The 56967-nt window shown below is 70.7% G+C and carries 49 protein-coding genes and 2 pseudogenes (1 of these 51 only partly in view); 24 read left to right on the forward strand and 27 right to left on the reverse strand.

The annotated features are described in order from the left end of the window. Positions 1–12: 12 nt before the first annotated feature. Entirely contained in the window at positions 13–153 is a 141-nt protein-coding gene (locus tag ACIBW9_RS25520; RefSeq protein ID WP_398959655.1) for a LuxR C-terminal-related transcriptional regulator, read from the forward strand. A 163-nt stretch (positions 154–316) separates the two neighbouring features. On the opposite strand, the gene ACIBW9_RS25525 is transcribed toward ACIBW9_RS25520, so the two are convergent. The 4 genes from ACIBW9_RS25525 to ACIBW9_RS25540 all read right to left on the reverse strand — a co-directional run bounded on the left by ACIBW9_RS25525 (position 317) and on the right by ACIBW9_RS25540 (position 5573). Further along, positions 317–2602, reverse strand: coding sequence for an ATP-binding protein (locus tag ACIBW9_RS25525; RefSeq protein ID WP_398958737.1), 2286 nt, complete (start codon positions 2600–2602; stop codon positions 317–319). Positions 2603–2899: 297 nt separating this feature from the next. Further along, positions 2900–3709, reverse strand: a complete 810-nt coding sequence (locus tag ACIBW9_RS25530) for an intradiol ring-cleavage dioxygenase (RefSeq protein ID WP_398958739.1) — start codon at positions 3707–3709, stop codon at positions 2900–2902. Positions 3710–3871: 162 nt separating this feature from the next. After that, positions 3872–4546 carry a pyridoxamine 5'-phosphate oxidase family protein gene (locus ACIBW9_RS25535; protein WP_398958741.1) on the reverse strand — a complete coding sequence of 225 codons (675 nt, stop codon included), beginning with the start codon at positions 4544–4546 and terminating at the stop codon, positions 3872–3874. A 433-nt stretch (positions 4547–4979) separates the two neighbouring features. Beyond that, positions 4980–5573: a VOC family protein gene (locus tag ACIBW9_RS25540; RefSeq protein WP_398959657.1), complete on the reverse strand. Its 594-nt coding sequence runs from the start codon at positions 5571–5573 to the stop codon at positions 4980–4982. Positions 5574–5680: 107 nt separating this feature from the next. Here ACIBW9_RS25540 and ACIBW9_RS25545 point away from each other — a divergent pair, with 107 nt between their 5' ends. Both ACIBW9_RS25545 and ACIBW9_RS25550 read left to right on the forward strand, forming a co-directional pair. Continuing rightward, the gene (locus ACIBW9_RS25545) at positions 5681–6226 is read left to right on the forward strand and encodes a TetR/AcrR family transcriptional regulator (RefSeq protein ID WP_398958743.1); all 546 of its coding nucleotides are present in this window, start codon (positions 5681–5683) and stop codon (positions 6224–6226) included. Positions 6227–6325: 99 nt separating this feature from the next. Beyond that, positions 6326–7771, forward strand: coding sequence for an MFS transporter (locus ACIBW9_RS25550; protein ID WP_398958745.1), 1446 nt, complete (start codon positions 6326–6328; stop codon positions 7769–7771). Between the two features lie 546 nt (positions 7772–8317). Here the strand turns inward: ACIBW9_RS25550 and ACIBW9_RS25555 are convergent. Continuing rightward, positions 8318–8689, reverse strand: a complete 372-nt coding sequence (locus ACIBW9_RS25555; RefSeq protein WP_398958747.1) for a VOC family protein — start codon at positions 8687–8689, stop codon at positions 8318–8320. A 59-nt stretch (positions 8690–8748) separates the two neighbouring features. On the opposite strand from ACIBW9_RS25555, the gene ACIBW9_RS25560 reads away from it, so the two are divergent. After that, positions 8749–8925, forward strand: a complete 177-nt coding sequence (locus tag ACIBW9_RS25560; protein ID WP_398958749.1) for a hypothetical protein — start codon at positions 8749–8751, stop codon at positions 8923–8925. Positions 8926–9142: 217 nt separating this feature from the next. Here ACIBW9_RS25560 and ACIBW9_RS25565 read toward each other — a convergent pair whose 3' ends face one another. From ACIBW9_RS25565 to ACIBW9_RS25575, 3 genes are read right to left on the reverse strand one after another with little or no spacing between them, the layout of a single operon-like run. Next, a complete protein-coding gene (locus ACIBW9_RS25565; RefSeq protein WP_398958751.1) occupies positions 9143–9850 on the reverse strand; it encodes a B3/4 domain-containing protein in 708 nt (235 codons plus the stop codon). Positions 9851–9885: 35 nt separating this feature from the next. Then, entirely contained in the window at positions 9886–10533 is a 648-nt protein-coding gene (locus tag ACIBW9_RS25570) for an FMN-binding negative transcriptional regulator (protein WP_398958753.1), read from the reverse strand. A gap of 28 nt (positions 10534–10561) precedes the next feature. Next, positions 10562–11398 carry an EamA family transporter gene (locus tag ACIBW9_RS25575; protein ID WP_398958755.1) on the reverse strand — a complete coding sequence of 279 codons (837 nt, stop codon included), beginning with the start codon at positions 11396–11398 and terminating at the stop codon, positions 10562–10564. A 116-nt stretch (positions 11399–11514) separates the two neighbouring features. Here ACIBW9_RS25575 and ACIBW9_RS25580 point away from each other — a divergent pair, with 116 nt between their 5' ends. Continuing rightward, the gene (locus tag ACIBW9_RS25580) at positions 11515–12099 is read left to right on the forward strand and encodes a helix-turn-helix domain-containing protein (protein WP_398958756.1); all 585 of its coding nucleotides are present in this window, start codon (positions 11515–11517) and stop codon (positions 12097–12099) included. A 104-nt stretch (positions 12100–12203) separates the two neighbouring features. Next, positions 12204–13121 (forward strand): DUF6891 domain-containing protein, encoded by a 918-nt coding sequence (locus ACIBW9_RS25585; protein ID WP_398958758.1) that lies wholly within the window; start codon positions 12204–12206, stop codon positions 13119–13121. Between the two features lie 98 nt (positions 13122–13219). Here ACIBW9_RS25585 and ACIBW9_RS25590 read toward each other — a convergent pair whose 3' ends face one another. After that, positions 13220–14464, reverse strand: coding sequence for a cytochrome P450 (locus tag ACIBW9_RS25590; protein WP_398958760.1), 1245 nt, complete (start codon positions 14462–14464; stop codon positions 13220–13222). Positions 14465–14643: 179 nt separating this feature from the next. Here ACIBW9_RS25590 and ACIBW9_RS25595 point away from each other — a divergent pair, with 179 nt between their 5' ends. Next, positions 14644–15186, forward strand: a complete 543-nt coding sequence (locus ACIBW9_RS25595) for an MOSC domain-containing protein (RefSeq protein ID WP_398958762.1) — start codon at positions 14644–14646, stop codon at positions 15184–15186. Positions 15187–15318: 132 nt separating this feature from the next. On the opposite strand, the gene ACIBW9_RS25600 is transcribed toward ACIBW9_RS25595, so the two are convergent. Then, complete coding sequence (locus ACIBW9_RS25600) at positions 15319–15603, reverse strand: fibronectin type III-like domain-contianing protein (RefSeq protein WP_398959659.1); 285 nt, start codon at positions 15601–15603, stop codon at positions 15319–15321. A gap of 66 nt (positions 15604–15669) precedes the next feature. On the opposite strand from ACIBW9_RS25600, the gene ACIBW9_RS25605 reads away from it, so the two are divergent. Further along, positions 15670–16602 carry an NADP-dependent oxidoreductase gene (locus ACIBW9_RS25605; RefSeq protein WP_398959661.1) on the forward strand — a complete coding sequence of 311 codons (933 nt, stop codon included), beginning with the start codon at positions 15670–15672 and terminating at the stop codon, positions 16600–16602. Positions 16603–16701: 99 nt separating this feature from the next. Here ACIBW9_RS25605 and ACIBW9_RS25610 read toward each other — a convergent pair whose 3' ends face one another. Together ACIBW9_RS25610 and ACIBW9_RS25615 are read right to left on the reverse strand one after the other, a co-directional pair. After that, positions 16702–17553: a MarR family transcriptional regulator gene (locus ACIBW9_RS25610; protein ID WP_398958764.1), complete on the reverse strand. Its 852-nt coding sequence runs from the start codon at positions 17551–17553 to the stop codon at positions 16702–16704. Positions 17554–17798: 245 nt separating this feature from the next. Further along, complete coding sequence (locus tag ACIBW9_RS25615) at positions 17799–20132, reverse strand: alpha-L-fucosidase (protein ID WP_398958766.1); 2334 nt, start codon at positions 20130–20132, stop codon at positions 17799–17801. A 441-nt stretch (positions 20133–20573) separates the two neighbouring features. On the opposite strand from ACIBW9_RS25615, the gene ACIBW9_RS25620 reads away from it, so the two are divergent. Then, positions 20574–20846 carry an alpha/beta fold hydrolase gene (locus ACIBW9_RS25620; protein WP_398959713.1) on the forward strand — a complete coding sequence of 91 codons (273 nt, stop codon included), beginning with the start codon at positions 20574–20576 and terminating at the stop codon, positions 20844–20846. A gap of 215 nt (positions 20847–21061) precedes the next feature. Here ACIBW9_RS25620 and ACIBW9_RS25625 read toward each other — a convergent pair. Continuing rightward, a pseudogene (locus tag ACIBW9_RS25625) lies at positions 21062–21235 on the reverse strand (transcriptional regulator); the annotation flags it as partial. Positions 21236–21419: 184 nt separating this feature from the next. On the opposite strand from ACIBW9_RS25625, the gene ACIBW9_RS25630 reads away from it, so the two are divergent. After that, on the forward strand, positions 21420–23150 hold the full coding sequence (locus ACIBW9_RS25630; RefSeq protein WP_398958768.1) for a hypothetical protein: 1731 nt from the start codon (positions 21420–21422) through the stop codon (positions 23148–23150). Positions 23151–23206: 56 nt separating this feature from the next. Here the strand turns inward: ACIBW9_RS25630 and ACIBW9_RS25635 are convergent, their stop codons facing one another. The 6 genes from ACIBW9_RS25635 to ACIBW9_RS25660 form a co-directional block, all read right to left on the reverse strand. After that, the gene (locus ACIBW9_RS25635) at positions 23207–23851 is read right to left on the reverse strand and encodes a cutinase family protein (RefSeq protein ID WP_398958770.1); all 645 of its coding nucleotides are present in this window, start codon (positions 23849–23851) and stop codon (positions 23207–23209) included. Positions 23852–24002: 151 nt separating this feature from the next. Beyond that, entirely contained in the window at positions 24003–25232 is a 1230-nt protein-coding gene (locus ACIBW9_RS25640; RefSeq protein WP_398958772.1) for a PucR family transcriptional regulator, read from the reverse strand. A 122-nt stretch (positions 25233–25354) separates the two neighbouring features. Beyond that, positions 25355–26299: an alpha/beta hydrolase gene (locus ACIBW9_RS25645; RefSeq protein ID WP_398958774.1), complete on the reverse strand. Its 945-nt coding sequence runs from the start codon at positions 26297–26299 to the stop codon at positions 25355–25357. Positions 26300–26321: 22 nt separating this feature from the next. Next, entirely contained in the window at positions 26322–30296 is a 3975-nt protein-coding gene (locus tag ACIBW9_RS25650; protein ID WP_398958776.1) for a beta-ketoacyl synthase N-terminal-like domain-containing protein, read from the reverse strand. Beyond that, the gene (locus tag ACIBW9_RS25655) at positions 30293–32032 is read right to left on the reverse strand and encodes a fatty acyl-AMP ligase (protein ID WP_398958778.1); all 1740 of its coding nucleotides are present in this window, start codon (positions 32030–32032) and stop codon (positions 30293–30295) included. The genes ACIBW9_RS25650 and ACIBW9_RS25655 overlap by 4 nt, the downstream gene beginning before the upstream one ends. A 74-nt stretch (positions 32033–32106) precedes the next feature. After that, complete coding sequence (locus tag ACIBW9_RS25660; RefSeq protein ID WP_398959663.1) at positions 32107–33681, reverse strand: acyl-CoA carboxylase subunit beta; 1575 nt, start codon at positions 33679–33681, stop codon at positions 32107–32109. A 326-nt stretch (positions 33682–34007) separates the two neighbouring features. Here ACIBW9_RS25660 and ACIBW9_RS25665 point away from each other — a divergent pair, with 326 nt between their 5' ends. After that, a complete protein-coding gene (locus ACIBW9_RS25665; RefSeq protein WP_351464546.1) occupies positions 34008–34223 on the forward strand; it encodes a hypothetical protein in 216 nt (71 codons plus the stop codon). A gap of 57 nt (positions 34224–34280) precedes the next feature. Here the strand turns inward: ACIBW9_RS25665 and ACIBW9_RS25670 are convergent, their stop codons facing one another. Further along, positions 34281–34553: a hypothetical protein gene (locus tag ACIBW9_RS25670; RefSeq protein ID WP_398958780.1), complete on the reverse strand. Its 273-nt coding sequence runs from the start codon at positions 34551–34553 to the stop codon at positions 34281–34283. A 112-nt stretch (positions 34554–34665) separates the two neighbouring features. On the opposite strand from ACIBW9_RS25670, the gene ACIBW9_RS25675 reads away from it, so the two are divergent. Beyond that, a complete protein-coding gene (locus tag ACIBW9_RS25675) occupies positions 34666–34944 on the forward strand; it encodes a malic enzyme-like NAD(P)-binding protein (RefSeq protein WP_398958782.1) in 279 nt (92 codons plus the stop codon). A gap of 197 nt (positions 34945–35141) precedes the next feature. Here the strand turns inward: ACIBW9_RS25675 and ACIBW9_RS25680 are convergent, their stop codons facing one another. From ACIBW9_RS25680 to ACIBW9_RS25690, 3 genes are all read right to left on the reverse strand, one after another. After that, on the reverse strand, positions 35142–35588 hold the full coding sequence (locus ACIBW9_RS25680; protein WP_398958784.1) for a DUF2267 domain-containing protein: 447 nt from the start codon (positions 35586–35588) through the stop codon (positions 35142–35144). A gap of 69 nt (positions 35589–35657) precedes the next feature. After that, entirely contained in the window at positions 35658–36053 is a 396-nt protein-coding gene (locus ACIBW9_RS25685; RefSeq protein ID WP_398958786.1) for a DUF2267 domain-containing protein, read from the reverse strand. Between the two features lie 103 nt (positions 36054–36156). Beyond that, positions 36157–36588 (reverse strand): Hsp20/alpha crystallin family protein, encoded by a 432-nt coding sequence (locus ACIBW9_RS25690; RefSeq protein WP_398958788.1) that lies wholly within the window; start codon positions 36586–36588, stop codon positions 36157–36159. Positions 36589–36714: 126 nt separating this feature from the next. On the opposite strand from ACIBW9_RS25690, the gene ACIBW9_RS25695 reads away from it, so the two are divergent. Next, positions 36715–37368, forward strand: coding sequence for a type III effector protein (locus ACIBW9_RS25695; RefSeq protein ID WP_398958789.1), 654 nt, complete (start codon positions 36715–36717; stop codon positions 37366–37368). Positions 37369–37489: 121 nt separating this feature from the next. Here ACIBW9_RS25695 and ACIBW9_RS25700 read toward each other — a convergent pair whose 3' ends face one another. The 3 genes from ACIBW9_RS25700 to ACIBW9_RS25710 all read right to left on the reverse strand — a co-directional run bounded on the left by ACIBW9_RS25700 (position 37490) and on the right by ACIBW9_RS25710 (position 40656). After that, the gene (locus ACIBW9_RS25700) at positions 37490–37624 is read right to left on the reverse strand and encodes a hypothetical protein (RefSeq protein WP_398958791.1); all 135 of its coding nucleotides are present in this window, start codon (positions 37622–37624) and stop codon (positions 37490–37492) included. Between the two features lie 113 nt (positions 37625–37737). Next, the gene (locus ACIBW9_RS25705) at positions 37738–39111 is read right to left on the reverse strand and encodes a pentapeptide repeat-containing protein (RefSeq protein WP_398958793.1); all 1374 of its coding nucleotides are present in this window, start codon (positions 39109–39111) and stop codon (positions 37738–37740) included. A 186-nt stretch (positions 39112–39297) separates the two neighbouring features. Beyond that, positions 39298–40656 carry an RICIN domain-containing protein gene (locus ACIBW9_RS25710; RefSeq protein WP_398958795.1) on the reverse strand — a complete coding sequence of 453 codons (1359 nt, stop codon included), beginning with the start codon at positions 40654–40656 and terminating at the stop codon, positions 39298–39300. Positions 40657–40865: 209 nt separating this feature from the next. Between ACIBW9_RS25710 and htpG the strand changes: the two genes are divergently transcribed. The 6 genes from htpG to ACIBW9_RS25740 all read left to right on the forward strand — a co-directional run bounded on the left by htpG (position 40866) and on the right by ACIBW9_RS25740 (position 51113). Continuing rightward, complete coding sequence (gene htpG, locus ACIBW9_RS25715; RefSeq protein WP_398958798.1) at positions 40866–42770, forward strand: molecular chaperone HtpG; 1905 nt, start codon at positions 40866–40868, stop codon at positions 42768–42770. 247 nt (positions 42771–43017) lie between these two features. Then, positions 43018–44064: a LacI family DNA-binding transcriptional regulator gene (locus tag ACIBW9_RS25720; RefSeq protein WP_398958800.1), complete on the forward strand. Its 1047-nt coding sequence runs from the start codon at positions 43018–43020 to the stop codon at positions 44062–44064. 115 nt (positions 44065–44179) lie between these two features. Continuing rightward, positions 44180–45622, forward strand: coding sequence for a cellulose-binding protein (locus ACIBW9_RS25725; protein ID WP_398958801.1), 1443 nt, complete (start codon positions 44180–44182; stop codon positions 45620–45622). A 15-nt stretch (positions 45623–45637) separates the two neighbouring features. Beyond that, the gene (locus tag ACIBW9_RS25730) at positions 45638–47161 is read left to right on the forward strand and encodes a glycoside hydrolase family 43 protein (protein ID WP_398958803.1); all 1524 of its coding nucleotides are present in this window, start codon (positions 45638–45640) and stop codon (positions 47159–47161) included. Between the two features lie 278 nt (positions 47162–47439). After that, positions 47440–50037, forward strand: a complete 2598-nt coding sequence (gene rph, locus ACIBW9_RS25735) for a rifamycin-inactivating phosphotransferase (RefSeq protein ID WP_398959665.1) — start codon at positions 47440–47442, stop codon at positions 50035–50037. A gap of 110 nt (positions 50038–50147) precedes the next feature. Continuing rightward, positions 50148–51113 carry a threonine/serine dehydratase gene (locus ACIBW9_RS25740; RefSeq protein ID WP_398958805.1) on the forward strand — a complete coding sequence of 322 codons (966 nt, stop codon included), beginning with the start codon at positions 50148–50150 and terminating at the stop codon, positions 51111–51113. A gap of 231 nt (positions 51114–51344) precedes the next feature. Here the strand turns inward: ACIBW9_RS25740 and ACIBW9_RS25745 are convergent, their stop codons facing one another. Beyond that, positions 51345–53534: an MMPL family transporter gene (locus ACIBW9_RS25745; RefSeq protein ID WP_398958807.1), complete on the reverse strand. Its 2190-nt coding sequence runs from the start codon at positions 53532–53534 to the stop codon at positions 51345–51347. Positions 53535–53964: 430 nt separating this feature from the next. On the opposite strand from ACIBW9_RS25745, the gene ACIBW9_RS25750 reads away from it, so the two are divergent. The 5 genes and pseudogenes from ACIBW9_RS25750 to gap all read left to right on the forward strand — a co-directional run. After that, positions 53965–54960: a Gfo/Idh/MocA family protein gene (locus ACIBW9_RS25750; protein WP_398958809.1), complete on the forward strand. Its 996-nt coding sequence runs from the start codon at positions 53965–53967 to the stop codon at positions 54958–54960. Between the two features lie 103 nt (positions 54961–55063). Beyond that, positions 55064–55372, forward strand: a complete 309-nt coding sequence (locus ACIBW9_RS25755) for a hypothetical protein (RefSeq protein WP_398958811.1) — start codon at positions 55064–55066, stop codon at positions 55370–55372. 79 nt (positions 55373–55451) lie between these two features. Beyond that, positions 55452–56408 (forward strand): GlxA family transcriptional regulator, encoded by a 957-nt coding sequence (locus ACIBW9_RS25760; RefSeq protein ID WP_398958813.1) that lies wholly within the window; start codon positions 55452–55454, stop codon positions 56406–56408. A 28-nt stretch (positions 56409–56436) separates the two neighbouring features. After that, a pseudogene (locus ACIBW9_RS25765) lies at positions 56437–56619 on the forward strand (helix-turn-helix domain-containing protein); the annotation flags it as partial. A 122-nt stretch (positions 56620–56741) separates the two neighbouring features. After that, positions 56742–56967: the 5' end (the start) of a type I glyceraldehyde-3-phosphate dehydrogenase gene (gene gap / locus ACIBW9_RS25770; protein ID WP_398958815.1), read on the forward strand. It continues 773 nt past the right edge of the window; the window shows 226 of its 999 coding nt (coding positions 1–226); its start codon is at positions 56742–56744; its stop codon lies off the right edge, out of view.

Raw genomic sequence — 56967 nt, forward strand, 5'->3', positions numbered from 1 at the left:
TCGACCCGGGAGATCGTGGAGCGGCTCCACGTTTCCGCCTACACCGTCCAGGAGCACCTGACAGCCGTCTTCGCCCGGTTCGGAGTCCACAGCCGACGGGAGCTCATCGCCGCGCTCCTCTCCTCGCGCCGCCCGAGCCAGGAGGAGCGATGAGCGGGCCTTCCCGGCGGGGAACTGTTCGACGGGGTTCGCGATGGGCGAGTCTCGCAGATCAGCGCCAGGCGACGCCCCGAGCCAAGGCAGGCTCCGGACGACGCCATCTGGGACTCCTGTGGCCCTGCCAGTCGATGACCACGCACTTGTGGACGCCGACGACTCAGGCATCGTGGGCCGGCGGTCGGACCACCCGTGTGGCCACCCACAGGGCGATCCGTGTGCGTGACCGCAGGCCCAGCTTGTCGCGCACCTTGTCCAGGTGTGTGGCGACCGTATGGATCGAAAGACCGAGCCGCTCAGCGATCTGACGGTTGGTCAGCCCGTCGGCGACGAGCTCGGCCACCATGAACTCCCTTCCGGTGAGCGTCGGTCGGCCGTCGACGGCCTCTACGGCGCGTGTCGCCGTTCGATGGTCGGCGCTCCTTGTCCGCAGCGCGTACGCGACAAGGCGATCCACGGGCAGCCGACGGCCGCAGCTGACGGCCGCGTCCCGAGCGGATGTCGGCAGCCGTGTGCTGATACGGGTCACCGTTCGTTCCACCTGGCGTCGCCATGGTGCCTCGGAGACGGTGTCGAGGCGGCGGCGTGCCTGCGCGCTCGCCTCGTACAGCATGAGGGCCCGTCGCGTGTCCCCGCTCTCGGCGGCCACGAGCGCCAGGCCCTCCACCGGGTAGAGCGCATGAAAACTTCCTTCGGGGACGATCCGCAGCACCTCCCCGAACAGCGCCTCGGCGCTGTCCAGTTGCCCGAGGGCCAGCCGCACGGCGCCCGCCGTGTGCAGAGCGGCCGCGACCTGGTTCCACGGAGCGTGGCTTCTGAGCACGGGCAGGCAGCGGGACATGAGGGTGTCGGCCTCCTGCGCCCCGCCCGCTTGGAGCAGCGCCCAGGCCAGGTGATGGGTGCACCAAGCCGTGTCCCTGGGTCTTCCCAGCGTGCCGACGACTTCCAGGCACTCCCGCAGATCGTCCACGGCCGCGTCGAATTCCCCGCGGCACAGCCGCGCCGCGGCCCGCGCGTCCAGGGCGTTGGCAAGTCCGGCGGGGTGAGCGCGCATGCGCTCCACGGCCACCGCCTGCTCGCCGAGGTCCAGCGCCTGCACCGGATCGGCCCGCTGACAGGCCACGCGCGCCGCGAGCGCCGGTACCGCCCCGCCGAGCGTCCTGACGCCGTCTTCCCGCAGCAGTCCCGTCAGTAACGCGCGGGCGGCGGACGGCTGTTCCTGCTCGTAGTGCACGCGTGCCAGTTCCAGTTCCAGCCGTCGGCGCGAGACGCCGTCGTGACCGGTGGTGTCGGCCAGAGCCGCCGCGAGGTTGTCCCGTTCCACGGCCAGCGGGCTGCCGGCCTGGTCGGGGAACACCTCTCCGTCGGCCCGGTCCGTCAGTCCGTTCAGCCATACGAGGACCCGTTGCCGGGTGCTGTGCCACTCGCCGGATGCGAGCAGGCGCTCCAGGGCGTAGGCACGGATGGTGCTCAGCTGTCTGAACCGTGCGGTCTCCGCGTCTCCCGCCGTGTCTCCCGAGAGACGTGCGATCAGGGACTTGGCCTCGAGGGCGCACAGGATGCCGAGATTCCGGGACGGGGCGACTCCCTCGGCGGCGCAGACCGCCCGCGCCGCCGCCGTGTCGAACCCGCCGACGAGGACCGCGAGACGCCGGAAGACGGCCTGTTCGGCCGGATCGAGCAGGCGGTGGCTCCAGTCGATCGCGGCGGCCAGCTCGCTGTGGCGGCCGGGGCCGGTCCTGTGCCCGCCTGACAGCAGGGGCAGCTGGGACATCTGGTCGCCCAGTCCTGCCAGGATGTCGTGCGGCGGAAGCGTCCTGGCCCGGCGGGCCGCCAGCTCGACGGCGAGCGTCAGGCCGTCCAGTCTGCGGCAGATCTCGGCAACCGTCCGGCCGTTTCCGCGATGCAGCGTGAACCCTGGCGAACAGCTCGAGGCACGCTCGACGAACAGCCGGACGGCATCCGCCCGCAGAAGGACGTCCGGGTCGTCTCCGGCGTCGGCCGACGGCAGCGACAGCTCACCGACGCGCAGCACGGTCTCCCCGGGCACCCGCAGGGCCTCCCGGCTGGTGGCGAGGATCCGTAACCGAGGGCAGTGACTCAGCAGAGTCGCGACCAGCCGGGCACACGGCTCGGCCAGGTGCTCGCAGTTGTCCAGGATCAGCAGCCGACGGGAGTCGCCGATCGCGTGGATCAGGAGGTCGACACCGGATCGTCCGGCCCGTTCCCCCACGGCCAGAGCGGCGGCGACGGACTGTGCCAGCGCGGCGCCGTCACCCAGCGCGTCGAGTTCGACCAGGTCGACCTGCCCGTGGCGGTCGGGCAGGCCCCTGGCGAACTCCAGCGCCAACCGCGTCTTGCCGACGCCGCCGGCACCGGTCAGCGTCAGGAGCCGTGACGTCCTCAGCAGCGTGCGCAGCCGCGACAGCTCCGCCCGCCGGCCCACGAAGGAATCGAGGGCCGGCGGCAGACCGCTGCCCTGCGCGGTGGCCGTCAGCGAGCGGGAAGCGCCCTGTGCGGGCGGTGACAGGGCCGTCTGCGCCCGGCTTGAATCCGGGCGCGCCGAGCGTTGCCGGAACGCCCGTTGTCTGCATGCTCCGGAGCAGTAGCGAGCCGGTCGACCACTGCGGGGGCGATCGGTCAGCGGCGCACCGCAGGACTCACATGTCATGCTCCGGTCATCCCCGCATCCCGGCCGCCCATGCATGCCGTCCGCCCATGCACGCTGCCCGGGCGTCGGCTGTCAGGGCACGGAGTCGGGATCGATGCCGAGTACGACGGTGCCGGTCACTCCCTTGCCGAGGTCGCTGCCGACCTGCGTGAGCGTCAGCAGGGTCGAGGACCCGCCGTTGCGGTAGATGCCGTCCCTGGCGTTGAGCGTGCGCGTGGCGGTGTTGCTCCGGTAGGGGGCCAAGGCGGCGACCCTGCTGTTGTACGTCTCCGGGAAGTAGAGCTGACCGGTGTGGGAGACGTGGCCTCCCCGGTACTTGCCGTTGGTGACGGTGCCGCCGACATGCGTCTTGACATGGATGTGGAGGGCACGGCCGACGTACCAGCCGGGGTAGATGGTGGTGAATTCGGCGACGCCAGTGGAGTCGGTCAGCTGCACGCCGCGCAGGAAGGTCGTGTCCGGGGTGGAGCCGCCGGCCACGTAGCCGGAGTAGACGCCGAGAGCGTCGCAGTGCCAGATGTCGACCGCCGTGCCGGGCAGCGTGGCGCAGGTCGCGGTGTCGATCACCTTGACGCGGAGGGTGAGGGGAACGCCGGACTTGCCCTCGGTGATGTCCTTGCGGACCGTCTCCAGGTCCAGGTAGTAAGGCCCCTCGGTCTGCTCGGGCGTGAGGACGCAGTCGGCGGCCTGCCGGGCCGGGGCAGCTTCGTTCCGGTTTGCGGCCGAGGCCGCCTGCCCGGACGTGAGCCCCAGAGCGACCGCTCCGAGGGTCGCACCGCCCAGGGCGGCGATGACGGTTCTGCGGCTCGCATCACCCGAGCCGCCGGCCGACTCTGACGCGCGCTCGGGTTCTGTGGAATGGGGTCGGGGGGTGTCAGTCATGCTGGGAGCATGGCGCGCGCGACGGTGCGTGGGATCGATCGGATGACCGGTGAATCGGGTGCGTGACGAAACACACGGCGCCGACGTCAGCTCTCCCGACGACACCTGGGTTGCGGAGCCGCATGCTCGGGGTGTCGACGTGGCGGACTCGCAGGCTGGTCCTCAGCGGGAAGACAGCCGGCGCCCCGACTCGGCTGCGGCACCGAAGTAGTCACCGCCCTTGCGCCTGACGTCGTCCGTGCCCCACGCCTGCTCACCGATGGCGGCCGCGTCGCCGATTCCGTTCGCGTTCTGCCGCAGTGGTGCCTTGACCAGGCGCGGTATGTGCTTGGAGCAGTGGATGTAGGCCTCCTCCACTTCCACCTCCACCCACATCTGGGGCCGGCGGCCGGGCACCGGATCAACGGGCAGATGCGGATACCTCCGGCGCATCGCCTCGTCCGTGACCAACTGCGCCCGGCCGTTGACGTGCAGGCCGATACGGTCCTGAGAGAAGTCGATCATCAGGATGCCGACGTGCGGGTTCTCCCGGATGTTGCCGAGCGAGGCCATGACTCCGTTCCCGCGGTACTCCGGGTACGCCAGGGTCGCCTCGTCAAGCACCCCGAGGAAGCCGGGCGGTCCGGCCCGGAATGTGTTGTCGCACTCGCCGTGGCGGTCCGCGGTGGCGAGGAAGAACATCTCCTGGCGGGTCACGAACTCCTGCATCCGCGGGTTCAGCCGGTCCAGTACCTGCTCGTCGTAGAAGCGGTCCGCGCGGTCGAGGGTGCCCAACTCACGCTGCATCTGGTGTTCGCCGTGGCTTCCGGGGCGGTCGGCCCGCTCGTCGTGATCCAACGATCCTCCTGACAGCGATTCCTTCAGGGCACCAGCCGCGGTGCGCCACGGCCGCGTAGGAGAGCCTAGAGCAGGTCGCTCGTCCTGCCCCTTCGAGGGGCGGCCGCGGGCCTCCTGCCAGGAACAGCGCGCGGCAGGCCACCAGGTCCGTGCTCGCGTTCTCGCGGAGCCTGAGCGCTCGGCGCAGTTGCGGGGCTGTTCGACGCCACCGTCAGTTCGCTCCCGCCCTGCCGGCTGAGCGCGCGGACCAGCTCGACAGGCATCCCCGGCCACGGCGAACCCTCCGACCAGCACGGTGGTCGCCCCGTCCTCGATGCCCGGCCCGCCTTCGTCGGCGTCCTCGCAGCACGGGTGACAGCGCGTCGGAGAGCGGTAGGTGTACGGCGGACGCGACAGAACGCCCACGCAGTCGGCAGGCCCTGGAGGGGGAGGGTCACCCGGTGACGTGAAACTCGTTCCCACCGGCGTCGAGGAACTCGCCGGGTTCCCGGTCGGGTCGGGTGACCTCCAGCCGGAGCCTGTTCCGGGCCTGCTTCGGCGCCGCAGGCGGTCCCATCACCAGTGAGACCGCGCTGGTGGGCCGTCGGCGCAGCCGGACGCCCCAGTCGTGGGACTCGACCGCCTGCCAGTCGGCCTGGGACTGCCAGAAGGTCCGCTGCGCGCAGCGGGCCTCCTCCAGGACGTCGAGGCAGATCGCGACGAGCCCGGAGTCGGTGAGCACGCCGGGGTGCCCGGGGCGCAGCACGCAGAACTCGTTGCCCTCCGGATCGGCCAGCACATCCCACGGGACGTCCCCTTGGCCGATGTCGACCCGCGTTGCACCGACTGTGAGCAGGCGAGCCACCTCGGCCTCCCAGCCCGGCCCCCCGGCCAGGTCGAGGTGCAGTCGGTTCTTGCGCACCGTCTTCGGCTGCGCGGTGGGCACGAAACGCAAGCGCAGGCCGCCCGTTCGCCCCCGCGTCGCGTCCGACCAGAAGCGGTCCATGCGCGCGACGTCCAGCGCGTCGATGACGATCCCCGTCAGCATCCCCACCCCAAAACTGCTGTCGAACCGGCATCCGTCTCATTGTCGCCGCCGCTGTCGGCGGCAGCGCCAGATTGACATAGCCCGGATGCAAGTGGTTGATTACTTTCATGGAGGCAAGGACACGACAGCGTTCCACTGCCGAGGAGCGCCGGGCCACGGTCATGCAGACGGCGATCAAGACGTTCGCCGAGCGCGGGTACTACGGGACGTCGACGATGGACGTGGCCAAGGCCGCCGGCATCTCGCAGGGCTATCTGTACCGGTTGTTCAAGGACAAGGAGACGCTGTTCGCATCCCTGGTCGACCACTGTTCCGCCCGTCTGCGCGAGAGCGCCGCCGCGGCGGCCGCATCGGTGCGGACCACCGACCCGGAAGCGATCCTCAAGGCGCTGACGGCCTCCTACGACGAGGTCATCGCCGACCGGGACGTGCTCATGATCCTCATGCATGCGCAGTGCAGCGCGAGTGAGCCGGTCATCGGTGAGGCGGTGCGGACCTGCTATGCCAAGCAGGTCGAGTACGTCCGCGCCTTGTCCGGAGCCTCCGACGAGCAGATCCGCAGCTATTTCGCCCACGGCCTGCTCAGCAATGTCCTGGTCGCGATCGATGCGGCCGCCGTCGATGCACCTTGGACGCGCACCCTGCGCGCCTAGTGTGTGCAGCCCTGCCGGGCCGCTCGAAGCGGCCCCTTTTTTTGGAGCCAGATGTAAGCGGTCAACCGCTTACATAAGCGTCTCGAAAGGTTCTGGTTCATGTCACCCCACTCCAAGCCGCGCTCGACGGGGCTGCTGCTCGCCCTGCTGGCGTTCGCACAGTTCATCAGCGCTATCGACTACAACATCGTCTATGTCGCCCTGCCCGAGATCGGACGCGAGGTCGGCTTCGACGCGCAGAACCTGCAGTGGGTCGTCAGTGGCTACGCGGTCGCCTTCGGCGGCTTCCTGCTGCTCGGCGGCCGGGCCGCCGACCTCCTCGGTCACCGCCGCATGTTCACCACCGCCCTGGTCCTTTACGGCCTGTCCTCCTTGGCCGGCGGACTGGCCACCGACCCAGGGCTGCTCGTGGCCGCCCGCGCGGTCCAGGGCCTCGGCGGCGCCCTGCTGCTGCCCGCCACGCTCTCCCTGATCGCCACCACCTTCACCGAGGGTGCCGAACGCAACCGGGCCCTCGCGATCTGGGGCGGCGCCGGCGCCGTCGGTCTGGCACTCGGCTCCCTGCTGGGCGGTGTCCTGACCAGCTACCTCGGCTGGGAGTCCGTCTTCTACGTCAACGTCCCCCTCGCCCTGGGCGCCGCCGCAGCGGCTTTCTCGGTCATCGCCAAGGACGCACCACGTGAGCGGGGCCGCGGCTTCGACCTGACCGGCGCGCTGACCGCCACGGTCGGCTTCAGCGCCCTCGTCTTCGGCGTCGTCCAGGGCCCCGAGGCCGGCTGGGGCTCCGCCGAGACGCTCATCGCCCTCCTGGGCGGCGCGCTGTTCATCGGACTGTTCCTGATCGTCGAGTCCCGCACCGCGCACCCGCTGATGCCGCTGCGCCTGTTCCGCAACCGCAGCCTGGTCGCCGCGATGGGCATCACCTTCGTCTTCATGGGCACCTTCGGCGCCCAGTACTACTTCTTCACCGTCTACCTGCAGAACGTACGCGGCTACGGCGCCCTGGCCACCGGCCTGGCGTTCCTGCCCTCGGCGCTGGTGGGCATGGTCGGCACCAAGCTGAGCGAGAGGCTTCTCGGCAAGGTCGGTCCCCGCACGACGATCGTCACCGGTCTGCTCGTGGGCGCCGCCGGCATGGCCGTCCTGGCGCTGGGCATGTCCCCGAACGGCGACTATCCGGCCCTGCTGCCCGGCGTGGTCCTGCTCAGCCTCGGCCAGGGAATCGCCTGGACCGCGATGTTCGTCGCGGCCACCAGCGGAGTCGACGCCCGCCACCAGGGCATCGCCTCGGCCATGGCTTCCACCACTCAGCAGATCGGCTCTGCCGTCGGCCTGGCGATCCTGGTGGCCATCGCCAACAGCGGCGTCGAGATCAGCACCGGCCCGGGCCTCGTCCCCGGCCTGCGCACCGCGGGGTTCACCGCCAGCGCCCTCACCCTCCTCGGCGTGGCCATCGCCCTGACCCTGCGCCGACCCGGCACCACGCCTGCGGCACCCACCCCGACGCAGACCCCGGAGAAGAAGGAAACCGGGGTCCCCGCCTGAACCAAGGACGTCGCCGATCGCCCCGCCCATCGCGAGGGCGATCGGCCTCGACGTCGTGCCGCCGCGCAGGTTCCGCCGTCCAGACGACGAGTTCACCGGCGACCGGACGGTGGAACCTCGAAGTCCTGGTCCCGCACGGAAAGTTGGCCTACCAGACTGGTCGGCTGCGCGTCGTCGGGGTGCCGGTCGGTCGGCCAGTACGGGGGGATGGGACACGCCTGCACGGGCAGCAGTGCGCAGTCGGCGTAAACGAACATTCGGGCTCAAATCGGCTGTGCGGGCCTTGAGGAGGTCTCCCAGTTCGTTTGGTAGGCGTCGCTGACCATGTCGGTCGATTTCGCACCGCGACTCCCGACGAGAGGGAGGCGTCTGCGTGGCGGCGACCTGGGCCTCCCCACTGTGAACCCGGCGAGACGGGCAGGGCTGCTGCCGGCCCCCGGGGCAAGTGCTCTCGGAAGGTACGGCTGAAAGTCGGGACGCCTCAATCCCTGAACGCACGCCAAAAACTGTCCCGCAATGACCGAAGCGAGGTGTGGACGCCGGTCGTCACGCCTCCTGGTAGAGGTTGACGATGTTGCCTTCTGGATCGCGCAGCCACACTGAACGGCGCCCCCACGGCTGGGTTGTCGGCGGCTTGAGGATTTCAACGCCTCGAGCCAACAGTCGTTCGTGGCGTGCGTCCACGTCGGTGACCTGGAACTCCAGGGTGAAGCCTCCACTCGCAGCGGTGGCCATCGATCCGGGCACCATCGACTCCATGCCCTGTGTGGAGAAGAACGAGAGGACGGCGCCGGGGACCGTCACCCGGGCGAAGGGATCGCTCCCTTCGACATCTGCCTCCAGGACAGCGGCATAGAAGGCGGCGAGGGCCGCAACATCGTCAGTGATCAGCGCGGTGCCCGTGAAGTGTGGCTGCATCCGGGCATCGTAGGTCGAGGGTCGGACACCGGGCCCTGGTACCGGAAGAAGTCTGCTGGTTGTGGCCGACGATCTCGGCGTGGAAGGACGTCGCCGCGCCGGGCGGACTCACCCGGACCTGGCTGAAACAGTGGCAGTCGTCCTGCGGCACCCCGCGCTGGGAGTCCACCGCCTCGGGAAAACGGTTCGGGAAGACCTGCGCCGGCAGCGGTTCGTCCGTCATGGCGCAACGATAGGGACGCGGCGTCCGTGCGGCACTCTCCGAACATATGTGAACGCACCGGTCGGCACGGCCCGCACCTCCACGAACGGACGGCGCCAGCCGACCACGCCGGCCCACTTGATGCGGCTGCACTGGGAACCGTTGCCCCAGGCTGCGGCACGCCACCGGGCGTGGGCCCACCTGATCCCTGATCCGGAGCGCCGCACCCCGCAACGGCAAACGCACGTAGCTCAGGCAGTGGCCTCCGGCTGCGAAGGGCTGAGGTAGGACACGGTGGTTCGGTCGGCGTGCGGGGCGAGCAGGGCCTGCAGTTCGTCGGCCGCGAGCTTGAGGAGGTTGCCGTCGCGGTCGGCATGGAGGGTTTCGAGGAGGAAGGCGACGTGCGTGGAGTCCTCGGTGACGCGGGTGCGGTGGGCGTCGCGGTGGTTCCAGTGGCGGGTCAGGACGCCAGCGGTGTCGGCGTAGATGATCTCGCCGGGCTTGGGGTGCTCGACGGTGTCGGGTTCGCCGAGCGGGGTGAAGGACTCGGTGCCGTCCGCGTGGCGGATGTCGACGTCGCCGGTGACGTGGTCGAGGTCGAAGGCGCCGGCGGGCAGGCCGTGCCGTACGGAGACGGCGTTGTAGGAGTCGACCGCGGGGTTGATGCGCGGCAGGCTCCCCCTCTTCGCCAGGCGGCGGCCGAGCGCGTCGACGCTGGGGCGGATGCGGCGGGGGTTGGTGCCGAAGGAGCGGTAGGCGGCGTGCCAGGCCTCGATACGGGGGTCGGTCTCGTCGGCGGGCTGCCAGGTGCCGTCGGCGAGTTGCCGCTCCAGTTCCTCGACGGCCGCGGCGGTGTGCGGCCAGGACTCGCGCCCGCGCAGGCCGGTGGCGGTGACCAGGGCGATCAGGGTGTCGGGGAAGGCTTCGGCGACGGCGGGGGTGATGCGGAAGGTGGGCATGGGCGGTGTTTTCCGTTTCCTGCGGACGGTGGCGGTCAGGACTTCCAGGGACCGATGCGGTCCAGGCGGCGCAGCTGCTGGCGGGCGGTGGGCACGTCCAGGCCCTGGCCGCGCTCGGCGAGGCGCTCGGCGACGGTGCTGCGGTGTTCGAGGGGCTTGTGGTCGTCGTACTTGAACTTGGCCCGTACGTCGGTGACTTCGAGGCGCAGCCCACGGATGCCCGAGAGTATCCGGCCGTACGGCGGCTCGTCGACGGCTATGGGTGCATGGTCGCCGTCCGGCTGGAAGTGCGCGAGCTGGCGGCGCAGCAGCTCTGCCTTGGCCTCGGGGTCGTCGACGATCTCGGCGCGGCAGGTGAACTGGACGGCCGCGTAGTAGCTGGTGGGGACGCCGTCGGTGGGTGGGATGCCGGGCGCGGCCCGCCAGGGGCCGGGAATGAAGGCGTAGTCGCCGATGACGGTGAAGACCACGTTCGGGTCGTGCTCGATCGCCTTCCAGACCGGGTTGGGCCTGGCGAGGTGGACCAGGAGACGGGTTCCGTCGCAGGTGAAGTGGGTGGGGACGACCATGGGCGGGTGGCCCGGCAGGCCGTTGACGCTGAGCTGTCCGAAGTCGTGGCCGTCGGCGATCCAGGCTTGCCATTCTTCCTCGTCCAGGCCGGCGTCCCACGGGTGGACCAGCATGCTCATCTCCTTGGTTGTGCGGGTCTGCTCAGGTCAGAGCGAGGAGGCTGACGGCGACGGCGGCGACGCCGAGACCGGCGAGCTGGCCGCGGTGGACGCGTTCGGCGAGCACGCCGCGGGCGAGCAGGAGGGTACCGGCCGGATAGAGGGCGGTGATGACGGCGACGACGGTGAGGTCCCCGCTGCGGGCGGCGAGCAGGAACAGCAAGTTCGCCATGGAGTCCAGCACACCCGCGGTCGCCGACAGCGCGTAGGCGGGTCGCTCGGGGCCCAGCCTGCGGTGCATCAGCCCGGCCGCGACCAGGGTGACGGCCGAGGAGACGGCGCGGCCGATGATCAGCGGGGCGACTCCGCTGTCGGAGGGCGTCTGGTGCAGGAAGACCAGCTGCAGGGCGATGGCGGCACCCGCGCCGAAGGCCAGGAGCAGCGCCGTACGGGAGGGACGGGCCGAGCCCGCGCCGTCTCCGGCGCTGACCAGCACCACGGCCACCAGCGCGAGCGGCAGGCCCACCGCTCCGGCGGTGGTCAGGTGTTCACCCTGCAGCAGTCCTACGCCGACGGGCAGCGCGGCGGACACCAGCGCGGTCAGCGGCGAGAGCACGTTCATCGGGCCGATCGCCAGCGTGCGGTACAGCAGGGCGAACGCGGCAGCGGAAGCCACACCCGAGGCGGCGCCCCAGCCCACGGCCGCCGGGCTGAAGGAGGCGCCGAGCAGCGGCCACAGCAGCAGCTCGACCGCGAGACTGGCCGGGGCGGCGACCATCACCGTCCGCAGCACATGGGCTTTCCGGGCGCCGAGACCGCCGAGGAAGTCGGCGCACCCGTACGCGAGAGAGCTGCCCAGGGCCAGCAGCAGAGCGATCACAGCACAATCCCTTACCATTCAGTGGAACGACCGCACCGTACAGCAAACCGACTTAGGGTTGCAACCGATCGACCGTGCGGTGCAGTGGAATGTCCGGTGGCAGGGAAGGTGACCAGGTGACGGAGACGGCCGCAGCGCTGCGAACGGTCGCGCACAACGTCCGGGCGGCACGCATGCGCGCGGGCCTGTCCCTGGACGAGCTCAGCCGCCGGGCCCAGGTCAGCAAGGGCGCCCTGGTGGGACTGGAGAAAGCCCAGGGCAACCCCAACCTGGCCACCCTGGTCAGGCTCGCCGACACTCTGGGCATCTCGGTGTCCGCCCTGATGCAGGGATCGCCCGAAGGCCGGGTACGGGTCGTGGCCGCCGACGCCGTGACACCCCTGTGGACGGGGGAGCGGGGCGGCGAGGCCCGGCTCATGCTGACGACCTCGGGACCGGCTCCGGTCGAGGTCTGGCGCTGGCGGCTGCAACCGGGTGAGGAGTACCCCAGCCATCCCCACCAGGCCGGCGTCGTGGAGACCGTCAGCGTCACCTCCGGCCGGTTGACCCTGGTCGTCGACGGCGCTGAGCACACCGTCGAGGCCGGCCAGACCGCCACGTTCGACGGCGACACCCCGCACACCTACCGCGGGGCGGGCACCGAGACCTGCCACCTGATCATGACGGTCCACCTTCCGCCCGGCCCGGCACCGACGACCTGACCCGAGGCCGGGCACCCGTCACAGCGCCGCGGCCGCCGCCGGCATGCGCGATTCGGAGGCGTCCCGGGAGATCCGTACTGAGAGGGGTGTGTCAGAGTCTGCCCATGCTCGAGATCGTGGTGAGGACCGAGAACCGGGAACGGCACGTCCGCGTGTCCGCCGATGAGCTGGCCGGGTTGGTCCGCAGAATCGGTGCCGGCGGTGACCGGTTCCTGGTGGTCCAGCGGATACCCGACCTGCCAGACGTCTTCGTCCAGGTCTGGCACGAGACCGGCGCTGACTACACGTTGGAACACCGCGACGGTGCCGCCGACCGGCACTTCCAGGCGCTGGTCGGCGGGCCCGAAGCCGTGATCGCGGCGATCACCGGCTGGGCCCGCCGGGAGGCCGGCTGGGACGGTGGTCTCGCTTGGTCGCTGCTGGACATGGGCCCCGCCCGCGAAGTGCCGCCGCTCGACCTCGCCGAAAACGAACGCATGGAGTTGGAGAAGCGCGTCCGCGAGGTGCTGGTCGGCGGGTACGCCTCCCGCGCCGAACTGGCCGAGATCGCTGAGGAGTACCTGGTCAGCGAGGACCGTCGGCCGGTTTCGCGCGAGCAATCGGAGGCGCTGGCCGACCGGTTGTGGCTGGAGCGGGTCGCGGAGCAAGCTGCCTGGCAGGGTGAGACCGACCCCGAGCGGCTCACCCGTGCGTTCACCGCCTTGCAGGCGGCCGGGATCACAGCCCGCGAGAACTTCACCTGCTGCCGCAGCTGCGGCCAGTCCGAGATCGGCGGCGAAGCCGGGCCCGACGCCCGTGGTTTCGTCTACTTCCACACCCAGTGCACGGACTCAGCCGCAGCGGGCCACGGACTGATGCTCCTCTACGGCGGCTTCGACGGCTCGTCCGAGACCACTGCAGCCATCGGCCGCGAGGTCGTGACCGCCCTCGAAGCAACCGGCCTGCGCACCGAGTGGGACGGTGACCCCGGCCGGGCCATCACCGTCACCCCTTTGGACTGGCGCCGCCGCCTGGTCGGTTAGGGCCCCGCCCTCCCTCCCCATCACCGATGGGCGTACGGGTCCACGCCCCCTTGGCGTGGAGCGTGGGCCCGCCTACCTGTTTGTCGTGTTCGGGCGGCTCAGCGCAGGCGTACGGGGAGGGAGCGGTGACCGTTGGAGATGAAGGAATCCACCGGCTCCAACTCGTCCTGCTCCACCGCGAGTTGCAGATCCGGGAAACGCTCGAAGAGCGCCGGCAGCGCGATCCGCGCCTCCAGCCGCCCCAGCGGGGCGCCCAGGCAGAAGTGCACGCCGTGGCCGAAGGCCAGGTGCTCCTTGTCGACGCGGGTGACATCGAAGCGGTCCGCGTCGTCGCCGTACTTGCCGGGATGGCGTCCGGCCGCGGCGTACGCGGCCAGGATGGCCTCACCCTTGCCGATCACGACTCCTTCGGGGCCGCCGAACTCGCTCATCGCCAGATCCTCCACGGCGTATCGCAGCGGCAGGCTCGCGACCGGCGCCTCGACGCGCAGCGTCTCCTCGATCACGTCGTCCCAGGAGGCGTGGCCGCCGCGGACGAGCGCGAGTTGGTCGGGGTGGGTGAGCAGTGCGTGGATGGCGTTGTCGATGAGGTTGACCGTGGTTTCGTGGCCCGCGCTGACCATGAGCATCAGGGTGTCGAGGAGTTCCTGCTCACTGAGGCGGGTGCCGCCCTCGTCGTCCCGCGACGCGATGAGGGCGGACGTCAGGTCGTCGCCGGGTGACTCCCTTTTGAAGGCGACGAGTTTGGCGAGTGCCGCGTAGAACCGCGTGTAGATGTCGGTGACCTCCTCCGGAGTGGCGGAGGTGTGGAAGACGCCGTCCACCACGGCCCGTAGCTCTGCACCCTGGTCCTCGGGCAGGCCGAACAGTTCGCTGATGACCTGGATGGGCAACGGGTAGCACAACCCCTCGCGCAGATCGACGACCCGCCCGTCCTGTCCGGCCTGCTCGACCCGGTCCAGCAGGTTCTTGGTGATCTCTTCGACACGAGGCCGGAGCGCGGCGGTGCGGCGTGCGGTGAACGCCTTGGAGACCAGGGCCCGCAGGCGTTTGTGCTCGCCGCCGTACGCGGTGAACATGTTCTGCACCGCGACCCAGGTGAACAGCGGCCATTCCGGGGCGATTTCGCCGTTGATCCAGCGGGTCCAGTGGCGGCGCGCGTCCTTGGAGACGCGCGGGTCGGTCAGCAGACGCTTGAGCAGATCGGGGGAGCTGACGGCCCACGCCGCAACCCCGTCGGGGAGTTCGACCAGGGTCACCGGTCCGCGCTCGCGGATACGGGCGGCTTCGCCGTGAATGTCGCGACCGGCCGGATCGATCACTAACGGGTCGGGATTTCCCATCGCAGCCTCACAGAGTCTCGAACGTCGATACGAAGCGTTACGCTACTTTGCCGTAGCGTTGTCGGGCGAGCCCCCCAAGGCGGCCGTCTGTGCCGGCGGGCCAGGACGGTGAGCTCGGCCAGGACGTCCCCTGGCTAGGCTGGTGGCTGATCACAGTTACCGACGAGGGGGTCCGAGCCATGAGCGGGACAGTGACGGCGGTCAGCAGCAACGGGGACTACTCGTTCACCAAGCCCAACCGGGAGAGCGTCAGACTGCTCGCCGGGCTCGGGGTGGAGGGAGACGTGCACGCCGGTGTGACGGTCAAGCACCGCTCGCGCGTCGCGCAGGATCCCACCCAGCCGAATCTGCGCCAGGTCCACCTCATTCACGAAGAGCTCTTCGCCGAGGTCGGTGAAGAAGGGTTCAAGGTGGCGCCCGGCGAACTCGGCGAGAACATCACCACGCGGGGCATCGATCTGCTCGGTCTGCCGGTCGGCACCTTGCTGCGCATCGGCGCCTCCGCGGTCCTCGAAGTCACCGGCCTGCGCAATCCCTGCCTGCAGATCGACAACTTCCAGAACGGGCTGCTCAAGCAGGTCGTCGGCCGTGACGAGGCGGGGAACATCGTGCGCAAGGCCGGAATCATGAGCATCGTGAGGGAAGGCGGCGAGGTGTTTCCCGGAGACACCATCGAGATGGAACTCCCCAGCGGTCCGCACCGCCCCTTGGAACGGGTCTGACCACGAGGTGGGTTCCGCCGCCATCGGCCGGGCCGTCAGCGAGACCGGCCCGCTCGAAAAAAGGGGACCTTGACCGCCTGCGACTGGGGACGTCGACCCACGTCGCAGGCGGTTCGAGGCAGGCGCGGCAGCTCAGTCGACGTATGCCGGCGTATGCAGCACTCCGGCGTGTCCGACCCGGCGGGTCGGGCCGGTGAGGTGGATGGTGCCGGTGAGCCGGATGTCGGTGCTGGAGGCGCCGAGTCGGACGGTGATCTCGCCGGGTTCGACGATGCGGTGCAGATCGGGGGCGGTGTAGGCGAGGCGGTCGGTGTGCAGGCGGAAGGTGACTCTGCGCTCCTCGCCGGGTGCCAGACGGACCCGGGCGAATCCCGTCAACTGCGTTACGGGTCGCGGCAGTTGTGCGTTTCGGCAAATGAAGGGGACTCAGGCGGAATGTGTCCTTTCGAGCCCGTGTTGCTCTCGGACATGAGCGAAGCAGTGGTGGCAAGCGCGTACGGCGGTCCCGAGGTTCTGTCGGTCATCGACATCGCCGTCCCGGAGCCCGGGCCCGGGCAGGTGCGCATCGCGGTCCGTGCCGCGGGCGTCAATCCCTTCGACCACAAGGTCTACAGCGGTGCCTTCGGAACAGACCCGGCACGGCTGCCGATGCGGCTCGGCACCGAGGCCGCCGGAGTCGTGACCGCGGTGGGCGCGGACGCGAACGGCCCCGCGGGTCCGGTGGAGGTCGGCGACGAGGTGATCGCCTATCGCGCGGTCGGCGCCTACGCCGCCGAACTCGTCGTACCGGCTTCGTCGGTGGTGCCCAAGCCCGCCAGGCTGTCCTGGGAACAGGCCGGTGGACTGATGGCCGCCGGAGTCACCGCCGTGCACGCCCTCGAAGCGATCGGCCTGGGCAAGGGCGAGACGGTGCTGATCCACGGCGCCGCCGGGGGAGTCGGCCTGGCGGCCGTGCAACTGGCGGTGGCACGCGGCGCCACCGTCCTCGGAACCGCGAGCCAGGCCAAGCACGACCTGCTGCGCGACCTGGGCGCGGTCCCGATCACCTACGGGCCCGGACTGGCCGACCGGGTACGGGCGGCGGCGCCGGGCGGCGTCGATGCGGCGGCCGACCTGGTGGGCACCGACGAGGCGGTGGATGTCTCCGTGGAACTCGTGGCCGACCGCGCCCGCATCGCCACCATCGCCGGCTTCGAGCGCGGCGCCCGGGCCGGCATCAAGCTCCTCGGCGGCGCGCCCGGCGCGGACCCGGGCACGGAGGTCCGGGACGCGGCCCGACTGCAGCTCACCGCGGAGGCGGAGGCAGGTCGACTGCGCATCCTGATCGCCGGCACCCACCCGCTGCGCGAAGCCGCCAACGCGCATCGCCAGATCATGACCGGCCACATCACCGGGAAGATCGTACTGATCCCGTAGTGCCGCCGGGAATCTGCCATGGTCGCGGTGATCGGGCGGTGGTGGTGAGCGGGAGCTCGCGCGCCGTCTGGAGGTCTCCGTCCGGTTGGTTGCTGGGCGTCACTGCGAGCCGGTGGCCACCAGCGTCGCGGTGATGGGTTCGAGTTCGGTGATCAGTTCGTCGAGTTCGGCGGGGGACAGGGCTTCGTAGGGCGGGGCGGCGAGTTCGTCGGTGAGGGCTTCGATGCGGTGTTTGACCTCGCGGCCCGCGTCGGTGAAGTGGCCCTCTGCATCGACCAGTCCGCGTTCGCGCAGGCCGTCCATGACCGCGGCCAGCCGCTGTTTTGGCAGATGATGGATGCGTCCGAACGACTCCGGCGGGTGGATGCCCTGTTCCAGCGCGGAAAGGACATGGGCTTCCGTGCCGCCGATGCGTGCGCCGACGAGGGCGGCGATGTGTCCGTCGCCGCGGTGCTCGCGCAGCATGGTCGCGGAATGCCACAGTCGGGCGACGGGGTCGCTGGGGATCTCAAGGGTGCGCATGCCGGCGTACATCACCCGGCCTTCGGTGGGGGCGCTCGTGGCGGCCTTGGTGGTCAGGTCGGCGGCGCGCACCAGGCCGGGGGAGTGGGTCAGCTCCTCGCCGAGGATGCGCCGCAGGGAGGCCGCGCTGCCCCGCTCCCGCGCGGCGACGGAGGCCTCGGGCGGGATCGTCTCCCAGGCGCTGGGGATGTGGCGCGCGGCTTCTCCGTCGGCGAAGTTGTAGAAGGCCGCGTGCACGACGTGGGCCGCCACGCGTCCCAGCGGTGCGGCCCGGCTGGCGAAGTAGCCGTCCCAGTAGGTGCGGTGGCCGAGCGCGGCCAGCTCCTCGTTGCACTCGTCGGCGCAGTAGGTGACCAGGCAGATCGGCTCCAGAAGCTCGAACATGCGACGGGCGATGTGAGCCATCGGCTGCAAACGCGTCGTACCCATCGGGCTCTCCATTCGTTTCGATGTGCCGACTTGGACCGTCCGGCACACCGAAACTCATCGGTGACCGAAGGGAAGCAGTGCAGACGCGCCGTCGCGCGGTGAAACCGTCCCGATGATCAACGTGCCTACTGCCCACGACCTTGATGGAACCGGGGGGCAATGGCCTTCATCATCCTCGCGGACACGGACCTCGACACGTCGACGGCTACGACCCGTACGGGGCAGTCGAACCCTTGACGGGGCCGTCAGAGCGCGACGATCTGCCAGTCCTGGTTGGCGCCGCCGGTGGTCTGCCACTGGATGACGTTGGCACCGTCCGACGTGGACGCGTTGGCGACGTCGGCGCACCAGCCGGTGCGGACGTTCACGAGCCGGTGGTAGCCGCTGGTGGTGGCGGGGACCAGCTTCCACCACTGGTTGTCGCTGCCGGAGTCGGTCCCCTGGTCGAGGTTCGCGCCCTGGGCCGAGCCGCCGGTGCTGTCGAGGACCTTGCCGCTCTTGACGTTGGACAGGCGGTAGGAGCCGTCGGTGCCGGGCAGCAGTCTCCACTGCTGGTTGGTGCCGCCGGTCCAGGGCCACTGGATGACCAGGGCGCCGTCGATGGTCGAGGCGTCCTTGACGTCCATCACCTTGCCGCTGTTGCGGTTGACCAGCTTGAAGGTGCCCAGGTCCGCGGTGAACGGCCGGTCGTAGACCTCCAGGCTGCGGATGGACGCCCACACGGCGGAGGGCAGGCCGGTGACCGTGACCCGGACATAGCGCGCCTGGGCACGAAAGAGGGCGACCTGGACCTGGCTGGTACTGGCGGTGGCGGTCAGGTCGGCCAGCGTGACCCAGGTGGCGTTGTCGGTGGAACCCTCGATGCGGTAGCGGTAGTTGGTGCCGTCCTTCTCCCAGGCGATGCGGGTTCCGGTCAGGGAGCGGATGGAGCCGAGGTCGACCTTGAGCCAGTGGCCGGTGTTGCCGTCGTGGGCGCACCAGCGGGTGGAGGTGGACCCGTCGACGGCGTTCGATGCGGTGTTGCCCTTGGACGTCTCCTCGCTGTCGGCCGTGGCGGTCCTGCCGACGGCGATGTCACCCGGCTGCACGGAGCGGTCCAGAGTGACGCCGACGACGCTGTCCTCGGGGTGGGTGGTGCGGTCGATGCCGGTGATGGCGACCCGGCCGTCACTGCCGGCGGTGAAGGACACGTTGCTGCCGGAGCGTACGTCGAACACGCGGGTGACCTGGGCGTCCCCGATCGAGGGGGTGGTGAACGAGGTGCCGCCGTAGCCGGGCAGCAGGTGCACGTAGAAGGTGTTGTCCTTGTACGTGTAGCCGTACTGGCCGTCCACGGGGTCCCACGGGCCGCCGCGGGTGGAGTAGACGGACTGGCCGCAGGCGGTCATGAAGGTGCCGATCTGGCGCAGCAGGCTCGCCTGGCCGGAGGGGACGGTGCCGTGCCGGTCCGGGCCCACGTTGACCATGACCGTCATGTTGCGAACCCAGGCGTTGACCAGAAGGTTCATGGCCGTGGCGTAACTCATCACCTTGCCGTCGGAGTTGTAGCCCCAGCTGCTGCCGACGGAGAAGACCTTCTCGCTGACCTTGCCGGTGCGGATCGCCCCGGACGGCACGGAGGAGCCCTCCTCGCTGGCGTAGTCGCCCAGCCAGCCGGAGCGTGAGGTGGCGACGATGTTCGGCTGGTGCTTGCGGACCATGCCCATCAGGCCCAGCGGGTTGCCGGCCGAGTCGGTCTCGCCGTAGGCGGAGTCCACCGGCCACTGGTTGGCCGGGTCGCGGAACTGGCCGGGCTCCCAGAAGAACGCGCCGTCCGCGTCGGTCCCCTGCTCCGCGATCCAGCCGCCGTCCCACCAGAGGTCGTCGATCACGCCGTACCGGGTGACCAGTTCCTTGACCGACTCGTACACCTCGGTCTTCATGATCCGCGCGTTCTCCTTGTGCGCGGGATCGGTGGTGTAACCCCACGGGTTGGTGGCGCAGTTGGTGCCCGTGACGTCGTAGTAGCCCGGATAGCGCCAGTCGATGGGGGAGTAGTACAGGCCCACCTTCAGCCCCGCTGCCCGTACCGCCGCCACATAGTCCTTGACGAAGTCACGGCTCAGCGGCGCCTGGCCGGAGCTCCAGGCGTTGGGGTGGTTCAGCGGCCACAGCGCGAACCCGTCGTGGTGGCGGGTCGTCAGGGTCACGTACTTCGCCCCGAAGTCCTTGGCCAACTGCGCCCACGCCGTGGGGTCGTAGGCGTCCGCAGTGAACTGCTCACTCGTCGCGTCGGTGACGTACTTCTGGTAGTTCGCCGGTGTGATCGGGGCGTTGTGCATCCACCACTCGCCCTTGGCAGGGCCCGAGTAGACACCCCAGTGGATGAACATCCCCAGCTTGGCGTCCTGCAGCCACTGGACCTTGGAGTCCGGTTGCTGCTCGAGGCCCATGTCGGTCTTCGGGATCCGCAGGGGAGGCAGTGGCAGCGGGGTGGCGGTCGCGGCATACGCGGGGGGCGCGGTCGGACCCACGGCGGCGGCCACGGTCGCCGCCGCCATTCCGGCGAGTACCGAACGACGTGAGAGAGCTCTGGGCACAGTTGTTTCCTCCTGCTCGTTGGTGTTCGGATCGCTTCAGTGTCGGGGATCTGGGCGGCCAACGGTGCCTCTGGAAGACATCGGATGCATTAAGGATGAACGGCGAGGTCGTTGTCCAGAGGTGGGCAGAACTTTCCATAAAACTCAAGGAGTTGCGGAAGGTAAACCGGAAAGTGTGGAGTCAGTCATTGGATGACTAGTGGCGCGACGTCGGGCGCCGTGCTGAGGGGCGATCGCGTCCGAACCGTTGACCAGGGTCCCGGCGACCTCTCCCGTGCTCGAACGGAAACAAACTTCATTCCATATTTTCCAACACCTCGTCGGCGTGGAGGCGGATCACCGCACGGCTGCGGTGGTGGGGCCTTTCCGAGGCCGACAGGCCTGCTGCGGGGAGCGGGTCGGCAGCGTGTGGGCGGGCGGACTGGAAGAACGCGACGGCGGATGGTGGCCTCGCTTCGACCGGGAGTGATGGTCCGCTCGCTGGTGGAGAACGCCCAGCGTTCCTTCTGGCACGAGTGGAGGCAGCTCGCATGTCCCACCCTGCTCGTCCTGGCCCAATCCAGCTTCATCCCCGCAGCGGAAGTCGACGAAATGCTCCGGCAGCGACCCGCCACCACGGCCATGGGCATCCCCGGCACCGGCCACGAGCTGCACCTTGAACAGCCTGGGATCCTCCACACCGTGCTCTCGGGCTTGCTGGAGGGTCTCGTCTGAAACTCCGACGCGGTCACGGCCAAGCATGCTTCATTGGTCTCCGCCGTCACGGCGCTTGGACGTGCCGGTCGTGCTCGCGGTCGAGGACCGGTGCACTTCGTCATTGGTCGGCTGCGGCTGCTTCTGTGCAGCGGCCCAGTCGCCCGGAAGGTGAGGCCGTCCGCGCTGGGCGTACCCGGTTCTGCGATGTGGGTGGTGGAGACGTGCGGGTCGCCGGGCAGTGCGAAATCGTCGTACGTGAGCTCCATGGTGCCGGCGATCGGGTGGTTGACGACCTTGCGTCCGCGTGTGTGGTGGCGCACGTTGTGCGTGGCCCAGCGGGTGCCGGCAGGCGCAGCAGCGGCGGCCCGTCGCGGGGCACCGGCCCGCAGCCCCCTGCGCCCGACCATGAGGCCCTCCACCAGGCCATGCTCCGAGCCAGGCCGGCCGGGGTCACCACGTCGAAACCGGACACGACCAGCTGAAGCCCGGTCACCGAGAAGGCTCAGCCCCCAGTGACAAAGCCGCCTCCAGGAGCTGCGTCTTTGTGAGCACTGCCCGAGCCCGTGGCCGGCGCCGTCCTACGGTCCGGCCATGGACACGAGCCGCAGCAGGAGAAGAACCGCGAAGGCCCTGCGCAGCACCGTAATGGCGGTGCTGCTGACCAGTGGGGCGATCACCGTGACCGCCCCGGACGCCAGGGGGGACAGCGCGCGGACCGAGACGCCCGTGGCGTCGACGAGTGAGGTCGCCGGAGTGAGTGAGTCGGTGGTGCGGGTGAAGCTACCGCTGCCGGCGTCCTTCGGTGCCCGTCCCGCGGCCTGCGACTGGCTGTCGTATCTGCGTTACCGCTCCTCCGACGGGCCGCGGGCGTCGGCCGACGCCGACCGGATCCTCGTCGCCCAGCCGGGCATCCTGGAGGGAGCGGGAGCCTTCGACAGCGTCGCCCGCAACACCGTGGCGCGCGCCGCCGAACAGGGGCGGCACATCGAGTTCTGGGCCCTGGACCGGCGCTCCAACTGCCTGGAGGACCGCACCGGCATCGCCTTTGGCGACCAGCACACGGCCGTCGACTACTACTACCGCGGCAAACAGGTCGACGGCCGCACCTTCGCCGGATTCATCGGCAACGACCGGCTGGGCTGGATGGCCAAGCTCGGCATCGCGCAGAGCGTTCGGGACCAATACGACCTGCTCGCCGCCGAGTTGCCGGATCAGGGGCTGCGCAAGCGGAAGGTGCTGTGCGGGGGGCACTCGCTCGGCGGCGTGATCACCGGCTATTTCGCGGCAGCCGACTTCGACGGCGACCCCACCACCACGAGCGACGCCGGATACAACCAGTGCGCCGGCTACTTCGCCCTTGACACCACCGTCTCCACCACCCTCGGCGACCTGAGCGGCAGCATGCCGCACGACACCAACCTGCCTGACGTCGGCCTCGGTTACGGCGCCGTGCAGGCCGGTCTCGACAGCGGGGTGCTGCCCCGCTCGCTGTCCGCGCCGGTCCTGCTCAACCCCGAGACGATGACACTGCTGGCCATCGCCGGCGTGGGTGCCGTACAGGATCCGGGCGGCGAGGCCGACCTGCCCGGCTATCTGCCCGCCGACACCAACATCGAGGCCACCAACCGCTTCCTCTTCTCCAAGGACACCGCCACCTTCCTCACCGGCTCTCCCGCGGTGAAGGACTTCCGGCTCACCAACGCGGCGGTGCTCGGAGCCCTCCTGGACGACAACTCCGTACCGCTGGCGTTCCTGCAGAGCAGCGTGGGCTTCTTCGACGGCGGGCCGATCACCGACAAGAACTTCCCCGCCGCCAACGGCAGTTCGCAGCAGCCGGGGCTGTTCGGCGTCGAGTACAAGGCCATCCCCGAGAAGCCGCACGGCCCGCTCTACACATGGCGCAATTACGACCGTGTCGGCGCCGCCGACGACCCCGGCTACCGGTCCGCCGACGGCACGCCGTTCACCAACGCGGGCAAGGAGGTCACCGACCTAGGGGAGCTGGCCCGCAGCCTGGCCCAGCAGCCCCTCGACTTCACCGAGCAGTACTTCCCCACCAAACTGGTCACCGACCTCGAACTGGCCACCTCCCCGCAGGTGAAGCAGCTGGTCGCGCATCCCGAAGGGCTCACCGCCAACCCGACGCTCACCGTGCTCGCGGGCGACGGGCTGCTGGCGGGCCGCATCCCGGCCGGCCTGCACCCGGTGGTCGCCGACGGCTACCAGCACCTCGATGTGCTCACCGCGGCGCCTGTGCAGAACAACGGGCGGCCCGAGATCGTCTCCAGCAACCTCGCGCAGTTCGCGGGGGAGCCCAAGTAGCCCTGCCGGACGGGAGAAGGGCCCGGGAGGAGGGCCCTTTCTGCGTGGCCGTTCACTCAGATCCTGGTCGCGGCGAAGGCGGCCGCCGCGTCGGCGTCCGAGGTGTAGCCGAGGTGCGCGAGGACGTCGGTGCCGCCGCTCTCGCAGATGGGATCGCCCTTGGCGCAGAAGTCGATGGTGCGGCTCTGGTAGGTGCCGGTGACGCTCTTGCCGAGTGCCCGGATCGGATTGCCGAACAGAAGCACCGCGGCGATCTTCGGTTCGAGCGCGGCCGGGATGGTGGCGACGATGGGGCTGCCGACCACCGCGCCGTCGCTGCTGATCCCGATGGAGTTGTCGACCACGTTCGCGCCCTGCGAATAGCCGACGAGAACGAAACGCTGATTCGGGCAGGCCGCTGCCTGGCTGTAGACGTGTTTCACCAGGTCGGCATTGCCCTGAGCGGCGGAGGTGAGGGAAAGGTCCGCGGGGTAATTCACCTTGTAGCTGGAGAGGTTCTTGCCCGTCAGTTTCTGCTGCAGGGCGGAATACACGGGGTCGCCGACTATCGCGCCCAGCGTGCCCGGCTCGAAGGTGCCGCGAGCCGCGACGACGTCAATGTCCGAGCAGGTGGCGGCCGATGCCGCGGGTGCCGAGACGGTGGCCACTCCGGCTGCCCCGCCGATCAGCGAGAGCGCGGCGAGACACAAGCGAATACGCATGGGGATCCTTTGAGGGTCGGGCGCGTCGCGCGCCTGTGGAAAAGGACACCCCGAAGGTATTCGCTGTTTCTGACGACGTGTTATGTATGGGAATTCAGAAGTTCTGCGGTTTCTTGAGCTGAGGTGAGTCGGCGGGCATTGCCTGAACTTTCTACGCGGAGGGCGTTTCCTGCTCCCGCAGTTCCTCGGCACGCAGCGCCAGGATGAGGTCCAGACGGGTGCCGGGGTCGTGCAGGGCCTCCCCGAAGAGCTTCTCCAGCTGACGCAGGCGGTAGCGGACCGTCTGCGGGTGGATGTGCAGGCGGGCGGCGACGTCGGGCACATTGCTGCCGCTGAGCAGCCAGGCCAGCAGCGTCTCCGCCAGCCGGGGCCGCTGCCCCTCGGTGGCTGTGTCCAGCGGGGCGAGCACCCGTGTCCCCAACTGGGCCAGCAGCGGCTCGTCCCCGTGCAGCAGCAGCGTCGAGAGATGGTCGGCGCACCGCACCACGCCCTGCCGGGGCAGGATCCCGCGCCCCATCAGCCGCAGCGCACGGGCGGCCCAGCGCAGCGACTGCGCGGCCTCGGTGAGCGGCACCGTCGGGCCGATCGCCGCCGGGCGGCCGCGCAGCGCGAGAGTGAACGCACGGCCGCCGAAGCGGCCCGAACCGTCCGGATCGGGCAGCAGCATCCGCGGCGGCCGGGACCTGATGTCCACCAGCGCCCCCACGCCCGCGAGCGGCCACTCCTCCTCGCGCTGGTCCGCCGGGGCCGCGAGCGCGACGACCGCGACCTGCCGGGGCACCGACCAGCGGGCGCCGTGCGCGAGATCCTGCACGGCCTCCAACGACACCGGCCCCTCGCCCAGCAGCAGTTCGAGCAGGCGCCTGCGCCGCCGCTCCAGCTCGTCCGTGCTGCGCAGCCGGCCCTCCGCGTAACCGGCGGCGGCCGCCTCGGCCACCTCGTGCACGGTCCGGAACGCGAGCTCGCCCAGCGCCGCCACCACGGCCGAGTCCAGCCCCAGCTCCTCCGCGGTACGGCCCATCAGCCGCCAGGCATGCATCCCTCCGATCCGCAACGCGGACTGCAAGGCATCCAGGCTGCGGTCCTCCAGGGCCACCCCGCGCCCGAGTTCGTAGTACGTCGAGGCGATCGCGTCGCTGCGGCCGCGCGGGTCGGCGATGTGGTCGACGAACAGGGTCAGCGCCTGCACCACCCCGGCCCGCAGGTTCCTGGCGTACATGCCGTCCGGGGGGCCCGCGTATTCGGGAACCTGTCTGCGCACCTCGTCCTCGACCTGGTCGGCGACCGCCTCCAGCTGGGCTCGCAGCAGGTCGGCGAGGTCGGCCGGTACCGAGGGGGACGCCGGACCGGCCAGTTCGCCGCGCGGGGTGGGGACGGCCATCGCGGACACTCCTTTCCACCGGAACCGGCTCACCCGCGGGGTGTTTCCCGTGGGGCGAGGGACGAGTCCTGTGTTGGACGAGCGTCCCCTGCGCTCCGTTCCGTGCCCCGACGGCACCGACATCACTCCGGCAGCCCGAGCGCACCGGCGAGCATCGGCCACGACGCGGCGAACTCCGGTTTCCAGTACGCCCAGCTGTGTCCCCCTCCTGCGTAGAAGTGGGTGGTGACCGCGACGCCCAGCCGCGCGAGAGTGTCGGTGAAGCTGTGGGCGGAGGGCCACAGGGCGCTCTCCAGAGCCTCGGGGAGCCAGTCGCCGGTCCCGCCGACCACGCCGCTGCCGTTGGACACGTACAGGGGTGTGCCGCGCAAGCCCGTGGCACGGGCGCGCGGGTTGAAGTCGCGCCAGGTCAGCAGGTTCAGGACCGGATTGCCCCACAGGGAGGAGGGAGCCAGGTTCTCGCGGGCCACGATGGCGTCCACGAGGGTGGGTACGCCGGGCGCGGTGGTGTCGAGGATGCCGCTGTAGGAGGCCGCGGCGGCGAAAGCGCCCGGATGGCGCGCCGCATGCGCCATGGCGCCGTAGCCGCCGGTGGAGACCCCGGCGACCGCCCGCACCCCCGAGGCCCGGTAGTCGCGCCTCAGCATCGCCGGGACCTCGGTGAGCTGGAAGGTCTCGTAGTCGGGGCCGCTGAGCCAGTGGGTGGGAATGCCGGTGGGGCCGCCGTCGGGCATCGCCACGATCAGATCCCGGCCCTCGGTGAAGGCCTCTATGTCGGTCTCCCGGGTCCAGGACGTGTAGTCGTCGTGGGCGCCGTGCAGCAGATACAGCACGGGGTAGGTGCGGCCGGGCTGTGTGTCGAAGCCGGACGGCAGGATCAGCCGCACCGGGGCGCTGCGGCCCAGGGCGGCGGAGGTTACCGACACGTCGAAGGTGCGCGGCCCCAGCTGGGTCGCGGCCCGCGCGGTGCCGGCGGCGGCACCGAACAGGGCGGCCAGACCGGCGCTCGCCGCGGCCTTGGTGACGGTGCGCCGGGACACTCCGGTGGCGCGGTGGGGAAGGGGCATGGCGGCTCCTCGGGATCCGGGTTCAACGGGTCTGCTCGGCGAGCTCCCGCCGCAGCTGGGCGGCGATCTCGTCGACATGCGGCGGGTCGAGGAGGGACAGATGGTGGCCGCCGACCCGTACGACCGTCAGGCGCGGGCACACCTCGTCCCAGCCGAGCGCCTCGTCGTCCCGCTCATAGGCCGCATCGCGCACGGTGTGCGGGGCGCGCTCGGTGGCCCGGTACAGGACGACGCGACCGTCGTAGCGGCCCGGCCGGTGGGCCTCGCCGATCCTCAGGTCCAGGTAGGACGAGCGCTGGTGCTCCAGAGCGGCGGCGGGCACTTCGGCGGCCTCGCGCAGGGCCCGCAGCACGGTGTCGATGCGTGAGCCGTCGTCGTCCATCGCCACCAGTTCGTCGTACGGCAGCTCAAGGCGGACCCCGTAGGTGTCGGCGACGTGCCGGGCGAAGCCGGTGAAGTGCGCGCGGATCCGGTCGTCCCGCGTCTGCCCGGGGAGTGGCAGGGGCCGTACGGAGTCGATGAGTACGACCAGCTCGACCTCCCGCCCGGCGGCGGTGAGCTGCCGCGCGGTCTCCTGCGCGACGAAGCCGCCGAAGGACCAACCACCCAGCAGGCAGGGCCCGTCGGGATGGGCGGAGGTGATGGCCTCGGCGTAGCGGCTCGCCTTGTCGCTCACGGTAGTGGCTTCTTCGATCCGCTCCAGCCCGTGCACCGGCCGGTCGTGTCCGAGCCGCTCCGCGAGTGCCCGGTAGACGTCGGTGGTGCCGCCGGCGGCGTGGACGAGGAACAGGGGCGGACGGGAGCCGCCGGCGCGCAGCGTGCGCAGCGTCGAGTCGCCCCCGGCCGGGAGCGCCTGCCGGATGCGCTCGGCGAGTTGCTCGACCGTGGGGGTGCCGAGCAGATCGCGCAGCTGCAGTTCGATGCCGAACTCGCGCTCCAGGACGGTGCGGATACGGACGGCCATCAGGGAGTCCAGGCCGAGATCGGCCGGCGCGGTGGCCGGGGTGATGCGGCCCGGCGCGTGCCCCGTGACGGCGGCGATGTGATGGCACAGACGGGCGGTGACGGAGGTGCCCCGCGGCGCGGCGGCCCGCTCCTCCGGCACCGCGGCGGGGGTGGTCGTTGCCGCCCGTCCGTCCGTCCACCAGTGCCGCACATGCCGCCAGCGCGGCGCGGGCAGATCGATGACACGGCCGGACGGCAACGGCAGGCGCAGCCCCGCCGCGTACAGAGCGCCCAACCGGCCCAGGAACGCGGCACGGTCGTCGGCCTCGCGGCGCAACGTGCCGAGCGCGAGCGCGCCGGGTGCCGTGTCGGTGACGGCCCGGGTCAACACCGGGTGCGGAGAGATCTCCACGAAGGCGGTGTGACCGTCGGCCGCGGCAGCCGCGACGGCCCGGTCCAGACGCACCGGCCGCCGAAGGTTCGCAGCCCAGTGGCCGGCGTCGAAGGTCGAGTCGCCGCGGGGATCGTCGAGGACGGTGGAGTAGACGGGGATGCGCGGCCGTCTGCTCTCGATGCCGGACAGGGAGTCGATCAATTCCGGCAACAGGCCGTCGACTTGGGGTGAGTGCCCGGCGCCGACCACCCGCATGGCGCGCGCGGCCCGCCCTTCCTCCTCCAGCCGTCGCACGAGCCGCGCCACCGCAACCTCCTCGCCGGTGACCACCTTCTGGCCCGGGGAGGAGTGGACGGCGACCTGGACACCGGGGAAGTCCCTTTGCAGGGCGTCGAGTTCACCGTCGTCGACGTCGACCACCGCCATCGCGCCGCCCCGTAGCCGAGCGAGCATCCGGGCCCGTACGGCGACGACCCGCGCCGCGTCCGGCACGTCCAGGGCGCCCGCGCACACCGCGGCGGCGACCTCGCCCATGGAATGACCGATCACGGCGGCGGGTTCCACACCGTAGGAGCGCCACAGCTCGGCGAGCGCGACCTGGAGGCCGAAGAGGACCGGCTGGGCGACCTCCAGCAGTTCCAGGCCTTCGCCGGAGGCCAGGTGGTCGTACAAGGACAACCCGCACTCCGGGGCGAGCTGCGAGTCGATCTTCTCCACGGCGGAGACGAAGGCGGGCTCCTCGGCCAGCAGCCGGCGCCCCATGCCGGCCCACTGGCTGCCGTACCCGGAGAACACCCACACCGGTCCGCGCCCGATGAGATCACCCTCGCCGGTCAGGACCCGTCCGTGAGGACGCCCCTGTGCCAACGCGCCCAGCGCCTCGGCGAGTTCACCGCGATCAGCGGCGACGACGGCAGCCCGCACCGGCCCGCGGCCGGCCCGCCCGGCGAGCGTGCGGGCGATGTCGGCCGGTCGTGAGGCACCTGCCGCGGACGTGTGGAGCCAGTCCGCCAGCCGGGAGGCGGTGTCCCGCAGACGCTCGGAGTCGACGTCGGAGAGCAGATGAAGGCGGGCAGGCGGTACCTCGTCGGGGGGCGATGACAGGACGGCGGGCCGCCATTCCTCCAGCACCGCATGGGCGTTGGTGCCGCCGAAGCCGAACCCGGAGACCCCGGCGGTGGCCGTACCGCCGTAGCGCGGCCACGGCTCCGGCTCGGTCACCACCCGCAGCGGGGCGTCGCCCAACGAGCTGCCCTGCGCACAGTGCAGGGACGGCGGAAGAACGTCGTGGTGCAGCGCGAGCACCGTCTTGACCAGCCCGGCGATACCCGCGGCCGACTCCAGATGGGCGAGGTTTCCCTTTACCGAGCCCAGCAGCAACGGCTGGTCGGGGTCACGGCCCGCACCCAGGACGGCGCCGAGCGCGCCCGCCTCGATCGGATCGCCCAGCGGGGTGCCGGTGCCGTGCGCCTCGACGTAGTCGACTCCGGCCGGGTCGAGTCCGGCCCGTGCGTAGGCGGTCGCCAACAGGGCCCGCTGGCTTGCCGGGTTGGGTGCCAGGAGGCCGTTGGAGCGGCCGTCGGAGTTGACGGCCGTGGCGCGGATGACGGCGAGCACGCGGTCGCCGTCGCGTTCGGCGTCGGACAGCCGCTTCAACAGCACGGCCGCGCAGCCCTCGCCGCGTCCGATGCCGTCGGCCGCCGCGGAAAACGGCTTGCACCGCCCGTCCGGAGCCAGCGCTCCAGCCCGCTCGAAGGCGACGCCGATGGTGGGGGAGAGCAGCACGTTGACCCCCGCGGCGATCGCCATTGCGCTCTCGCCCGTGCGCAGGCTGACGCATGCGTGGTGCAGGGCCACCAGCGAGGAGGAACACGCGGTGTCGACGGCCGTGCTCGGCCCTCGGGTGTCCAGCACATACGCCACCCGGCCCGCGGTCACGCTCAGCGCCGCACCGGCCGGGGCCCACGGGTCGACGGCGCCCGCGTCGGCGCCGGTGAGCCGGCCGTACTCGGGAGCGGAGACACCGACGAAGACCCCGGTGTCGCTGCCGGCGAGCGAGGCGGCCGGGACGGCGGCATGGTCGAGCGTCTCGTGGACGACCTCCAGGAGGATCCGCTGCTGCGGGTCCATCACGGCGGCCTCCCGCGGAGTGATCCGGAAGAAGTCGGCGTCGAAGCCCGCGATGTCATCGAGATAGCCGCCGTAGGAGGGCGCGTCGGTGGGCGGGAAGTGGGTGAAGTCCCGCCACCGGTCCTCGGGTACGCGGCGGATCGCGTCGGTGCCCTCGCTCAGCAGCCGCCAGTAGTCGCCCGGCCCGTGCACGCCACCGGGCAACCGGCAACCGACCCCGATGACGGCGACGGGCTCGCCGAAGTCGCCGGCGACACGGGGGGCTGTTTGGGCCACGGCCTCCACCTCTGTGGCGCACAGGCGGGCCACCAGAGCGTCGCCGGTCGGCGCCTCCCACAGCAGCGTCGCCGGCAACTCACGCCCGACGAGCCGGGACAGCTCCCCGGCCAGGGTCACCGCGTCCCGCGAGGCCATACCCAGGTCGGCCAGCGGCCGATCCATCGGGACGGCCTCGGGGGCGGAGCCGGTCCAGGCGGCCACGCGTTCGGCGATGAGTCGGCGCAACGTGCCTTCGTCGACGGCTCTCACCGGGCACGCTCCGTGGCGTACATGCCCTCCAGGTACCGCTGACGGGTCAGCGCCCGCGACACCTTGCCGCTGGACGTGCGGGGCACCACGCCCGGCGCGACGAGGAGCACCTCGGCCAGCCGCAGTCCGTGTCGGTCCGAGACTGCGGCGCGCACGGCGCGGGTGAGGGCCGGTACGTCGATCTCGGCGAGGCTGGTGGCCCGCACGTGCTCGGCCACCACGACCACTCGCTCACCCGCGCCGCCCGGCACACCGAAGGCGGCCAGCCGGTCCCGCCGCACGGCCGGATGCGCGTCCTGGACCGTGGCCTCCACGTCCTGCGGATAGTGGTTGCGGCCGTCGACGACGATGAGGTCCCTGAGCCGGCCGGTGACGATCAACTGCCCGTCCAGCACCGTGCCCAGGTCCCCGGTGCGCAGCCAGCCGCCGGGCCCGGCGTCCGACTCGGCGCCGAAGACGAGCCGGGTCTGCCGCTCCTGGTTCCAGTAGCCGTGGCCGACGTTCGGGCCCTGCACCCAGATCTCCCCGACCTCGCCCTCGCACATGACGGCCCCGGACGCGGGATCGACGATGCGGACCTGCTGCCCCGCCGGGGTGCCGCAGCCCGCCAGCAGTACCGCCCGCGGGTCCTCGGGCCGCGCGAGCAGCGCCTTCCCGGAGGCGAGGGCGTCACGGTCGAGGGAGAACCGCCAGAGCGGCTCCCCGGGCCGCGCCGCGCTGACGAAGACCGTCGCCTCGGCCAGCCCGTACGACGGGCAGTGGACGTCCGGCGACAGCCCCTGCGCGGCGAACGCGGCTTGGAAGCGGTCGACCGTGCCCGGGCGGACCGGCTCACTCCCGTTGATCAGCGCGGCGATCCCGTCCAGCCGCAGATCCGCCTTCTGTACGTCGGTGACGGCGGAGGCGCAGTAGTCGTAGGCGAAGTTGGGCGCGGCGCTCAGCGCACGCGGATGCGCGGCGAGCAGCCGCAGCCAGCGCGCGGGCTCGTGCAGGAACGCGACCGGCTCCATCAGCACCGACAGCAGACCACGCACCGCCGGGGCGGCGACACTCAGGACCAGCCCCATGTCGTGGTACAGCGGCAGCCAGCCCACACAGGTCACCGGGTGGGCGTCCGCGCCGTAGGCGGTCAGCGCCTGACGGGCGTTGGCGACGACGTTGGCATGGGTGATCTCCACACCCGCCGGGGTGCGGGTCGAGCCGGAGGTGTACTGCAGATAGGCGATCTGCGCGGCGTCCGGAACGACCGGCTGCCAGTCACCGGCGGTGGCGTCGGGCACCTGATCGGCTACGACGATCCGCACCGACGTGCCCTCGCAGAAGTCCCGCACCTCGTCCAGGACGCGGCTCGTGGTCACGGTGACCGCCGGACATGCGTCGGCGAACACCGCCGCCAGCCGGTCGGCGTGCCCCGGCAGGCCGGGCGGATACAGCGGTACGGCGACCAGGCCGGCGGCGAGCGCCGCCAGGAAGGCGGTGACGTACTCCGTTCCCTGCGGGCACAGCAGCGCCACCCGCGCCCCTGGCTCGGCCTCCTCGGCGAGCCGGGCGGCCAGCGCCCGCACCCGCAGGTCCAGGCGCCGCCAGGTCAGCGTGCGGTGGACGCCGCGCGAGTCGGGGGCGGGATGGTCGACGAAGGTGAACGCCCGGCGATCGGGGGTGGTGTCGGCCCAGTGCCGCACATACTCCGGCAGACTCCGGAACGCGGGCGCGAGCGGGGGGCGGCGGCTGTCCATGGGGCATGGCTCCAAACGTCGCGGGGTACGGCTTGCGGGTCACAGCGGTCGCAGGGGGCAGGTGAACTCGTGGGTCAGAGCGGGATGTTGCCGTGCCGGCGCTCCGGCATCGGGGCCCGCTTGCCGCGCAGCGCACGCAGGGCACGGCAGACATGGGCGCGGGTGTCGCGCGGGGCGATGACGTCGTCGACGTATCCGCGCTCGGCGGCGAGATAGGGCGTCCCGTGGGTGCTCTCGTAGGCGGCGACCAGACGGGCCCGCAGCGCCTCGGGGTCGGCGGCGGCAGCCAGTTCCCGTCGGTGCAGCACGCCCACCGCGCCCTCGGCGCCCATCACGGCGATGCGGGCGGTGGGCCAGGCGAGGTTGATGTCGGCGCCCAGGTGCTTGGAGCCCATGACCGCATACCCGCCGCCGTACGCCTTGCGCACCACCACGGTGACCTTCGGGACGGTCGCCTCGGCGTACGCGTACAGCAGCTTCGCGCCGCGCCGGATGATCCCCGCCTGCTCCTGGCGGACCCCGGAGAGATAGCCCGGCACGTCGGCGAAGGTCAGCAGCGGCACGCCGAACGCGTCGCAGAACCGTACGAAACGCGCCGCCTTCTCGGAGGCGTCGATGTCGAGGGCCCCGGCGGCATGCAGCGGCTGATTGGCCACGACTCCGACGGACCGGCCCTCGATCCGGGCCAGCGCACAGATGATGTTGGGCGCGAACAGCTCCTGCACTTCGAGGAGTTCACCGTCGTCGACCACCGCGCGCAGGATGTCCCGCATGTCGTAGGCCTGCCCCAGCCGATCCGGCACCACCTCGTCCAGCCACGCCCCGCCGGGCTCCTGCCCCGGTGCGTACTCCGGGGGCCGCTCGAGGTTGTTGGCGGGCAGATACGACAGCAGGTCCCGTACGGTGTCGAAGGCGTCCTGCTCGTCGGCGGCGAGGAAGTGTGCGTTGCCGTTGACCGCGTTGCTCGTGCGGGCGCCGCCCAGGTCCTCGGCGCTGGTGCGCTCGCCGGTGACCGCCTCGATGACATCGGGTCCGGTCACGAACATGTGCGAGGCGCCGTCGACCATCACGGTGAAGTCGGTGATGGCGGGGGAATAGGCGGCACCGCCGGCGCACGGCCCCAGGACGACCGAGATCTGCGGAATCACCCCGGATGCCCGCACATTGCGGCGCACCAGCTCGGCGTAGAGGGCGAGCGAGGCGACACCCTCCTGGATGCGGGCGCCGCCGCCGTCGTTGAGCCCGACGACCGGGCAGCCGATCCGCAGGGCGAGGTCCATCAGCGCCACGGTCTTCTCACCGAAGGCCTCGCCCATGCTGCCGCCGAAGACCGTGGAGTCCTGCGCGAACACGCACACCGCACGGCCGTCGACCGTGCCGTGCCCGGTGACCACCCCGTCGCCGTACGGACGCCGGGCGTCGTCCCCTGCGGACCGCGCCCGTACGAACAGGCCGGTCTCGGTGAAGGACCCCGCGTCCAGCAGCCGTTCGATCCGCTCCCGGGCACCGAACTCCCCACGCCGCCTCGGCCCGCCCGAGGACACGGCCTGCACCCGACGGCCCACCAGCTCGGCGATGCGCCCGGCGGTACGGTCGGGAACATGCGTCGCCGTCTCCCCGGCGCGGGATGTTGTCGCCTCTCGCGTCACAGCCACCTCCGAAGTGGCTTTCGAATATGGCAGCGACGCACGGCCGGAATGGGGGAATCACTGTTCTGTTTGCGGGAGATGAGTCCCGCGGTGCGGGTGTTGCTCCGGGCGTGACAAGCGGACGGCGAAACCGGGTGGCGACACGGTATGGAGGGCCCCGGGCGCCTTCGGCGCAATCAGCCGCCCGACCCGATCAGGCGGAGGGCATCCAGCAGGGTTTTGTGGGCGGCGCCGGCAGGCAGGAGCGCGCACCCGGCGGCAGCTGCCTCTCGAGCGCCACGACCGCCCCGCATGCGCCCGGCCGTCACACAGCGCACCCTGGTGCTATGGCGGACGCACAGCCCATCGTGATCTACCCGCCCGCCGAGGACGGCGGGCGGAGGGTCCGTGTGGGCGACCATTTCCGCGGGATGGCATACGGGCTGCTGGACATCGTCGAGTTCCTGCGGCTCGCGGGTCTGGAGGACGCCGACGAGGCGTGGGTGCGGGAATCCGGGCTGGTCGAGTGGCGGGGCGGCGGCCCGGACGCGTGGCAGCACTGAGGACGTACCGCGCAGGACAGCGTGCTCACCGATCGGGTGTCTGCTACGAGGCAGCCCTCAGACGACGTCGAATTCATTGCCCTCGGGGTCCAGGTACCACCATCCGTCCTGGAACACCATCAGCGAGGCCGGCTGTGCGGGGTCGTACCGGGCGGGCACATGCACCCAGAACTTCCGGGACGTACCCGGGTAGATCGCGCTGTCGTTCCAGTCGAACTCGATCGTCTCGCCGACCGGCACCCCGGGCCGGACGGCCGAGTCGGGGCCGTGAGCGTAGCGGACGTCCGACTGGTCGACCGGAAGCGGCTGGTAGGGCACCTCGAAGGTCACGCGGGCCAACCTAGGAGGGATCGCGAGCCCTCTCAAAGGGTTTACCTCGCCGATGTCCTGCGGTGTGACTTCACGCGAGTGGCGACCGCGCCGTGCGTGCAACTGGGCCAGCTTGCTCTACCCGGGCCTCGGCCTCGGGGCCGTCGTGGCGCGGGCTTCCCAGATCACGGACGGCATGCTCCAGGCGGTCACCGAGGCGGTGGCGGGCCTGGCCGAGCTGTCCGGTCCGGGCGCCCCGCTGCTGCCGCAGGTGGAGAACCTGCGTGCCTCGTCGGCGACGGTGGCGGTGGCGGTCGCCCGCCGCGCTGCTGAGGTGGGGGTGGCGCGCGCCCCGCTCGACGACGTCATCCAGCAGGTTCAGGACGCCATCTGGCAGCCGGAGTACGCATGAAGGAGCCGCGGTTTCGAACAGGGCGATGCGGCCGACGAGTTCGGCGCCGTGAGGGCGTATGCGGGTGACGGTGCTCTGTTTGCAATCCTCGGAGCGATCGGCAGGATGCCGGTGACCGGACGCCCTGCGCGGTCATTGCAGCCCGCGCACGCGTCGCGGTCACCGGCGTGCCGGGGCACCGGGAAGGCGCGGCCCGCCTATGCGGCTTGGGATGCGGCCTGGGTGAGTTCCGCGCGGCCGAACAGCAGCGCGTAGCCGGAGGGGAGCTGGCGCAGGATGCGGGTGACGAGGTCGGCGCCCGCGTAGGCCGCGACGGCGGAGAAGACGGACCCGGTGTCCCAGCGGGTGGTGGCCAGGGAGGCGCCGGTGCGGGCGGCGAGGTCCTTGACGAAGGCCCAGCCGGTCAGCGGCTGGGTGTCGGGGATCTGGGCGGTGAGGATGCGTGCGGCTTCGAGGGGGAGGCGGGCGGCGAGGTCGACGCGTTCGTCGCCGGTCAGCTGGCGTCCCAGCCCGGCGAGGACGAGGCGGACGGCTTGCTCGGCCTTCTCGCGGGTGGGGTAGGCGCCGTCGTAGCGGACCTTTTCCAGCATCTGTTCGTAGGCCCTTCCATAGGGCTGCTGGAGCGGTGCGCTGTGCTCTGACATCACTGCGGTGGTTGCCTTTCTGTCACCGGGGTCGTGGCGACCGGTGCGCGGTCACCGGTGGATGCGTGGTCAGGTGGGCTGAAAGCGGCCGAAGAGCAGGTCGTAGCCCGTGGGGAGCTGGAGCAGGATCTCCTTGAGGAGCTCGTCGCCGGCGGCGTCGGCGGCCGTGGACAGGACGGCGCTGACGTCCCAGGCGGCGGTCTGCTCGGTCGCCCCTTCGATCCAGGCCGCGGTCGCGCGCACGAACCGCTCGGGGGACAGCGGTTCGGCGCTCTGCAGCGGGTTGAGCAGGATCAGGGCGAAGTCCTCCGGCAGACGCGCCGCCAGCCGGGCCCGTACCTCGCCGACCAGGTGTGCGCCCAGCAGGGCGAGCACCACGCGGGCCGCGCGGTCGGCTTCCTGCAGGGTGGCGTACTCGCCGCGTTCCTTCACATGGTTGAGGAACGCTTCGCGTCGCACAGTCACGTCGGCCGCCACCCTTCCTCGGTCCTCGGGGGATTGGAGGACAGGCCCCGGGGGGAGATCAGGTACCTGTCCTCCGCCGTGGTTCCGTCTTCGGCTGTCCCGCTCAGCCGGAGATCTCCTTGCGGTCGGATCCGACGCCGATGGTGATCTTGCGGGGCTTGGCGCGCTCGGCGATCGGGATGCGCAGGGTGAGCACGCCTGCCTCGTAGTCGGCCTGGATGTGCTCGGTGTCCAGCGTGTCGGCCAGCACGAGCTGGCGCGAGAAGACGCCGAGCGGCCGTTCCGACAGCTCCATCTGTACGTCGTCGGCCTTCGTCGCGGGCCGGCGCTCGGCCTTGACGGTCAGCATGTTCCGTTCGACGTCGATGTCGATCGCGTCCGCGCTGACGCCGGGGAGGTCGAAGGCCACCACGTACTCGTCACCCTCGCGGTAGGCGTCCATCGGCATCGGGGACGGCCGGGACCACGTGCCCGGGCCCATCAGCTGCTGCGCCAGCCGGTCCAGCTCACGGAAGGGGTCAGTGCGCATCAACATCGAAAACACCTCCAGGCAGATTCGGGCAGTTGCTGCCAATGCGCCTCACGCAAGCCGTTGTACCATGTCATCCAATGGATGACAAGTGAGACGTCGTCCAAAGGACGACAGACCTAGGAGGTGCTCATGACCCCGGCTGACCAGCCGAAATCGACCAGCATCGGCGCACCAGGGCCGACGTCGTTTCTCGCCGCTGCGGCGGCTCTGCACGCCATAGACGACGCCCTGCAGGCCGCCCGGCACGAGGACCGCGACACGGCCGGCACCCAGGAGGTCGCCCCGGAGAAGGCGCTGGCCTCCCTCTTGCTGCTGCGGCAGGTGCGCGAGCAGCTCGCCGAATGGGAAACCGGCCTGATCGAGACCGCCCGCCAGGCCGGTGCCAGCTGGGCCGACCTCGCCCACCCCCTCGGTGTCTCCAGCCGCCAAGCCGCCGAGCGCCGCTATCTGCGGGGCAGGCCCGGTCCCGCAGGTACCACCGGCGAACAACGCGTCCAGGCCACCCGCGAGCGCCGCGCCGCCGAACGCACCACGGCCGCCTGGGCCCGCCGCAACGCATCCGACCTGCGCCGTATCGCCGGCCAGATCAGCGCCCTCACCGACCTGCCCACCGCGGCCCGCGACCCGCTCAGCGAGCTGCACGCGGCCCTCGCCCACGACGACCCCGCCGTCCTCATCCAGCCCCTCAACGCCACCCGCCCCCACCTCACCCCCGGCCACCCCGACCTCGCCGCCCAGCTCGATGCCCTGACGAACTCCGCGACGACCCCGGCGGCCCCCTAGCTCAAACAGGTGTGCGCGAACTGAACTCCCGCCGGTCGCCGCGCGGTTCACCATGCTGCTGTCACGCGGCGAGGGAACCGCGGCCTTCACGCACCTCGGCGGCGTCCGGTTCGCCGCGCCCTCAGATGCGGGCGAAGACGTTGACCACCACTCCGATGGAGAGAATGGCGAGGACGGTCCGGAAGGTGTAGACGACGGCGGGATACCGGATGTGCAGAGGTATCCGGACGGTTCGGGTAACGCTTGCGCAGTTCACAGAACAGAAAATGGCAGACCGGGCCGTCGGGAGGTCCGACTGATGCGCCGGCGCTGCGGCGGGACCATCAGCAAGTAGAGGTCCTTGCGGCCTGCGCGGCGGGCGGACGGACGCTAGTTCCTGCTCAGCGTCCGGGTCACCCCCGCCACCACCGCGGTCGTCAGGACCCAGCCGATCGCGATCAGCGCGTATGTCAGACCCTGCACACCGCTCTGTGCCCAGTGCCAGTGGTCGCGTTGGCCCAGGCCGCCGATGGGCACCAGCAGGTCGAGGGTGTAGGCGACCGGGTTGAACGGTGTGTCCTCGCCCTTCGTGTTCGCCACGGGCTTGTGTGCCGTGAACACGAGCGAGCCGATCAGTGTGAGCAGCGCCAGCCAGATCCCGGCGATCCACGGGCGGTAGCCGTATCCGACCGTGGAGTCGAGGAGCCAGCCCCAGGCTCGGCCCGCCGGGCCCAGCGTCGCGCGGCGGCGCCGTTCCCGCACGAGCAGCACCCGCCGTGCCTCGTCCTCGTGCCCGCATCTACGGTAGTGGGAGGCGAGTTGCTCGTACGGCTGCGGAACGTAGACGGGCTGATGGCGCAGCCACGCCAGCCGGTTCTCGACGTCCTCGCGCCGCGTGGGTGCCGTATCGCCGAGCCAGCCGTACGTCAGGCCGTCCAGGCCCAGCGTCTTCGGCCAGGTCGAGGGGTCGTCCTGGATGCGGTCCGCGTGCGCGTTGCGCAGGTTCACGCCGCCCGCGGGTCGGTACCGGAAACGCAGGTCCAGTGCCCCGGCCTGCATCCCCACGCACATCAACGACGTGCCCGAGCCGAGCAGTTCGGCATCGTCGAAGGTCAGCAGGTCCTCTATCCGCGCGCTGCGCAGCCGTATCCTGCCGTCGGCCGTGAAACCCCGTGACAGCCGTACGGTCGACGCCTTGAGCATGTCCCCCTGGAAGGCGAACGCGTCCGCCGAGCCCACCGTGATCCGTGCCCCGCGCATCCACAGCCCACCCGGCAACTCCGCCCCGGCGAAGCCGACTTCGCCTTCCGCGACGAACCCCTCCTCGCAGAACACGCCGCCCCGCATCACCAGACCCCCGGCGTCCACCGCCATCCGGCCCGGCGCGATCAGCCGCGCCCCGTCGAGCCGCAGCGCCCCCGCGATGTCCGCGTGCACGAGGTCGAGAGCGTGCTGTCCGTCCCCGCCGATGACCGTGCGGCGCAGGTCAAGTTGCCCCCCGAGCCGTGCCGTCGGAGCCCGGAAGCCCGGCAGCGTGCAGTCGACGACGCTCACCCCGAGCGTCGTCGCCCCCTCCAGGCTGACGGCCTCGTCGAACCGGCACGCCTCGAACCGCAGGGACCGCCTGATCTCCGCTCCGTCCAGCAGCAACGCCCCGGTGATGTGGGCACCGCGCAGGATGTACGGTTCGGCGCCTGCCGCCTCGTCGAGGATCTCCTGCCGGACGCGTTCCGCGTCGACCGTCCGGTCGGGCTCAGGCGACACGAGCGGTGCCGAAGTCGGTCCAGGCGTAGGCCCCGTGTCCGAGGCACGCGCGTGGGGCGTCTGTGTCGTGCGGTCGGCTTGCGGTGGTCATCGGGCTCCAGGCGGTCCGTCCGGCAGGGTGCACTCTCTGCTGGAGACAGTGCCTGGGACCGCAGCATTCCACACCTGTGCGGAACCGATCGGAGGTCACTGTCCCGGCGCGAGGACGTACGTGTTGAGGCTGCCGACCGTGGTGAGCGGGCTCGGGGAGCCGAGGTCGTAACGGTCCACCGCAAGGTAGTTGGGCTTCTTGCGGGCGGCGGGTGTGCAGAAGTTCTGTGCACGGTTGAGGAGTTTGCCGTTGTCCGTCTGCACGGTGGAGCCGATCGTGTAGTCGCGGAAGTGGTTCATCACGAACAGCGGGTGGAAGGCAGGCGAGTCCGTGGTGAGGGGACGGGTGTCCCAGCGGCTGTAGCAGGACCAGTCCGAGGCACCGATTCCGCCGCCCATGGACCAGTAGTTCTCCACGGTCCACTCACGCTGGTACATCACACCGAAGGTGTCGCGGGTGCTCCAGCCGTTCGCCGTGTCGCTCGCCCTGGTCCGGTCGCTGAAGATCAGCAGCTGCTTGCCGCGGGCGGCCAGATCGGCCATGGTCGGCCAGCCCTTGGAGGCCACGCCCTCCTGGTCGGGCCGGTACAGCACGTCGGAGAGGCCGCGGACGGAGGCGAGGGAGGACTTCAGCACGTCGGAGGAGGCGTAGTCCTCCAGGAAGACGGTGGCGAACTGGCCCGGGTGGGCCTTGAGGAAGTCGACGATGCGCTGCAGGTCGGTGGCGAGCGGGACGGGGCTGCTGACGCCGTCGCAGCTGTTGTGGCAGAGGACGGCCTGCCCGCCCGCGGTGTAGTCGTCGAGCATGAAGCCGCGTACCCCGTCGGCCAGTTGCCTGCTGATGCCGTAGTTCTGGTTGGGGAACCAGCTGACCGGCCACGTGGCGAAGGCGCCGTCGACGCCGTTGGCGAAGGCGTTGTGCGCGGTCAGGAAGGTGACCTGGTCCAGGGTGCGGGTGTCAGCGGAGGGCATCGCCGTGGTGGCGTAGGCGACCGGGGTGAGGTACCAGCGGGCGAGGTCGCCGGCCGAGCCGAGTTGTACGGCGCCCGCGTCGGAGGCGGAGCCGGTGAGGTACTGCGAGGTGCCGGGTGCGGTGATCGTGTACGTACTGTCGGACCCGGAGGTGATCGTCCAGGTCGTGCCGTCCGCGCCGCAGGTGGCGGTCACCGCGGAGGTGCCGCTGCGGCCGAGGCAGGTGCCGGACTCGTCGGCGTTCTGCAGCTGGTAGCCGCCGCCGACCGCGACCGGGGTCCACTGCTGGTGGTCCTCGTTGCCCTTGGGATGGTGCGCGGCGACGGTGCCGCCGGCGTCGGCGGCGTTGCGGCCGGTGGTGTAGTTCTGCAGGTAGACCGAGGAGGTGGGGACCGCCGCCGAGGCCGTGCCGGTCAGCAGGGCGGGCGTGGACAGGGCGAGGGCGGCGGAACAGCACAGGACGCGCAGGGGGCGCAGGCGCACGGGGGGTTCCCTTCACTCCGGCACGGGCGTGCCGACGATGACCGAGACATGACATATCCGGTGACACGTGCGTTACGCCAGATGCTGCGGGCGAATTACTGTCGGCCTGCGGGCCATTGACGACCTGTCCCCCCGCTCGCCGCCTGCCATGTTTTACAGTGAATCTCACCTGACCTGGCACTTTAGGGACCTGCGAGGACACACGAGCCATGCCGACCGAAACGTTTGAGTTCCAAGTAGAGGCCCGTCAGCTGCTCCAGCTGATGATCCACTCGGTCTACTCGAACAAGGACGTCTTCCTGCGGGAACTCGTCTCCAACGCCTCCGACGCGCTCGACAAGCTGCGTCTGGAGGCGCTGCGGGACGACAGCCTCGACGTCGACACCTCCGACCTGCACATCGAGATCGAACTCGACCCCGACGCCCGTACGCTCACCGTGCGGGACAACGGCATCGGGATGTCGTACGACGAGGTCGGCAACCTCATCGGCACCATCGCCAACTCCGGGACCGCCGCCTTCCTCAAGGAGCTGAAGGAGGCCCAGGACGCCGCCGGGGCCGAGGGGCTCATCGGGCAGTTCGGCGTCGGCTTCTACTCCGGTTTCATGGTGGCCGACGAGATGACCCTGGTGACCCGGCGCGCCGGTGAGGCCGGCGGCACCCGCTGGTCCTCGCGCGGCGAGGGCACCTACACCCTGGAGAGCGTCGACGACGCACCGCAGGGCACCGCCGTCACCCTCCACCTCAAGCCGGCCGACTCCGAGAACCAGCTGCACGACTACACCTCCACCTGGAAGATCAAGGAGATCGTCAAGCGGTACTCCGACTTCATCACCTGGCCGATCCGGCTGGTCCCGCAGCCGGGTGGCGACGGCGAGGAGACGCCCGAGCCCGAGACACTGAACTCGATGAAGGCCCTGTGGGCCCGCTCGCGCGACGAGGTCTCCGACGACGAGTACCACGAGCTGTACAAGCACGTCAGCCATGACTGGCGCGACCCCCTGGAGACCATCCGCCTGCAGGCCGAGGGCACCTTCGAGTACCAGGCCCTGCTCTTCCTGCCCGCGCACGCCCCGCACGACCTGTTCACCCGGGACTTCCGGCGCGGCCTCCAGCTCTATGTCAAGCGTGTGCTGATCATGGACGACTGCGAGGCGCTGCTGCCGCCGTACCTCCGCTTCGTCAAGGGCGTCGTCGACGCGCAGGACCTCTCGCTCAACGTCTCCCGCGAGATCCTCCAGCAGGACCGGCACATCCGGATGATCCAGCGCCGGCTGACCAAGAAGGTCCTGTCGTCGGTCAAGGAGATGAAGGCGGGCGACTCCGACAAGTACACCGCGTTCTGGCGGGAGTTCGGCGCCGTGCTCAAGGAGGGGCTGTTCGGCGACCCCGACAACCGCGACGCCCTGCTCGCGGTCGCGTCCTTCGCCAGCACCCACTCCGAGGACGAGGCGACCACCCTCCAGCAGTACGTGGAGCGGATGAAGGACGGCCAGAACGACATCTACTACATGACAGGCGAGTCCCGGCAGAGCCTGGAGAACTCCCCGCACATGGAGGCGTTCCGGGCGCGCGGCATCGAGGTCCTGCTGCTCACCGACCCCGTCGACGAGGTCTGGGTCGACGCCGTGGGCGAGTTCGAGGGAAAGGCGCTGCGGTCCGTCGCCAAGGGTGAGATCGACCTCGACATCCAGGGCGACGAACAGGCCGAGGCCGAGCGGGAGAAGCAGAGCGAGGCCTACGCCGGTCTGCTGGGCTGGCTCAAGGAGCAGCTGGCGGAGGAGGTGAAGGACGTCCGCCTGTCGACGCGGCTGACCGTCTCCCCGGCCTGTGTCGTCTCCGACGCCCACGACCTGACTCCGGCGCTGGAGAACATGTACCGGGCCATGGGCCAGGAGGTCCCGCCCACCAAGCGGATCCTCGAGCTCAACGCCGAGCATCCGCTCGTGCAGGGCCTGAACCAGGCGTACCAGGAGCGCGAGGACCGCACCGAACTCGTGGAGACGGCCGAGCTGTTGCACGGTCTCGCCGTCCTCGCGGAGGGCGGCCAGCCCAAGGAGCCCGCGCGTTTCGTGAAGCTCGTGGCCGAGCGGCTGGAGCGCGGCCTGCACTGACGGGTCTCCCGCAGAGGCACTCGGCACGGCTGGTCCGTGCCGAGCGCCTGCCCTCGAGCAGGTACGCGTTCGACGGAAACTTTCGCTGTGAGCGGCGGAGAAATCTACAACAAGATGTGTCCGAGGCCACAGGTGCGTCGGTAAGAGGTGCGAGAATGACGCGGCGACACCTGTACGACGCTGCTCATCCGGCTTTCGCGTCAGGCCCGCGTCGGGCGCGAACGGTTCGACGATCGGGAAGGCCACCTTGGCGGACAGCGCAGCAGCCGGCCCTGCGGATCGGCAGCACGCGGAACGTGACACGCCCAAGTCGGTCACGATCGCGTACATCGCCGAATCGGCGGGGGTGTCGGTACCGACCGTTTCCAAGGTGCTCAACGGAAAGTCGGGCGTGTCCGCGGACACCCGTGCCCGCGTCGAGGAACTGATCAACCGCCACGGCTACCGCAAGCCCGGCGGAGCGGGCCGAAGCAACGTCGTCGAACTCGTCTTCCGCGAACTCAAGGACATGTGGGCGGTCGAGATCATCCGGGGCGTGGAGCGGGTGGCGCGCCGCCACCGCGTCGGCGTCATGGTCTCCGAGTTCGGCCTGCACGACAGCGCGTCGCCCGCCTGGGACGACACGGTCGCCCGGCGCCCGAACTGCGTCCTGTCGGTGGCGCAGCTCTCCGAGGCGGAACGCGAGCAACTCACCGCGAAGGGCATCCCGTTCGTCGTCTTCGACCCGATCATGGAGCTGCCGGACGACGTCCCGTACGTGGGTGCCACGAACTGGTCCGGCGGCCGGGCCGCGACCCGCCACCTCACCGAACTCGGCCACCGGCGCATCGCGATGATCAGCGGCCCTGAGGGTCAGCTGTGCTGCTCCGCCCGGCTGGACGGATACCGCTCGGCGATGCACGCCGCGGGCCTGCCGGTAGATCCGGAGATCGTCGTGCATGCCGGCCTCACCCGCGACGACGGCTACGAGGCGGCACACCCCCTGCTGGCGCTGCCCGAACGCCCGACGGCGATCTTCGCCGCCAACGACCTCCAGGCGCTCGGTGTCTACCAGGCGGCCCGCGAGGCCGGCCTGCGCATCCCGGACGACCTGAGCGTGGTCGGCTTCGACGACCTGCCGGTGGTGGCCTGGGTGGACCCGCCGCTGACCACCGTCCACCAGCCCCTGACCGAGATGGCGATGGCGGCGACCGAGCTGGCGCTCACCCTTGGCCGCGGCGAGCAGGCGCCCCAGGCAGGGCTGGAGATCGCGACGACCCTGAGGGTCCGGGGGAGTACCGCTCCGCTGAAGTAGGACCCAGATCGAAACTTTCGTATCTCCGCCACGACAGTTGCCAAGCGCTTCGAGTCTCGAGACCGTGGTGCGCGTCTCCCGTCCACCCGCCCGCTCGTCATGCGCTGGAGGGCACATGCGCAGGCTGGTTCAAAGACACCGCACGCGCCTGTTCAGGCTTGTCGCAGCCGTCTCGCCGGCCGCGGCCGGCTCCGTCACGGCCGCCACCCCGTCGGCGCAGGCCGCTTCCGCCGCGGTCACCGCCTCGGTGTCGGTGGACGCCGGCCGCACCCTGGCGAGTATCACGGCCACCGGTGCCGGCATGAACGTCGCCGTCTACGACGGGAACATGAACCACCCGTCGGTTCCCGGGCTGCTCCAGGACGCCGGCGTCGGCATGGTCCGCTATCCCGGCGGCAGTTACGCCGACGGGTACCACTGGCAGACGCACACCGTCGAGGGTGGATATGTCGCCCCGAACACCGGCTTCGACACCTTCATGCGCACGGTACGCGCCACCGGAGCACAGCCGATCATCACCGCCGACTACGGCTCGGGCACCCCCGAGGAGGCGGCCGGCTGGGTGCGGTACGCCAACGTGACCAAGGGCTACGGGGTGAGGTACTGGGAGATCGGCAACGAGGTCTACGGCAACGGCCTCTACGGCGCCACCTGGGAGACCGACCACCATGCCGGCGAGACCGCCACGACGTACGCGACCAACCTGGTCCGGTACGCCACCGCGATGAAGGCCGTGGACCCGACCATCAAGATCGGTGCCGTGCTGACCACTCCGGGGTCCTGGCCCGACGGCATCACGGGTCCCGGCGACACCATGGACTGGAACCACACGGTCCTCTCGATCGCCGGCCCGAAGATCGACTTCGTGATCGTGCACCACTACCCGCTCGGCAACAGCCAGGCCGACCCGCTGGGCAAACCCCAGGCGGAGATCCCCGGCATGGCAGCCACCCTCCGCTCACTGATCAACCAGTACGCCGGGAGCAACGCGCCCGACGTGGGCATCGCGGTGACCGAGGCCAACGCCAACGCCTACAAGGACACCTCCCCGAACGAGCTGTTCGCGCCGGACGAGTACCTGACGTGGCTGGAGAACGGCGCCTTCACCCTCGACTGGTGGGACCTGCACAACGGCACCGACTGCGGCCACATGACCACCGTGGAAGGTGCCACCGACTACGACGACGGCGGAATCCTCGCCAGCGGCGCCTCCTGCGAACCGCCGCTGAACACGCCCTACTACGGCGCCCGGATGATCACCAAGCTGGGTGCGCCGGGGGACCGGTTGGTCCGCACCACCAGTTCGACGGCGCTGGTGTCCGCGCACGCCGTGCGGCGGGCGAACGGCGACGTGAGCGTCCTGCTCATCAACAAGGACCCCGCGAACTCCGCCACGGTCACCCTGTCCTACAGCGGGTTCACCCCGTCCTCGGCCACCCCGACCGTGTACTCGTACCTGAAGAACGCCACCTCGATCGGCTCCGTCGCCACCGGAAGCGCCACCCGCCAGACCGTGCCGGCGTACTCGATCGTGGTCATACAACTGCACCACAACTGAAAGGAATCGATCAGGGTGTCGAGCAGGTCGAACAGGCCCGAAACACGCACCAGCACCGTCAACAACCCGGTCATCCCCGGCTTTCACCCCGATCCGAGCATCTGCCGGGTGGGCGAGGACTACTACCTCGCCTGCTCCAGCTTCGAGTACTTCCCCGGCGTGCCCCTCTTCCACAGCCGGGACCTGGTGCACTGGACCCAGATCGGCAACGCGCTGGACCGGCCGAGCCAGCTACGCCTGCCGCTCGACTCGCGCTCCTCGGGCGGGATCTACGCGCCCACCCTGCGCCATCACGACGGCCGTTTCTGGCTGATCGTCACCAACGTGAGCGCCGACGGCAACCTGCTGGTCACGGCCACCGACCCGGCGGGCCCCTGGTCCGATCCCGTCTGGCTGCCCGGGGTGCACGGCATCGACCCGGACCTCGCCTGGGACGAGGACGGCACCTGCTGGTGCACCGTCGCCGGGGTCTCCCAGGTCCGCCTCGACCCGTACACCGGGGAGACCCTCGGGCCCGCGCGCAGCCTCTGGTCCGGCATGCCCGGCGCCAAGGCCCCCGAGGCACCGCACCTGTACCGGATCGGCGACTACTGGTACCTGCTCATCGCCGAGGGCGGCACCGAGCGCTGCCACGCCGTCGCGATCGCCCGTGCCCGCACATCCGGCGGCCCCTTCGAGCCGTGCCCCGACAACCCGATCCTCACCCACCGCGGCACCGACCACCCCGTCCAGAACACCGGCCACGCCGACCTGGTCCAGGCACCAGACGGCTCCTGGTGGATGGTGCTCCTCGGAGTACGGCCGGGCGGCGGCACCCCGGGCTGGCACGTTCTGGGCCGCGAGACGTTCCTGGCGCCGGTGACCTGGGTGGACGACTGGCCGGTCGTCGGTGAACTGTCCCTCCAGGCGCCCGCGCCCCCGTGGCCGCTGCAGCCGGGCCCCGTCCCGCCGGTCCGGGACGACTTCGACCTGAACGAACTGGCCCCGCAGTGGGTCTCGTTGCGCCATCGCCCGGCAGAGGACTGCACCACCAAGGAACGGCCCGGATGGCTGACCTTGCGTGCCCGAGGAGCCTCGCTCGACCACACCGACGTGACGTTCGTCGGCCGGCGGCAGCAGCATCAGTCCTGCCGGGTGCGGACCCTGGTCGACGTGGGGGAGGGGCACGGCGGCCTGGCCGTACGCCTCGACGAGCAGCACCACTACGACATCGAGGTGGCGTCCGGCGAGGTCCAAGTGCGGGCCCGCATCGGCCCGTTGAGCACGGTGGTGGCGTCCCGGCAGGTACCACCGGGACGCGTGATCCTCCGTATCGAGGTGACCGCCGTCGAGACGCTGCACGACGCGCGCACCGGCCCCGACACCGTCTCGATCGGCATCGAGGAACCGGACGGCACGTTCGCCGAACTCGCCTCACTCGACGGCAAATACCTGTCCACGGAGGTCGCCGGCGGCTTCACCGGCCGCGTCTTCGGAATGTACGCCTCAACCGGCACCGTCCACTTCGACTGGTTCGACTATGAGCCGCTCGACCGCTGACGCGGGCCCTTCGGGCCCCACGCCCGCGCCGAAGTGCGCGGACACGTCTGAAAGTTGGTTGGAGGCCAAGTGGGAGACGAAGGACAGTGCCCCCGGCACCGGGGCCGACGCTGACCTCCCATGGACAGAGTCACTCCCGGGGAAATAAGCAAAGGCAAGGAGAGATCTCTCCTTGCCTCTCTCAACTTATAGCGCACGGGGGGGGCTTGCCGCAAGGACCCGGTCGGCGTGCAGAATCGACGGCCGGTGCCACAACCTGCGGGAACGGGGAGCAAGCAGTGACCGAGCAGTACGTGCTGGACCTGCAAGACGTCGACGAGACGGGGGTCGCGGTCGTCGGCGGCAAGGGCGCGCACTTGGGAGGGCTGTCGCGGATCGAAGGGATTCGCGTTCCGGGCGGGTTCTGTGTGACGACCCACGCCTTCCGCCGGATCATGGCGGAGGCGCCGTCGATCGACGACCGGCTCGATGAGCTGTCGCGCACCGACCCGGACGACCGGGAGGGAATCCGCACGCTCAGCGCGCAGCTCCGCAGCACCATCGAAGAGATCGCCGTCCCTGCCGATCTCGCGGCGGCGATCACCCGTGCGCTCGGCCGGCTCGGCGAGCAGGCCGCCTACGCCGTCCGGTCCAGTGCGACGGCCGAGGACCTGCCGACCGCCTCGTTCGCCGGACAACAGGACACCTACCTCAACGTGGTGGGGCCGACGGCGGTCCTGCGGCACGTCAGCCGGTGCTGGGCCTCGCTGTTCACCGAGCGGGCCGTGACCTACCGTCAGCGCAACGGCATCGACCACCGTACGGTCCACATGGCCGTGTTGGTGCAGCGGATGGTCTTCCCGGATGCGGCCGGCATCCTGTTCACGGCGGACCCGGTCACCGGCAACCGGAAGGCCGCCACCGTGGACGCCGGCTTCGGCCTCGGCGAGGCCCTGGTCTCCGGCCTGGTCAACCCGGACGTCTACACGGTGCGCGGCGGCGAGGTCGTCGCCAGGACGATCGCCGCAAAACAGCGTGCCGTTCAGGCCCTCACGGCCGGCGGAACCCATGAAGTGGCAATCGATGCGCGGCGCCAGGAGCAGCCCGCGCTGACGGATGCGCAGGTGGTGGACCTCGTGCGGCTCGGGCGGCGGATCGAGGCGCACTTCGGGCGCCCGCAGGACATCGAATGGTGCCTGGTCGACGACGGCTTCCAGATCGTTCAGAGCCGGCCGATCACCACGCTGTTCCCCGTTCCCGAGCAGGACGACGAAGAGAATCACGTCTATCTCTCCGTCGGCCATCAGCAGATGATGACCGACCCCATGAAGCCCCTGGGCATCTCCGTGTGGCAGCTGACGGCCATGGCACCGATGGTCGAGGCCGGCGGGAGGCTGTTCGTCGACGCCACCCGGCGCCTTGCCTCGCCCTCGAGCCGCGCGGCGCTCCTGGAGCTCGTCGGCAGAGGCGATCCGCTGATCAGGGACGCCCTGGAAACCGTCCTGGAGCGCGGCGATTTCATCCCGTCGCTCCCGGATGCGGGTCCCGTCGGGCCGCCGGCGGGCGGTGCGTCCGCCCCGACCGAGGCCGATCCGGCCATCGTCGGCGAACTGATCGAGCGCAGCCGGACGTCCATCGCCGCCCTGACGCGCGACATCCGCACCAGGACCGGACCGGCGCTGTTCGACTTCCTGCTGGAGGCCTTCGAGGAGCACAAACGAGTCCTCAGTGATCCGCTGAACATGCAGGCGATCATGGCGGGGATGGAGGCCACCTGGTGGCTCAACGACAAGCTGGAGGAATGGCTGGGCGAGAAGAACGCGGCCGACACCCTCACGCTGTCCGCCCCGGACAACGTCACCTCGGAGATGGGACTGGCGCTGCTCGACGTCGCCGATGTGATCCGCCCGCATCCCGAGGTGGTGGCGTTCCTGCAGGGCGTCGAGGACGACGGCTTCCTGGACGAACTGGGGAAGCTCACGGGCGGGGCCGAAGCCCGCGATGCCATCGAGGCCTACCTCGACCGGTACGGCATGCGCTGCGTCGGCGAGATCGACATCACGAGGCCGCGTTGGCGCGAGCGCCCCAGCACCCTCGTGCCGGTGATCCTCGACAACGTCAGGAACTTCGAACCGGGCGCCGCCGAGCGGCGCTTCGAGCAGGGACGGCACAAGGCGCAGCAGAAGGAACAGGAGGTGCTGTCGCGCTTGCGGGCCCTGCCGGACGGGGACCGGAAGGCCGACGAGACCAAGCGGATGATCGACCAGGTCCGAGCCTTCATCGGATACCGGGAGTACCCGAAGTACGCCATCATCAGCCGCTACTTCATCTACAAGCAGGCCCTGCTGGCGGAGGCCGAGCGGCTCGTGCAGGCAGGAGCGATCCCTGAGCAGGAGGACGTCTTCTACCTCACGTTCCAGGAACTCCACGACGTCGTGCGCTCGCACCAGGTGGATGACCGGCTCATCCAGCAGCGCAAGGACGCGTTCCGTTCCTACCAGGCGCTCACACCGCCCCGGGTGCTCACCTCGGACGGCGAGGCCCTCACCGGGGCGTACCGGCGCGACGATGTGCCGGCCGGCGCCCTGATCGGGCTGCCGGTTTCCGTCGGGACCGTCGAGGGCAGGGCCCGCGTCATCCTGGACATGGCACAGGCCGAACTCGAAGCGGGCGACATCCTGGTCACGCCCTTCACGGATCCCAGCTGGTCACCGCTGTTCGTCGGAATCGCGGGCCTGGTGACGGAGGTGGGCGGCCTGATGACCCATGGCGCGGTGATCGCCCGTGAGTACGGCTTGCCGGCCGTCGTCGGCGTGGAGCAGGCCACCCGGCTGATCCGGGACGGACAGCGGATCCGCGTGCACGGAACCGACGGATACATCGAGATCCTGTCCTGATGCTCCCTCAGGCGACGTGAAGCAGTGACACCCACTCCACCAGGGTGCGCAGGATCTCCGGGACGGTTGCCACGGATCAAGGACCACGGGCGGCGCTACCCTCCCGTGTCATGCAGCAGACGCGCCTCGACACCGCTCGGATCAGGGCCGCCCGCCAGATGATCGACCCCGTTTTTCTCGACACCCCGCTGTACCGCTGCGAGGCGCTGGAGCCCGGTCTCGGCTGCGCGGTGAGCATCAAGCTGGAGACGGCGAACCCGGTCCGCAGCTTCAAGGGCCGCGGCACCGAGGTGGTAGCGAGTCTGCTCGCCAGTGAGGGACCGCGCGCCATGGTGTGCGCCAGTGCGGGCAACCTCGGTCAGGCCCTTGCCTGGTCGGGTCGCGGCCGCGGGCTCGACGTCACCGTCGTGGCGTCCCGCTTCGCGACCGCGGCCAAGCTCGATCGTATCCGCGCCCTGGGCGCCACGCTGGAACTGGTGGACGGCGACCACGAGTTGGCCCGCGAGAGGGCGGCGGCCATCGCGCGCAACGAGGGCATCCGGCTGGTGGAGGACAGCCTGGATCTCGAGACCTGCGAGGGGGCGGCGACCATCGGTCTGGAACTGGTGGAGGCGATGCCGTCGTTCGACGCCGTCCTGATCGCTCTCGGCGGCGGGGCACTGGCCACCGGTGTGGGGCACGTGGTGAAGGCGCTGGCGCCCGCGGCCGAGGTGATCTGCGTCCAGCCGCTGGGCGCACCGGCGATGACACGGTCGTGGCGCAGTCGGCGCGTCGTCACCACCGACTCGGCCGACACCATCGCCGACGGAGTCGCCGGCCGGTGTCCCATCCCGGCCGTCCTGGACGACCTCCTGCTGGTCGCGGACGACGCCGTCCTGGTCCAGGAGGCGTCGATCATCGCCGGGATGCGGATGCTTTTCGACTACGCCGGTCTGGTCGTCGAACCGTCGGCCGCGCTCGGCATCGCGGCCGTCCTGGAAGACCGTGACCGCTTCGCCGGCCGCCATGTGGTCACCATCGTGTGCGGCAGCAACGTCGACGTGGACGCCTATCACCGCTGGATCGGTACGGCATGAGCAGAAACGGGGGGGGGGGGGGGGGGGGGGGGGGGGGGGGGGGGGGGGGGGGGGGGCGGGGCGCCCGCCCCCCCCCCCCCCCCCCCCCCCCAACCCCCCCCCCCCCCCCCCCCACACCCCCCCCCCCCCCCCCGCGCCGGCCGGCCCCCGCCCGCGCGCCCGCCCGCCCCGGCCCCCCCCCCCCCCCCCCCCCCCCCCCCCCCCCCCCCCCCCCCTCACACCTGCGCGGTACTAACTGCGCCGGCCCGCAGGATCATGTGCGACGGAGTTCCGGCCCTGTCCCGCCGCGGTGTCGGAACCCTTGGATCCGGCGTCCGCGTCCGCCGCGGCCTCCGCCCGGTCCCCGTGGCCCGGCCACCACGCCGCGTGGCCGATGAGAGCGGTGAGGCTCGGGGTGAAGAACATCGCCATCACGAAGGCCGCGACCGCGATGCCGAAGGAGACCGCGAAACCCATCTCCGTGAGCAGTGCGTTGCCCGCCAGCATCATCGTGGCGAAGGTCGCCGCCAGGATGAAGCCCGCGGCGGCCACGGTCGGCCCGGCGTGCCGGAGCGCCATGCCGGCCGCCTCACGCGGGTCGCGGCCCTCGCGGGCCTCCTCGCGCAGCCGGGCGATCATCAGGATGTTGTAGTCGGTGCCGATGGCGACCACGAAGAGATACATGATCACCGGAAGCATGAACATCAGTCCGGAGTGCCCCTGACCTTCCTGGAAGATCCACACCGTGGCGCCGAGGGTGGCGCCGAAGCCCAGCCCCACGGAGGCGATCAGATACCAGGGGGCGACCACGCTGCGCAGCAGCAGCCCCAGGATGACCATGATCAGGGCGGCGGCGACGGGGAAGACCGTCCGGTAGTCGTGGTTGACCGCGGTGTTGATGTCCTTGTAGATCGACGACATGCCGCCGACGAGGGCTTCGGTGCCGTCGGGAGCGTCGGTGTGCGCGACGTCGCGCACCCTGCCCACGGTGTCGATCGCCTTGTCCGTCGAGGCCTCGTACTTGAGCGTGACGGTGAAGTCGGCGGTCGTGCCGTCCTTGCTCACCTGGGACATCCGGGCGCTCGCCACGCCGTCCACGGCCCCGAGCTTCGCCGCGTACCCGGTGAAGCCGGCCCTGTCGAGCGGCTTGCCGTCGGTGCTGGACAGATAGACGTCGGTGGGGGCGGCGGCGCCCGCCGAGTACGCCTTCTGCATCTCGTCCTGGACGATCATGGACTCCTTGGTCTTGGGCATCGAGCCCGAGGCCAGGTCGAACGTGGCCTTGTAGCCCAACGTCCCGAGCGACAGCGCGATCAGGACCAGTCCGGATGCCACCGCGGTGAGCGCCGGGCGGCGCTGTACACCCCGGCCGAGGGCGGCGAACCGGGCGTTGTCCGGCTCGCGCTGCCAGGACTTCGAGGGCCAGAAGACCTTCGGCCCGATGAGCGACACCACGGCCGGGATCAGGGTCAGGCCCGCGACCAGCGTGGCGGCGACCGCGATGGCGAGCGCCGGGCCCATCTGCTTGAGGAAGCCCAGAGTCGACAGTGCCAGCGCGAGGAAGGCGATGACGACCGCCCCGGCGGCCGAGGCGATGGCCTCGCCGACCCGTGCGACCGCGTTGACCATGGCCTGCTTGGGTTCGTCGCCGGCGCGCAGGCGTTCCCGGTAGCGGAACATCAGGAACAGGAAGTAGTCCGTGCCCACGCCGAACAGGACGACGATCAGGATCGACGAGATCGAGCTGTTGGCCTGCAGGTCGAACAGCTTGGTGGCGTACGCGATCAGCCCGTTGGCGATCGCCGACACCAGGCCGATCAGGACCAGGGGGAGTACGGCCAGGATCGGCGCCCGGAAGATGATCAACAGGGTCACCAGAATGATCACGAAGGTGCCGATGCCGATCAGGGCCTGACCGCGCTTGGACGAATCCTGCTGGTCGAGAGCCTGCGCGGCGGAGCCGCCGAGCTTGACGTCGAGGTGGGTGCCCTTGGTCAGCGCCTTGACGTCCTCGCGTAACACCTTGGCCGCATCGGCCTGTTTGGGCTGGCCGGCGTTCTTGCTGTCCATCTGCACCAGGGTCAGGTCATACCTGCCGTCCTTGGACGGCTGGCCGGGGACGACCTTCTGCACCTGGTCGATGTGCTTCTTGCCCAGTTCGGTGGTGATCCGGGCGACGTCCTGTTTGTCCTGGGCGGTCAGTGTGCCGCCGTCGGTGCGCTGGTACAGCGCGATCGCGGACGGGGTGAAGGCGCTGGGGAACGCCCTCTCCTGGAGATCCGCCGCTTTGATCGACTCGTAACTCTTCGGCAGAAAGCTGCTCTCGTCACTGTTCGAGGGCAGGCTCGGTGCGGTGGCGACGATCGCCACCGCCGCGATCAGCCATGCCACGATCGTCCAGACGGGATGTCGGACGACCGTGGCGCCAATACGTCGGAACATGCGGAAGGTCCTCCTGGATAGGAAGATCACCGCAGCCCGGGGAGCGGTCCCTGGCATCGGCGACCCCGACCGGCCCGCATCCAGCGAGCCCGTCGATTGGTTGTCTTGGGCTCTTATGCTAGTGATCGGACCACATCAGCCACTCAGGGGGAGGGGGGCGCGGGTCGGCCAATTCCCCATGCTTTTCGGCCCCGTTGCCCGCACGCCGCGTCAACGCCTGGGCCAGGCCCAGTAGATGCCCGTCCCCCGGCTTTGCGTCACGGGCGGCAACGCGAACGCCTGTCCGGTCTTTCGCGCGGTCGGAGTCGCCTCCTCGCCGGCCCGCCCCGGCAATAATGACGTCGATCATGAACCCCTCCCAGCCTCTGCCATGCGTTCCTGAGGTACAACGGCAACCACGTACTCACGCACTACGGAAGGGCACGAGCCCATGACCGGAACACGCCCCGTCCGCTGGGGTGTCCTCGCCACCGGTGGCATCGCGCACGCCTTCGCCGAGGATCTGCGCCTGATCCCCGATGACGCCGAACTGGTCGCCGTGGGCTCCCGCAGCACCGACGCCGCCCGCAGATTCGCCTCCCGGCACGGGATAGCCCGGGCCCACGGCAGCTGGCAGGACCTGGCCGTGGATCCCGAGGTGGACGTCGTCTACGTGGCCACCCCGCACTCGGCCCACCGTGCGGCAGCCGCCCTCTGCCTGGAAGCCGGGAAGGCGGTGCTGTGCGAGAAGCCGCTCACCCTCAACCTGGCCCAGGCGCAGGACCTCGTGACGCTCGCCCGCAAGCGGAACGTCTTCCTGATGGAGGCGATGTGGACCTACGTCAACCCCGCCGTGCTGCGGATGCGAGAGCTGATCGCCGACGGTGCGATCGGTGAAATCCGCTCCGTGCACGCCGACTTCAGCATCACCGTGCCCTACGACGCCACGCACCGGCTGCACGACCCGGCCCAGGGCGGCGGCGCCGTGCTCGACCTCGGCGTCTACCCCGTCTCCTTCGCACACCTGCTGCTGGGTGCCCCCGACGCCGTCTCGGCCTGGGCACACCTGAACCAGGGGGGAGTCGACGACAACACCGGCATCCTGCTCGGCTACGACAGCGGAGCCGTCGCGGTGCTCTCCTGCTCCCTGAGCACCGAGACCGCACAGCACGCCTCGGTCAACGGCACCCTGGGCCGCATCGAGTTCGCCCGCGACTTCTTCCACGCGGGCGGCTTCGCCCTGCACCGCCGGGGCCACGAGCCCGAGGAGATCCGCCTGCCGGCCTCCCCGGGCAACGGTTACACCCACGAGGCCCTGGAGGTGGCCCGCTGCCTGCGCGCCGGCCTCACCGAGTCGCCGTATGTCCCGCTGGACGGCACACTCGCGGTCATGGCGACCCTGGACGCCGTACGCACAAGCATCGGAGTGCGCTACCCGGGCGAGTAGGTCAGCACACGAAGAGGCACATCAGGTGGGTCGCGAGGGCTGACCACACGCACCGGCTCGAGCCTGCGCCGCACGCCGCCCAGCCCCGCGAAGGGGCCCGACCATGGGCACCGCGATCGGCGTGCCCCTGACGGCGGCCGAACCCAGGATCACCGCGGCGGTCTTCGGCCTCCACTGGCGCGACGTCCTGGCCGAGAAGGCGAAGCAGCTCACCGTCCCGATCGAGTTCGACATGCAAGGGGACGACGAGTACGTCCCGCACGAGGCCGGTCTGGCGCTGTCCGGTGCCTTCGCCTCGGCGGAGAAGACCCTGCACGTCAACGCGGGCCGGCACAAGCAGCTGCCCCGGTTCGAGGCCGTGAGCCGCTTCTTCGCCCGCCGTCTGCGCCGGGTGGTCCCCTCACCGGCCTGACGTGAGGTGATCGAAGGGGTGACGGCGTCCGGCCATGTGCCGGGCGCCGATGGCGGCACACCCCTCGTACCCTTTTCCCGTGCCCAGCTCCCGCCTCCACCGCGTCGCCGTCCTGGTCCTGGAAGGCGCGAAGCCGCTCGATGTCGGCATTCCCGCGCAGGTGTTCACGACCCGGGCGAGCATGCCGTACGAGGTGCGGGTGTGCGGGGCGGCTCCCGGGCTGGTGACCGGCGGCGACGGGCTGGCGTACCACGTCGCGGACGGGCTCGACGCGCTGGCGTGGGCCGACATCGTGTTCGTGCCGGGCTACCGGTTCCCGGACCGCGAGGACCCGCCGCGGGCCGTCGTCGACGCGCTGATCGCCGCCCATGAGAGGGGCGCGCGCCTCGCGGCCATCTCCACGGGCGCCTTCGCGCTCGCCGCCACCGGCCTGCTCGACGGCAAACGCGCCACCACCCACTGGCACTACACGAGGGCCCTCGCGGAGAAGCATCCGCTGGTCCAGGTCGACGAGAACGTCCTGTTCGTCGACGAGGGCAGCGTCCTCACCTCGGCCGGCGCCGCCTCCGGCATCGACCTGTGCCTGCACATCCTGCGCGGCGACCTCGGCGTGGCCGCCTCCAACCACGCGGCCCGGCGCCTGGTCGCGGCCCCCTACCGCAGCGGCGGCCAGGCGCAGTACGTGCCGCGCAGCGTGCCCGAACCGCTCGGCGAGCGCTTCGCCGCCACCCGCGAGTGGGCCCTGCACCGGCTCGACGAACCCCTCAGCCTCGACACCCTCGCCCAGCACGCCGCGGTCTCACCGCGCACCTTCTCGCGGCGCTTCGCCGAGGACACCGGATACACGCCGATGCAGTGGGTCATGCGTGCCCGCATCGACCTCGCGCGTGAGCTGCTCGAACGCTCGGAGCGTGGTGTCGAGCAGATCGCGAACGACGTGGGTCTTGGTACCGGCGCGAATCTGCGCCTGCATTTCCAGCGCGTCCTCGGGACCACGCCGAGCGAGTACCGGCGCACCTTCACCCGCGGCGAATAGCCGGGCCCGGCGCCTGGCGCGATCCTTGCAGTGGGTCATGCGTGCCCGCATCGACCTCGCGCGTGAGCTGCTCGAACGCTCGGAGCGTGGTGTCGAGCAGATCGCGAACGACGTGGGTCTTGGTACCGGCGCGAATCTGCGCCTGCACTTCCAGCGCATCCTGGGGACCACGCCGAGTGAGTACCGGCGCACCTTCACCCGCGGCGAATAGCCGGGCCCGGCGCCTGGCGCGATCCTTGCGAACCATGGCGCTCACGCCACGGCCGCCCACGGCCCTCGCACGCGAGCCTGGTGGTGAACCCAGACGAGCCGCAGAGACACCAAGGGGTATTCATGACTCGCGTCGCCATCAACGGATTCGGTCGCATCGGCCGCAATGTGCTGCGCGCCCTGCTGGAACGCGACAGCAGCATCGAGATCGTCGCCGTCAACGACCTCACCGAGCCCGCCACCCTCGCCCGGCTGCTCGCCTACGACTCCACGGCCGGGCGGCTCGGCCGCCCCGTGACCGTCGACGGGGACACCCTCGTCGTCGACGGCCGGCGCATCAAGGTCCTCG

Origin of the sequence: Streptomyces sp. NPDC049541 (assembly GCF_044465725.1) — a bacterium.
GTDB lineage: Bacteria > Actinomycetota > Actinomycetes > Streptomycetales > Streptomycetaceae > Streptomyces.

What these genes read in the sequence shown, in the direction of transcription:
- ACIBW9_RS25745 (WP_398958807.1), bottom strand. Translation starts at nt 53,534, where the DNA reads ATGTTCCGACGTATTGGCGCCACGGTCGTCCGACATCCCGTCTGGACG.
- ACIBW9_RS25620 (WP_398959713.1), top strand. Translation starts at nt 20,574, where the DNA reads ATGGTGGCCTCGCTTCGACCGGGAGTGATGGTCCGCTCGCTGGTGGAG.
- ACIBW9_RS25595 (WP_398958762.1), top strand. Translation starts at nt 14,644, where the DNA reads ATGAGCGGGACAGTGACGGCGGTCAGCAGCAACGGGGACTACTCGTTC.
- ACIBW9_RS25655 (WP_398958778.1), bottom strand. Translation starts at nt 32,032, where the DNA reads ATGGACAGCCGCCGCCCCCCGCTCGCGCCCGCGTTCCGGAGTCTGCCG.
- ACIBW9_RS25665 (WP_351464546.1), top strand. Translation starts at nt 34,008, where the DNA reads ATGGCGGACGCACAGCCCATCGTGATCTACCCGCCCGCCGAGGACGGC.
- ACIBW9_RS25610 (WP_398958764.1), bottom strand. Translation starts at nt 17,553, where the DNA reads ATGGGTACGACGCGTTTGCAGCCGATGGCTCACATCGCCCGTCGCATG.
- ACIBW9_RS25590 (WP_398958760.1), bottom strand. Translation starts at nt 14,464, where the DNA reads ATGGGAAATCCCGACCCGTTAGTGATCGATCCGGCCGGTCGCGACATT.
- ACIBW9_RS25550 (WP_398958745.1), top strand. Translation starts at nt 6,326, where the DNA reads ATGTCACCCCACTCCAAGCCGCGCTCGACGGGGCTGCTGCTCGCCCTG.
- ACIBW9_RS25755 (WP_398958811.1), top strand. Translation starts at nt 55,064, where the DNA reads ATGGGCACCGCGATCGGCGTGCCCCTGACGGCGGCCGAACCCAGGATC.
- ACIBW9_RS25695 (WP_398958789.1), top strand. Translation starts at nt 36,715, where the DNA reads ATGACCCCGGCTGACCAGCCGAAATCGACCAGCATCGGCGCACCAGGG.
- ACIBW9_RS25585 (WP_398958758.1), top strand. Translation starts at nt 12,204, where the DNA reads ATGCTCGAGATCGTGGTGAGGACCGAGAACCGGGAACGGCACGTCCGC.
- ACIBW9_RS25680 (WP_398958784.1), bottom strand. Translation starts at nt 35,588, where the DNA reads ATGTCAGAGCACAGCGCACCGCTCCAGCAGCCCTATGGAAGGGCCTAC.
- ACIBW9_RS25740 (WP_398958805.1), top strand. Translation starts at nt 50,148, where the DNA reads ATGCAGCAGACGCGCCTCGACACCGCTCGGATCAGGGCCGCCCGCCAG.
- ACIBW9_RS25645 (WP_398958774.1), bottom strand. Translation starts at nt 26,299, where the DNA reads ATGCCCCTTCCCCACCGCGCCACCGGAGTGTCCCGGCGCACCGTCACC.
- ACIBW9_RS25570 (WP_398958753.1), bottom strand. Translation starts at nt 10,533, where the DNA reads ATGCTGGTCCACCCGTGGGACGCCGGCCTGGACGAGGAAGAATGGCAA.
- htpG (WP_398958798.1), top strand. Translation starts at nt 40,866, where the DNA reads ATGCCGACCGAAACGTTTGAGTTCCAAGTAGAGGCCCGTCAGCTGCTC.
- ACIBW9_RS25540 (WP_398959657.1), bottom strand. Translation starts at nt 5,573, where the DNA reads ATGCTGACGGGGATCGTCATCGACGCGCTGGACGTCGCGCGCATGGAC.
- ACIBW9_RS25565 (WP_398958751.1), bottom strand. Translation starts at nt 9,850, where the DNA reads ATGCCCACCTTCCGCATCACCCCCGCCGTCGCCGAAGCCTTCCCCGAC.
- ACIBW9_RS25640 (WP_398958772.1), bottom strand. Translation starts at nt 25,232, where the DNA reads ATGGCCGTCCCCACCCCGCGCGGCGAACTGGCCGGTCCGGCGTCCCCC.
- ACIBW9_RS25530 (WP_398958739.1), bottom strand. Translation starts at nt 3,709, where the DNA reads ATGACTGACACCCCCCGACCCCATTCCACAGAACCCGAGCGCGCGTCA.
- ACIBW9_RS25555 (WP_398958747.1), bottom strand. Translation starts at nt 8,689, where the DNA reads ATGCAGCCACACTTCACGGGCACCGCGCTGATCACTGACGATGTTGCG.
- ACIBW9_RS25750 (WP_398958809.1), top strand. Translation starts at nt 53,965, where the DNA reads ATGACCGGAACACGCCCCGTCCGCTGGGGTGTCCTCGCCACCGGTGGC.
- ACIBW9_RS25690 (WP_398958788.1), bottom strand. Translation starts at nt 36,588, where the DNA reads ATGTTGATGCGCACTGACCCCTTCCGTGAGCTGGACCGGCTGGCGCAG.
- ACIBW9_RS25630 (WP_398958768.1), top strand. Translation starts at nt 21,420, where the DNA reads ATGGACACGAGCCGCAGCAGGAGAAGAACCGCGAAGGCCCTGCGCAGC.
- ACIBW9_RS25725 (WP_398958801.1), top strand. Translation starts at nt 44,180, where the DNA reads ATGCGCAGGCTGGTTCAAAGACACCGCACGCGCCTGTTCAGGCTTGTC.
- ACIBW9_RS25545 (WP_398958743.1), top strand. Translation starts at nt 5,681, where the DNA reads ATGGAGGCAAGGACACGACAGCGTTCCACTGCCGAGGAGCGCCGGGCC.
- ACIBW9_RS25635 (WP_398958770.1), bottom strand. Translation starts at nt 23,851, where the DNA reads ATGCGTATTCGCTTGTGTCTCGCCGCGCTCTCGCTGATCGGCGGGGCA.